Consider the following 57,671-nt stretch of genomic DNA (forward strand, 5'->3'; position numbering starts at 1 on the left):
CTTGAAGATCTTGAGACCTGGGTGACCACCAAGGATTTCGAAGTGGTCGGATACGAGTACCATCCGGCTATTTCTTATCCGTTCACCGTCTAAGGAGATAAACCCCATGATCACCTTAGTGGCAGCAAGGTCAAGAAACGGCGTTATCGGAAAGGATGGCGGTCTTCCTTGGCATATCCCAGAAGAGCTGAAGTTCTTCCAAAAAGAAACCTTGGGAAGCGCCATTATCATGGGCCGGAAGACTTGGGAGAGCCTTCCGGTAAAACCTCTAAAGAAGCGGCTTAATATCGTCATTACGAGCTCTTCCGAACTGAGGAGCACTGATGGTGTGAAAGTCTGCACTTCTCCAGAAGAAGCTCTCACCACAGCGGCTAACCACGGATACTCGCGTATTAATGTGATTGGGGGAGAGCAGGTCTTTAAGTCTTTCATGGGTAGGGCAGACCGTATCATTCTCACTGAAGTAGACATGCATGTGGACGAAGGGAACGTATTCTTTCCAGATATTCCCGATGACGAATGGTCTGAAGAGTCAACGGGGCTGATCACACAAACACCACTGCGCTGCATGTGGCGACTTTATACCAGAACAAATTTCATACAGGAGTAATTATGACACCTCTAACAGATGTAGACATTAAAGCTGAAGATCCTTTGCTCATGAAGATTGGAGGATTCCCTGCAAGGTCCACGGACGGATCCGCCGGTTATGATGTGCGAGCCTGCACAGCCGAGAGGGTAGTCATTGAGCCTGGTTGTGACGCAGTGATCTCTACTGGCTTCTCGATTGCCATTCCTTCTGCTGAATGGGGGTGTTTCTTTATTCCTAGATCGGGTCTCGGCATAAAGAACGGCATTATTATGGGAAACTCGGTGGGATTGATCGATTCCGACTATAGAGGAATCTGCCATCTATCCGTATGGAACCGTTCGGACGAAACATTTATCGTTCAGCCAGGCATGAGAGTTGCGCAAATGGTATTTTTACCAGTTGGCCTGCCAAATTTGAATGTTGTTGAAAGCCATGAAGGCACTACTGGTAGAGCGGCCGGAGGTCTGGGATCAACGGGGACCATCTGAATATAACGCAGATGCCTGGCAGATATTGCAATCTGCCAGGCATCATATCTCGTTAAGCGCTGGGTTGAACCCTTTAGTCTCTCAGCATCGAAGGTAAGAAACCGGCATTTGTCATTGAGCGCCGAAGTTTACCCATAGCTCTGCTTTCCAGCTGACGCACTCGCTCACGGGTAACACCCAAATCTTGCGATATCTCTTCAAGTGTTTCAGGCGTAGCCTTTAGCTTGCGACGGGTGATGACCTCACGCTCACGCGAACTCAGGTCCTGCATAGCCGTGATAAGAAGCTCCTGCCTATAATCAGCGTCGGAACTTGCCGATACAGCCTGTTCAGGGTTCATCCGAGGACATTCCAACATGTCCATGGCAGTCATGCCCTCTTCGTCCCCAATCGGGGCGTCAAGATTAATTCCCCCGTATACAGCCATGTGAGCTTTGTCCTTATCCGGACCTTCAAGACGCCCCATTCTGGCATCAATGAATGTTCTAGATGGCACATCGATCACGCCTGCTACTTGCGGGAGAGCCTGAGTAATCTTAGTCATAATCCAAAAACGTGCATAGGTTGAAAATCTGGTGCCCTTCGAAGCATCAAATTTCTCGGCCGCCTTAATAAGGCCGGTAATACCTTCAATCGCTAGGTCCTCGACGTGATCTGGATTATTCGCATATTTATATGCGGTAGAATATGCGAGACGCGCATGAGAGACAACTAGACTCTCAAGTCCTTTTTGATCGCCGTGTTCCTGCCATTTCTGAAGTGCTTCCAGCTCTTCTTCTTTGGTGATCATAGGAGCACTTACAGCCTGCTTATATGTAATTGACATCATGGTATTGATATCCGCCTTTATTATTATATCTCTTTATAAAAGAGATCGTATCACGGTATTTTAGGGGTCTGAGTTAACAGTTCCCGTAATACGATTATGTTCATGGCGAGTTCTTCGCGCAAAAGACGCATCCTTTTGGATTTGTCAATTTTATTGGCTTTTCATTTTTCTAATTTCTTAAATACTATTTTAATCTTCTCGAATGATTTCCTTGAAGCCTCCGTCAAAAGGAATTCCGGTATCGGGGTCAATTTCGATTATCTTTGCCCCATCGGGGAGTTGGTAATCAGAAATTCTGTAGGTCTCATCTATTTGATCGAAGAAGGCGCGCACAATAGGAGCGGCTGTACTGCCGCCGCTTTCACCGCGACCTAGAGGCTCGGGCGCATCGAAGCCTACAAAAGCCCCCACTACCAAGTTCTGGGTGAACCCGATGAACCAAGTATCCCTGGCTTGGTTGGTGGTTCCTGTCTTCCCATGGACAGTATATCCGGCACCCTCAAATGCGCGCCAAGCGGTGCCATACTCTGTCACGCCAGCCATCATTGATCTTATCTGAGCCAGCGTTACTTCATCAAAAAAGGGCTCTCTTTCATCAATGAAATCTTCTGGTTCATAAACAACGGTACCGTCTTTGCTAGATACGGATTCAACCATGACCGGTCGTTTAGGGACACCGTCGTTTGCAAGAGCCGCGTAGGCCGACACCAAGTCCAGTAGAGTGGATTCTTGTGAGCCAAGCGCGATACTGAGACCCGGCTCTGCTTTTTTATGAATACCCATTCCCTCGAACAGATTTCCTATCTTCTCTTCTCCGATAGCTTCAGCGAGACGAAGGGTTACCGAGTTTCTTGAATACTCGAGGCCCGATCTAAGCGTCACGAAGCCCGACTTTGAGAAATTATGATCACGCGGGCGCCAGACCTCGTTCTGTCCATTGGACTGGATGGCGACACCAGTATCCAAAATCGGGGATGTCGGGGACCATCCGTCTTCCAGTGCTTGAGCATAGATGAAAGGCTTCAATAGAGAACCTGGTTGACGATGTGCATCCATAGCACGGTTGAAAAACTGACCATCTTGAGTGAAAGATCCCGTCATTGCCAGTACGCGACCGGTCTTCGGATCCATCGCAACCGCTGCGCCCTGGACGTCGGGTACCTGCCTAATCTTAGCTTTATCTCCAACCTTCTCGACCAATACTCGCATGCCTGGCGCCAGGGTGAACTCACCACGGTTTGCGAACTTCACTGAATCCTTACTCAGAGGGAGGGGTTCACCGTTTATTGAAACGAAGTAGCTATCCCCATCCATAAGAACGGGCGTTGCAGTCCAGCTATCGACCGGAGGAAGATCTTCCTTATACGGGCCCTTCCACGCGCTCTGTCTATACTCATATGCGATCAGGGCTTCTCTGAGTGACTTTTCCAAAGCACCTTGGAGGTCGCTGTCCTGAGTAATTCTGACTACATATCCCTCTGCCAGCGCATCACCAGCATCTTCTACAATGCTCTCTACTTCAGTTAGAGCTGAGCGTACAAAGTGGGATGCTTGGTCTTGTTCCGTATCGTTGTCACCTTCGGAAATTAGTAGAGGAGCGGCCAAAGCATGAGCATACTCCTCTTCAGAAATCATATTTTCTAAAGACATGCGGGACAGAACGTAGGACTGTCGCCCTTTTCCTTGCTCTATATCCAGGCCATATCTTGTAGGCGCCTTGGGAAGACCGGCCAGAAAGGCATTTTCGGATAGGGTTAGATCAGATAAGCTTTTTCCGAAGTAGATTTCGGCGGCACGACTTACCCCATAAGCGCCGCGTCCCAAGTAAATCTCATTTAGATATCGCTCAAGAATTTCATCTTTGGATAGATGCTTCTCGATCTCGAATGCGAGGAGAGCTTCTTGTATCTTCCGCTCAATGCTACGTTCAGTCGTAAGAACAACGTTTTTCACCAGCTGCTGCGTGATCGTTGAAGCACCAGACTTAACGCCTCCTGCACCAAAGTTCCGAACAGCAGCCCGGGTAATAGCTAGAGCGTCATACCCTTCATGATCCCAGAAGTTCTTATCCTCAGCGGCAATGAAGGCATTGATGAGATGTTCTGGGATCTCATCTAAGCTTACTAGGTCACGGCGTTCCTTACCTAGAGATAGGAGTGGGCTTCCTTCCGAGTCTTCCACAAGACTACGAACTGACGGCCGATAATCCAGAAGCGGCTCAATAGAAGGCAGGCGTTCTTGGTGATCACGAATAATCGCAAGGCCAGTCGCACCTCCGACTACCAGAGCAACAACGCTCACATTCAATAGAAAGGATAGGGAATTTACAAATAACTTCATGATTACCACCGCGACGACTGAAAATATATTCTAACAGCACGCGCTTAACCGTGGGTTTATTCATGTGTCTTATCGATCAAACATAGAAAGCAAGTCTTCGTGTGGTATTTTTCGGACCGTCGGACGACCATGATTACACGTGAACGATGACGGGGTGGCCTCCATCATTCTAAGGAAATCATTCATCTCTCTCAGAGTTAGAACATGTCCAGACTTTATTGCGCGTTTACATGCTTTGTTCGCCAGATCACGTGCGGCCAACAGCAGAACGTGCTGAGGTGAGTCCCCACGTATCGTTGAAAAATATGACAGCACATTTTCCGTAGACGGAACCCACCCATCCAATTTTGGTACATGAGTTGCGTAGGTTAGGTGATGCTCTGTGGCGAACCTAAATCCAATATTCCTGAGTTCATCCTCTTGGGCCAATAGCTCTGCCTGAACGACAAAATCTTCAGATACCAAAATAGCCGACGACAGCTCCCTAGTCTCAAACTCCACCTCTGGGGGATTGATCCCTGCGATCATTTTCTCCAAAATTATCCGCTCGTGGGCTGCGTGTTGGTCTACTATTATGAGCCCAACATCTGACTGAGCAATGATGTAACTATCACGGTATTGCGCTATCGCCACGCCAAGCGGCTGCCTCTCATCTGACACGGCATCATGATCTGCATCAATACCGGCATCGACTGAACGTACGCCGGAGATGTCTGCATTCTCCTGTTCCAAGAAACCTTGCAGTGCCTTCGTTAGGGCCGCCTGAAGTCGGAATTCTTGGTAATACTCAATCTTTGTCTTTCGCGGATGCGCATTGAAATTGGCGAAGGCTGTTTTAGTGATTGGCTTCAGATGCAATGCATATTCGAAATCTCGATTTGAGATAGAAAAAACAGATGACCAAACTCTCTTCACGGCCGCTTCGACAACGCAATCCTCAACCACTAGGAAGCCGTTCACCATTATGGCCTTGCGAGACTTTGAAGCGCGCTGACCTGGGCGTTGTGGCCTGATATAACCAGTTAGTTCCCATTCTTCCCCATCAACGGAGAAGGGAATATCAACTTGAGTTGACTGATCCAAGAACTCTGACCCGAACACCTCTTGGACCCTTTCATGCATAGTGCATGATCTAAAGTCCAAAGGAGAAGCGTTGTCCTTAAATAGTTGAAAAGATACTTCAGGAAGAAGGGAAGCCATCTTTCGCACATAGTCCGAGATTAGGTTTCCGTCGTGGCGGGCCGTATTCATAAGCTTACGCCGAACCGGCACATTCTCGAAAAGCCTTCCAACTATTACTCGGGTTCCAACTGATCCAGCTGCGGGGCGTAAGCTAGAAGCCTCTTCCCCGCATACAGTTATCTTCCAAGCAGTATCGGAACCAGACTGCTTGGATATTATTGTTAGACTAGCAACCGATCCAATGCTGTGAAGTGCTTCTCCGCGAAATCCACGTAGAGAAGGATTCAGTACATCTTCAAGAGAGGAGGTTTTCGAAGAGTAGTGCCTCTTTGGAGCATTCTCCAACTGACTCTTCGATATACCTTCTCCGTCATCGCTCACCTCGATAGAGGTTTGCCCTCCGGAAACTACCCGAACAGAAATTGTTCGAGCCCCGGAATCTAGCGCATTGTCGACCAGCTCTTTTACGACTGATAGAGGTCGTTCGACCACCTCTGAAGCGGCCAGATATCGAACGATCTGCTCATCAATTTTGTTTATTGTACGACCCATCAAGGTCGATGATTATCACCTTACCGTTATTTTATGGTTAAAGCTCAGCGGATAGCGCCGCTGAGGAAGTCCAAATCTTTCATATTTACCGGGGTGACCGTCTTCGTCTTCTTGATTTCTTCCATCACGACACTGCGCATGATAGTCATCCAGGTTTCGAAGCTGCGGAGGGCATCGGATACCATGGTCATCTTGCGAGGAACGTCGCTATACGCGGGGGCCGAGAAGGATGGATCAATCAGTCCGATAACCTTGCGCAGCTCCCTGCATTCCAAGAAATCATCCCGCAGGAAGACACTGGCATCGCCGACGAATGCTTGGCTGCTACCAACCCAGAACTCGCCGAGAACTTTGGCAAGACCAAGCTTAAAGGATTTCGGGCAGATGCCCATGTCCTGAAGAAGAAGGCTTTCGGTTACATTTCGGGCGTAGGAGGCTGCCATAATGTAGAGAGCTTCGTTCTCAGTTTCGATGGTGAAGATACCGCTAGTAATGGTGTGGATGAGAGCCTCACCGATGATAAGACCAACACGGTACGAACTGTCACCAGCCTCATTGTCTTGATACAGGGACTCACGCTGCATTACGACGAGTGACCCCATAGGAACATCGACACCTACTTCTTCATAGATGATGTCGCCAAGAGAGAGCGCCTCATCCAGCTCATAGCGATCTGACAGTGCGCTCATCGGCAAGCTGTCGGGGCTTACAATAGCAACTGTTTGAACGGGCAGCAGTGTATGAAGTGCGCGAGCGGCGTGGCTGTTTTCGAAGTTCTTCGCAGGCTTGAATTCACCTGCAAGAAAGCTGTCGATGATTTGTGTCTTGTGCGTGCTCATATTGTATCCCCTTGGTTATGCGGCAGCATTATTCTCGTCTGTGAGAAACGTATAACAGCTAAGGTTCCGAGTTAGCGAGTTCGCAAACTGTAAAGATTTACAATGTGCAAACATGGTCAACTTTGAGGCATCAGATCACAGTTTAGACACAATTGAGACTTAGAAGGGCGACAATGCGGCAGAACGGAAACAATCACTCAAACGTGAAAAACAACCTGTAAAAAATACAGTATTGAGTAAATATACCCTTCAATATCAACAGCTTGACATGATGCTGCTATAAGCAAAAATCCGCCGACTGCGAGCCCAAATAAGGCACGGCGCAGAAAAACCAGCTTAAGTGATGCTTTTTCACCGCAGTCAGAAAACTTTACAATTGTTTTCTTTGCCGCCTCGGGTGTCATTTTGAAGAACTCCCGGTTGCGATTCACGCGCCGTTTATAGAGCGCCCGATGCACTAACGCTTCGACCCTCTTAGGGTTCCGAGTGCGGGAAGAGAAAATTACCTTGAAGGGAGTCGGCACCCCGGTGGCGGACGACAACTCCCTGGCGCGTACCGCCGGGGTCCGGGTTGTCATCCCGATTTTCAGTAGGCCAGGAAAGGATGGGTTGGTGAGGATGTATACATATCCCCACTGACTAGATCCTCGCTGCGTCTTTCTGGTGTTCCTTCTCATGCAATGCATGTATGTACCGCATATTTATCGAATATAACGGCTTAAGAAAGAATAACGGTTTGACAACACAAGAACAGGTAAGTACAAGACGGGAAAACAGATTGCCAAAAGGACTTGTATGCTTTCCCGTATTCCATTAAACCGTGTCCCTCAGTTGATTGAGGAAATCCAGAAAACCATTACTAGCTCAGAAATCAGTGGCCGCGTTAAGGTGGCCCTCCTTTCTCCGGACGCGGGAGACCAAGTCCAAAAGGCTCAAGAGGCGAGCATGTTTCATCTAAATCGCCTCATGGATGGCGGTCGTCTGATGGCAAAAATGCGGTTGATGTATGAGGATGCTCTCATCTCTACTGGCGTCACCAACATGCAGTTCGAGCTTGATGCCGGAGAAGCATGGCTAAAGGTTGCTACCAAGCTCCTCGCTGAGGCTACCAGTGGGGAAGCTCAAGAGGTCCCCTTCTTTAGTGACGCAAACCAAGCTCGCTCAACGGAAATCTCGTTTTCAGCCCTGAACCCAGATGATCAGGATAAAGTCGAACGAATGATCCAGCGAGCTGAAGATACTGTCGATAAGGTTCAAAAGAAGATCGACAGCGCAATGCAGTCTTCTAACATCGAGCTGGAAGATGGTGACCTAGACACTCTTAAGTCACTAGTTCCTTCTGTGCGGTACGGCTTCGACAGCGCTGCATAATATAGACACCTAGTCCGATCTGCTCATAGGCCCCTGATTTACTTCAGGGGCCTATTTTCTTGCGTGTAGAAGGACATGTTGCAAGAAACCTAGGAGAAATATCATGAGCGAAGCCGCTAAAAGCAATCCACATAAAGGCGTTGGCAAGATGCCAATGCCTGATGACCCTGACTTTGACGAACTAGCAAACGGGGGCGAAGGGAAGGCATCTCCATCCCCAAAAGCCAAGGTTACCCCTAATATAATCAAGCCTGGGGGTGATAAAATAGATCCAGATCAGCCCGATGATGGTCTGGATGATGGCACTGAACCAGATCCTGAAGATGACAAGAAGGACGCCGATGCATCTAAAGCCCCTGCGAGAACCCGGGCTCCGAACTCTATTGAAACTCTTGCTGGCCTTGGCATTGCTGGAGCTAAGTTGGCAGGTAAGGGCGGAGGGAAGGCTTTGAAGCTAGGTGCTAAGCCAGTAGCTGATCGGATCAGCAAGAAGCAGGCAGATATGCGCGTGGCAAAGTTGAATAGCTTGGCAGATCGTACGGCCAACTTCAAAAGAATGGTCAGTGACCATAAGGCAAAGTTTGGCACGCTAGCTGAAGCTGCCGACGCGCAATTCAATGCCCCAAAGATGAAGGCCAAGTACCCCTCTGCTCAAGAGCGCAAGCAAAAGGCAATGGCGCTAGCAGCAATGGAGTATGTTGGTCCGAAGGGTGACCCTAAGGGGATAGTATCTGAGTTCAACAAGTCATTTGGAGAACTGAAGAGCGACATGGGTGAGTGTATTACTCTGACTCAAGATATTGCACGTCGCCCTCAAAAATATGAAAACATGGGTCCGGATGATATTCCGAAGGTCGATGAAATCATGACAAACGCCTGGGATGCCCTAAACGAAGCTAAATCGGTGAAAGCACTATCACCCGGTGAGGACGAAACTCTTGATAAGAGCTTCAAGGAGCAGATGGAAAAGCTCCAAGAGCAACTCCAAGACTTCCTGGATAAAATCCGCGACGCCATTACACGCGTTCTAGGACGATAACATTCTACCGGGGCCGTTTAGCAGAACGATGCGGCCCCGGTAAGCGTTTCCATGACCGCACAGGAAACTCTCTCGCCATTCACGAGAGCTACACCACCAACAATATGTGTTGCCCCAGCCCCCATGGTCTGCTGGCCAGAGCCATCCGTCGCGCTCTTTACAATAAGCAAACCTCGTACAAAGGCCATTAGACCGAACGGTATCAGTGCGAGGAAGGCCAGGTCCATCAAGCTATTAAATCTTGCCTCCAGGTCTGTGCTCGTAGCGGCCGCCTCGGCGTGTTGAGAAGCCTTTCCTGACATTCCTTCATAGATCGCCATCTGGTTCGTCTCGAGACCGAACGATACGCTAACTACATCGATCACCCAGAATATGTTCACCATCAAGACGCCAATGGTGAACTTCATGGCGATGGCACCGGCTGTCTCACGGCTATTGGGAGCGTTTAATTTGGCAAAGGCGAACAGGCTAGACGCAACCAGGAAAATACCGATGACGACCGCGATACCCATAATAAGCGTGGTTAGGGGGCCAGCTGCGTTCACAGCAAAGTTGCCGACCATCGCCAAGAAGTCCGTTCCTTCGATGCCTGTATTCGTAGTGCCGGGTTGCTCTGCACCGATTAGCCAAGGTCCTCCGTTAAACCCGAATGACCCAAGACCTATGGTAATGGTTGTGGGCAGGCCGATGAGGAACGTGCCGCCAGCAAGGTGAAGTAAGGCACCGCCAAGACTGGCATCGCCGCCAGACTGCGCGTCAGAAACCTTCATCAAGAGCATGAGGCCTCTGATCATAAGGAAGACGCCACCTACAAACGAGGCGCCAAGAATAAGGAATACGACCTTGGAAACACTTGACTGCTGAAAGGAGCAGAAGATTTGCCCGAGGTTATCTCCACCGCAAAGTTCTTGCGCACTCGCCGACGATGGCGTGGCAACCGCGAGAAACACGGCCAAACTAGCCAATAGATAGGTGTAGCACCGACGTGTAAGTTCGTAATCCATAATCAAAGCCCAATTAACTCTATACTTGGATATATATAAAAAGATTATGGAAAGGTTTTATCAATCAATGTTGACAAGCATATAGTTTAAGCATAGAAATGAATAAATACGAAGGAGACGATACATGTCCGGTGACCTTACCAAGAAACTTGATGATCTAAAGTCGCGCCACCGTGCGCTCGAAAACAAGAAGATTCAGGCTGACACCCAAGTTGAACATCTGAGTTCCATCAAGCAGGACTTGATGACAGAGATGAAGGAAAAGTTCGGGGTCAGCTCCGTCGAGGAACTGCGTGAGCTTCACGAGAAGCTGCGAAAAGAAGACGAGAAGACCGTCGAAGATTTCGGTCAAAGCATCGCAGCCGTTGAGCAGAAGCTGTCCAGTCTTCAGGAAGGCTAATCATTATGGCACCCCTCACCATTCAAAGTCGTCGGTTCAGCCCTGCACAGAGAGCAGCACCTAGCCAGAACGATCCCCTGAACGCCCTTGAGGCGCGTCTGCTGGATATGCAGCGCGAAATCGATAAAGCAGAGGGTCGCCGTGAAACACTTTCTGACCGTCTGGGGAAATTGATTGATGAGGTTGGCCGAGCCAAGGGTCGACTGCTGCTCAAGCCGGATGCTGATGCCTTCCTTGAAGGCTTGCAAGCTGACCTGCACCGAAAGGCTGTAGGTTCCTATGAGCGTCTTCTGACGGCTATCGCGCAAGATGTTCTTCGTGGTGAAGACAGCATTGGTCTCGATCTCTATACAGACCGAGGTCTGCCTGCTCTAGACATCTTCATTGATAGCAACGGCAACCGCGAAGATATCATCAACGGGGCAGGGGGAAGCATGACGAACATCATCTCCCTTGGTCTACGGATGATCGCTACCGTTCGCGCAGGGATGCGTAAGTTCGTCGCCCTGGATGAGCCTGATTGCTGGCTGTCTCCTGATAAGGTGCACCGCTTCTATCATGTGATTGGAGATCTTGGCGAAAAGCTTGGCGTGCAATCTCTCATTATCTCGCACCATGATCTCAAGCTGATGCCTGAGGAATTTTCGGTAGCCAAATTTACTCGTGACGGTGACCGGGTGATCTGCACGAATGATCCCAAAGCAGATAATTGGGAAATCGATCAGCCCGGCATTCGGCGCCTTCGCATGATCAACTTCATGAGCCACGAAGACACTACCGTTCGTTTGGCGCCTGGCGCGACCGCAATCATCGGTGACAATCACTTGGGTAAATCGGTGGCCGTACGGTCTCTGCGGGCGCTTGCCTACGGAGAAATTTCGGATGCCGACATCAAGCATGGGGCCAAGAAGGTTGAAGTCGAAGTTGAGATTGAAAACCAACGCGTGGTTCGCCTGACACGCCAACCCGGCCGCAATCCGGTCAACGAATGGACACTTGAAACCCTGGATGGTCAGGTTTTCAAAGACGAAGAAGCAGGCGTTGAATACCGCACAGGTGGTCGCAGCGTTCCTGAATGGGTTGGCAAGATGCTTGGTATTGAGCGCTTTGAGGGTCTGGAGCATCAGCTGAGCCACCAAAAGTTCCCAACATTCCTGCTGGGCGAAACGCCGTCCAAACGAGCGAGTGTGCTATCTATCGGTCGTGAATCCGGCGTCGTACAAAAAATGATCTCGCATCAGCGTCAGCGCAGCAAGTCGGACAGCACTTTGGTAAAAAAAGGAGAGCAGGAGGTTGCTCAGATTCAGGAGCAGATCGAAGCTCTCGAAGACTTCAAAGCGCTAGGCGAGGAAATCAGCAACCTAAAGTCGCAAGCTCGATCCCTTGAAGAGCGGAAAGCTAAGACAGCACAGTTGAAGGCTCTCATCGAAAAATATGAAGATGCGGACGCGAAGCTTTCTAAGGTCCTTCCCACCTCCAAGGTTCTGGAGGGGTTCAATGTAGAGATCCCAGATATCTCTGAAGGGACTGATAAGCGTCGCGCGATCACTGAGTTAGGTAAGTCCTTCGTCGATGCAGATCGTAAAATCGATGCGGCTCAAGCACAGTGCAGCATCTTGGCCGATGCTCTGCCTAAGGTGCCTGAAATTTCGGACATGAAAGAGATGTCTGAGCTTATCAGCAAACTGGCAGAAGCGGATCCAAAGCTGGCACGAGCCAATCAGGAAGCGGATAAAATTTCTGAGGATCTGAAGTCGAACAAGGTGAGCATTGACGAGATGATCTCCGAACTTGGAGGGGTCTGCCCGCTCTGCAACTCCGCGATTAAACACAGCCACGATATTGTTTGAGGTAAAAATGCGTACAGTAGAAAACAGCAGCGGTTTCCTTTTTGTTGGCGATCCTCACTTCTCTAGCCGGAAACCTGGGCGCCGGAAGGACAAAGACTTCCAAGCGAATATCCTGAAGAAGTTTGAGCAGGCAATTACTATTGCCAACGAAAGAAATCTTGTCCTGGTCATCCTTGGTGACATGTTCGATTCCCCTAAGGAAGATTCCGAAGGTCTGAAAACACGTTTGATGCGGGCTCTTCGTAAAGCCAAGCATCTGGTTGTCTTCCTTCTTGGGAACCACGACAGACATCATGACAAGCTCAGTGATGACGACAGTGTGGCAGGCCTTGAGGCAGCTGGACTGATCGATATCATCTCTACCAGCGGGCCGTATGGGGTCTTCAATATTAACGGCGTACGCATTGGTCTTGGTGGAACGCCACACGGCGAAGAGATCCCAACAGATGTGTCCGGCATGTTTGAAGACGTAAAAACTGTCGTTTGGCTGACACACCACGATTTGGCCTTGGAAGGCGCATATCCTAACTCAATTCCGACCCATGAAATCACGGGCTGCAAGTTGGTGGTGAACGGCCACATGCACCTCCGCAAGAAGCCACGCAAAGAGGGTGGCACCCTCTGGTTCAACCCAGGCAACATCACGCGTCAGTCCATCGATACCATCGAGCATATTCCTCATGTCTACAGCTTCAATGAGACTGGTAAGATGGAAGCGTTCGAACTGGATCATGAGAAGGACGTCTTCGATCTCACCGGCCGCTTGGTCGACATCATCCGGGAAGAGCGTGAAGAAGACACAGAGACCCTCGAGAGCGCATTCGTCCAGCTTATTCAGTCTGAAGACAGTGCTGATTTCAAGGTTACCGATGATGGATCAGTGATCCGCGAACTGATCGAAGAGAAGTTTGAAACCGAGGATACTGATCGTCAGGTGCGCAGTCTTGTGGTGGGTCTCTTCAAGGAAGTTATGGAAGCGGCCTAGACGTCAGCCACAAAAACATGAGAAAACACACTACAAAGGGCCTTTGGGCCCTTTGTTTTTTCAATATTAACGCAACCTAAAATCCATAGTTTCTATTCACGTAGCTTATGGTGATAATATGTCCGTCTCTCTAAGAACTAAAAACAACAAGTTGTCGTCATCCAATGAGTCAGGCGTTATTGAAAAAGACGGACATTTTTATTACCATCTCGTGATACGAAATAAGGACGGTGAAAAGGCGAAGTCTTCCGTAGTTAAACTGGATGCTAAGCCGGAAACTGAGAGAGCTATCGAAAAGGCTCGGACAAAAGCGTTAGGCAAGCTAATTCATGAAAGCATTAAGACCGGAAACAAGGACTGGTCCGGACTTGTCCTATCCGATCTAAATTTCTCAGAAGCAACGGAAGCATACACGGGTAAGGATCAGGTAACGGATCTAAGTTACTTCGACTTTTCCAACTGCCTAGTGACTAGCCACACAATCGATGGCCCTGGAACAACATTCAAAAACACGAAGTTGGACCGAGCGGTATTCGATAATGTAATCGCAGGAACTTTCGATATTCGAGGTTCAACAAGTAAAACTCCCGTTTCAATGTGCGGGATAAATGTTCAGGAACTTTTAGGATCCGGAAGTGATCTCTTCAACCCTCTCCTGCGTGGTGCTCGCATCAAGAAAATAGACCTGATCAACACAACCAATGAGACTGGGAAGCCAGTGCGAAAACCCACAACTTGGATAGCACCTCTTCTTAGCCAAGCGGAAATAAGCGGTGGGACTATTGAATATGCAAGCCTAAAGAACGGGGACTGGGGAAGCTGTGTCAGTATCGGCCTTGACGCCAGGGGTGCGGACCTTAGTGATACAACACGTGATGATATCAATAGGGCGCTTGCCAGAGGCATGAATAGAGCCTCTGAGCTGACTTTGAAAGCGCATGATATACAGGTTGATAGCGTACTGAAGAGTAAGGATTTCCCTAACAAGGTAAGGGGGGCTGTCTTCGTAAACCTTAGAATTAACAAAGAAACAGAACTAAATGGAATGAACCGACGCGCCTTGCAGATATCCAATGCGGTTAGAATGGTGTCTAAGGTGGGCTTCACAACAGCGGCATTTTTGCTAATGGCTACAGTTGACGTGGCGGGTTTCGGATGGGTGGACGGTGCTACGTCATCCCTCGGTTCAGGCAGTCTTATCGCTGTATCAGCCGCACTCGATTTTATGAAATCAGGCACATTCGAAGATATTATAGGATCACGGATTAAGAAGCGGGTCGAGGACGTACTTGTCGGTTCTCAGAAGGCAGTAGTCTGGAACGCTAGAACACTAAGAGAAAGAATGCGAAATCTCCGAGTCGTATGGGGCGGCAAAGAAGCCATGGAGCCATTGATGAGGGCTATGCAGGTCGTATCTAAGGACGGAAAAAAGGTAGGCAAATCCAAATCACTCTTTAGGGCTCTTAAGGGTGATGGTGACACTATTATCGTTTGCGATAAGAAAATGCTTACAAAAGCCATATCGAACATTTCGTCAAATAGGAAAAGAAAATATTCTGTAAAGAAGGATGTTACCCTTGCTCGGGTAGGTGCTGGTAAAAATAACCTTGAGGCTGCTTCCACATTAACCTTTCATAAGACCGGGAACAAGAGTCTAAGTTTTCTTATCGATGACCAGGTAATCCTAGTGACAACTTCAGACGATCAAAAGGATCCTACATGTATAAATATTGAAACGGGATCAGAGTATCCGCTAAGTAAGTTGGAATCTTATGGCGTGTCTAAGAATGATTCCGGGGTCTATGCGATAGATAAAGCTATTGATAAATTCGAAAGGGCAGTCCTAGATGAAAATGGATTGAAAGACTTCTCTTATGATTCAGACACAAGCTATGTGACATCATCACAAAACGGGCGCACTTTGCTTGTTTGCAACAGGAACACACGAGAAGTACATTCACGAGAGGGAGCAGCTCTCGTACACCTTGATAAATCTGCCATCAAGCGTGACGATTGTTGGGTGCAAGAGTATTTCATTGGTGGAGAGCTGAAGACGAAAGATGAATTTAATCACTCCAACCGCTTACACAAGCGCAGGGATAGATCGTCAAACATATCCACCCCCTCGAAAATTGAGGAGAGCCTCAGGGCTGTAAAGAAGAGTTTTCAAGAGCAATTTGCTAAGACGGGTAGGCTCTCCCCAGCACAGATGAAAGCTCAGGAAAATATTGAGAGAAGCCTAAGTCGATTATCAATGTAAAATAAATTCATGTTTATGCTTGACGTAGGCCTTCCTATGATCTATGTATGCCCTACAAGCAAATTGGAAACGAAAATGACCTACACTTCGACGAACCCCAGTACATCAGGAAATCCGGTTATCCGGTAACTCTTGGGCTGTGTTCTTGTCGACGTGACGAACGGGCCCTTCGGGGCCCTTTTTTGTTGCCCACGCTATTTGAAAATTTGTCGTTGTTCCTAGGGCTTGGCCCGATAATGGAAAGAAAGCACTCTGCTTTCACATACTTCGGTGCGCAACGTAATCGCCGAGTGGTTAGGCACCTCCTTGAGAGGGTGTTGGATGCGATGAGGAATTTGATCGGTTCTGAGCATTAGGTAAGGTTCGAATCCTGCACGAAGTATATGTAAGCAGAGTCAATGGGTAACCACCATACTATCCATGTTCCCTTGTAGTTCAGTTGGTAGAACACCGGACTGTTAATCCGTATGTCGCTGGTTCGAGTCCAGCCGGGGGAGCCAAAACAACGTCAGGCATTCCTGACACATGCGGGTGTAGTTCAGTTGGTAGAACACTAGATTTCCAATCTAGATGTCGCGAGTTCGACCCTCGTCGCCCGCTCCAATTACGTGATCTATTTTGATTACACACTTACCCATGGTGTTCACCAAAGCACCAAACTAGTCGGGGTATAGCTCAGCATGGTAGAGCGGGCGCTTTGGGTGCGTCAGGTCAGGAGTTCGAATCCCCTTACCCCGACCAATTATACGTCCATTCAACTACACTGGAGGAGTGGCAGAGTGGTCGATTGCAGCGGTTTTGAAAGCCGTCGTGCGTTTGTAGCGTACCGTGGGTTCGAATCCCACCTCCTCCGCCAATTCAGAAATATGGAATACGTTCTATATGCCCTTGTAGCTCAGCTGGTAGAGCACCTGATTTGTAATCAGGTGGCCGGGAGTTCGAGACTCTCCGGGGGCACCACTTTTAAAGTGCTTAAATCACGTCGTGCTGACCTCAACAGAAAGTATGAGGAAATGCGCCGGAGCTAAGGCTTCGAGATCCGACAGCTCTACTTCGAGCTTTTGTGCTTGGTTGCGACCCGGTACAAAGAAGCCTACCTTGCAGGCTTTACCGGCTGACGTGATTTAACTCAGGTCCTCTGAAGAGTTGATCTGAGAGCCTGTGGACTTTGTAATCATGAATTCACGACGGGACAGGGGGAGTAATTAGGTTTACTTCAATATGAAATACGCGAGGTGGGGCTATTTCAACGAATTATGTAGAGATAACGGAGCGTTGGCCGAGTGGTCGAAGGCACACCCCTGCTAAGGGTGCAGGCCCGAAAGGGTCTCGAGGGTTCGAATCCCTCACGCTCCGCCATAAACATCCTTATTGAACTTTAGGTCAGTAGGGAATATATCAGAAGTAATCAAAACGTCCTTACAGCCCCCTCGAATGTGGCCGCATTCGCAGGGGGGCTTTTTATTGTCTTATCGACACTGACCTATTACATATTTGGACAGGTATTCGCAGCTGGCGCGTATAGTTGATTGAAGTAAGGCGATTGATTGCCGGTCGCAACTTCCGCTTGCTATTGGCGGGATCAATTGGTCTATCTCAAATGGAATCTTTGATAACTTTACGATGGACCCCTCATTTGCTGTGAAGTCCAGCCGCATATACTTCCAAATTCCCGAAACGCTGTCCCGGTATATCCGGCGAGAAGCATTCATATCTCCTCGGGACGCCCAGGCAGTTTCAATTCTCCATACGCTGGGAAGCGGACGTGGAACGTCGTCTGCAAATATTTCGGTTCCATCTACTAGGGAAGCTTGGAGATTATGAAGTAACATTATACATTCACGTGCTTCTGCTTTCTTACCTTTTAGGTTATCCCAACAAGACATCCAGTACTCCTAGCTAGTACATGAATATATATGCTGACACATGTAAGTTTTGGTGTACGAAAGGTAATTCAGCCATCCGGCTTTACCGGCTTCGCATGATATCCTTGGACCACTTCGGATAATCTTCTTGGATAGATGCCCAGGCTTCTGGATGAGCAGCAGTCAACTTAGACTTCTGTCTATCGAATAGTCGTCCTGGAACCCATTCGCCGCGATTGGGCCCTTGCTGAAGATGCTTGTGATCCATCCAGAAGGTGGCGTTCAGACGAAGGTTTCTGAAGTTCTGACGCGTTACGCTACCGTTCTTTTCCAGCCAGTAGATCATCTTCATTGAAGAGATCTTCCAGTCACTCAGAATGAGAGGTGAGGGCCTCCCTGCCTTTACTTGAGGGATGTATTCCGGGAGTGGAATGCGATGCATGGGAGACAGGTCAAACCAACGGTCCCGTTCATATACTGATACGTACTGTTTGCCGCTTTTGGCTACGGGAAGCTTTGGAAAAGACTGCCATTCTGCGCCATCATTACCATCTAGGAACCGACGTCTGGCGCCGGGATCGGGCTTATGCAGCCTAATTACAGTCACGCCTGTGTGCCGAGCCAGGAACTCCATGTCTTCGGATGCCTCGCTAACGAGAACTGCACGTGCGTCAGGGCCGATATCAGCACTCATAAAGGACGATGGCAGAACTTGACGAAGTACCTTGGGGTTCAAGCGCAACTTAGCCTCAATGGCGATCTGAAGCCCAGTTTCTTTGTGAACCAGCACCAGATCATAACCACCAGTCTCCGGGTATGCCTGCCAAGTGTCCGGCACGGTATCCAAGAAGGCATCACAAAGAGCTTCTTCGGAGGTGAACTTGTAATTAGATCTCTTCGTTTTCATAATTTTACTCGCCACGGATCTCTACGGGTTTTGTGTAATGCTTTGCATTGATCTCTTCAGGGGCGGCCGAAATTCGCATGTACTCCTCCTCGGCGCACTTCAGCATGTCGATACCCCGGGCTTCACAGAGCACTCCCAGTGTGACGGCGACGCATCCTACTTCTTGCTCGATGTCGCCGATCTCCCTAGAGAAAACGTGTTCCAAAATAGTCTCAGATTTTTCCTTTGTCAGGCCCGAAGCCTGTGCCAACTCGCAAGCTTCCTCAAAGAAGCGGCATGCGCGTTCTTCTGGGTCAGTAGCAATATTCTTTCCCAGACAGGACATAGCCCAATCGAAAACGCGCTTTTGAAATGTGATCATAGTAAAACTCAACTTATTAATGTATTGATAAAGGATAGAGATGTAATTGTAAAGACATCACCCTTCTATATTGAATTATATTCTTTGCATGAGTAAAAGAAATCTACAGTGTGCGAGCGTGGCGGAATGGTAGACGCAACGGCTTTAGGTGCCGTCGGGGTGACCCGTGAGAATCTCTTCGCTCGTACCAATAATTAATCGGAATAATAAGATAATGCGCCATATAGTTCCGGAAAACCTACATAATCACGTTGTAACTTAGTGATTACCTGAAGTTTTTAGGTATCGACTACTAAAGAGTAAGCCTCTACTGTTTGTGCATAAGTAAAGGATGATAGCACTCGTGAAACTACCGCTTCGAATTAGAGAACTGCGAAAAAAGAAGCACCTCACTATCAATCAAGTGGCTGCTGAGGTGGGAACATCCGTATCTCACATATCTGAGGTCGAGAGAGGACGTAAGAACGTCAGTAACGACCTTCTGCTTCGCATTGCTATTGCGTTAGATACTGAGCCATATGCTTTGATAGCGCCTGAATATTTGTCCCCTCTTGCTGACGTAATGTCAGGCCTAACTCCAGAAGATCGGGATCGCGTGCTGCGGTTTGCAGAGGCACTGGACGTTTCGATGCGAAAGGTTTGATAGCTTGATGTTCAGAGAAGCACACTTAGGGCTGATTATAGATAAAAGATTTCTATACTTGGTTGACCTTGCCTAGTGCCAAGGTTAAAACAGTCTTCAAATCTGAGAGGACTGACGTGAAGAAAATCCAAGTATCCCCCCGACCTAATTGGCGCGAACACGCTGAGGAGCATGGTTTCGACTTCCATACAAGTGGCGGTGGCTACTGGAATGAAGCCGAATGCTACTCCTTTACACTGAAGCAGATCGAAGACGATCTCGAAGACCCCAGTGCAGAGCTTCACCAGATGTTCATGTCCGGCGTCGATGCTGTTTTGTCAGATGAGAGACTATTGTCCCGATTTGGCATTCCCGATCAGTTTTATGACTACGTTCGTCGATCCTGGCTGGAAGATAAAGATCACTACCTATACGGCCGATTTGACCTCGCGTATGACGGCACTGGTCCTGCCAAGCTACTTGAGTACAATGCGAACACGCCCACCTCCCTGTATGAGGCATCTGCCTATCAATGGATCTGGTTAGAAGAGCAGCAGGAGCGCGGGGAGATCTCTCAGAACTTCAGTCAGTTCAACAATATTTATGAAGATCTCGTTGAGCGGTTCAAGTATTTGTACGGGCATGGATCGCAGGTCCACTTCACCAGTTTCGACAAGGAAACTGCCCCGGATGATTATGCAACCACGGAATATCTTGGCTGGGCAGCCCATGAAGCTGGCGTCGTGCCTCACTGGGTCCACACTCAGGACATCGGCGTATCTGATGAAGGGTACTTTGCCGATGACCAGCAGCGCATCATGCGTGATCTCTTCACTCTATACCCATGGGAAGATTTCTTCCGTGATGACTTTGGTGGCATGATCCCTGACAGTCATTGTCGTTTCATTGAGCCTGCCTGGAAGGCACTCACCACCAAGGCAATGCTTCCGATCCTTTGGGAAATGTTCCCGGGGCATCCGAACCTGCTTCCAGCATATTTCGAAGCGGATGTTCTTGGCGGTAAGAAAGCAGTGGGTCTCGAATCTGGGGTGGTGCGCAAACCAATCTTCTCCAGGGAGGGCGCATCCGTAGAAATTTTGGTTAACGATAAGAAGATTGCTGGTTCTGAAGATCAGGCGTTCGAAGAGCATCCGACTATCCTTCAGGCCTACCATAAACTACCACAGTTCGGAGAATATCACCCGATCATTGGTACATGGATGGTGGGCGATAAGTGCTCTGGAATGGCGGTGAGGGAAGACAAGAGCATCATCACCCAGTTCACCGGACTGATTACGCCGCATTTCATCGCAGATTAATGAGGTTGAGCTAATATTTGGCGAAGCTTAAGGATATTTTTATGATTGTTGTAGACTCTATCGGTTTTTCTGGAACCCATTCCATTACGGAAATTCTACGTGAGGTTCCAAATAGCCGCGTAGCTCATGGTTCGAAGAACTTTGACACCCTCAAAGGGCTAGGCCCCGACAATGTTAACCCTCAGGAATTTTCTGAGCAGATGGTGCGTGCGAACAAGAATGGCGAAGATTGCTTTGCAGTACACTGCACGTTTGACCCTGTTGAATCCAAAGATGCTTTCGCAAATGCGGGCATCAGCCACAAAATCCTAATGCGTGATCCTAAGCGACAAATCAGAAGCTGCTATGCTTGGATCACCAAGAAAATTATGGATGGAGATGGTGGAGCATTGCGCACTGTGACCAACTTCAACAGGGATCTCGTCATCCCACTTGGATTGAACCCTAACCTTTCGAACGCTATGTTCGCCTTTGCTGTAAATCACTGCACTTCTTACGCGATGAAGGCTCTGGCAAGCGGGTTGGAAATCGTACGAATGGAAGATGTTCTCAATAGCGAGAAAGCATTCATGGATACCTTCGAAATCAAGAAGGATATTGAACTATCACACTTCTCCGGAGGAGCAAAGAAGCATGTTGCTTCACATAAATCTAAGGTTGAAGCGTTAGGCCTGGCCAAGCCCGATGAGGACGCAATTTTGGGTGGTCTAACCTACAATGTAGGCCAAAAATCATATTCTTTTGCGGATTTTGCGAAAGAGCTCGGATATTAAAAAGGAAAACCATATGAAACAGAACAAGATCATTCGTAGAACTATCGTAGGCTCGTCGGCATTCGCCATGGCCGTGTCACTTGCTGCGTGCGAGGATAAACGTCCAGAAGCCAGCATGTTCTCCTCCGTGGAGCAATGCAAAGAAAACGCTCCTGAAGGTGCTTTTGACTGGGTTTCTCAGTGCAACGAGGCCTTTAAGCAGGCAGAGGTAGAACATGCGAAGCTAGCGCCCCGTTACGATAGCCTTGAGGTCTGTGAGGCCCAGCACGGCACCGGCAAATGCGGTGAGCCTGAGGTGGTCACCGGTAGCGGTGGGGGAGGAAGCTTCTTCATGCCGTTCATGATGGGCTACATGGTCTCCAATATGTTCAACAGTGGGTCATCTAGCTCAAGCTATAGCGGCCGTCCGGTTTATTCTTCCGCTTCTGGTAAATCCTATTTCACCAGCGACGGTAAGAAGGCTGGCTCAAGCTTCGCCTCCAAGCCGTTTAAGGTAAATCGCTCAGTAACGAAAACTCCGAGCCTTTCTAAGCCTCCTAAAGTCCTCACAAAGACGTCGGTAAAGCGCACTGGCGGTTTCGGATCGACACGAACAGTATCGAGCCGGTCCGGCGGGCGTGTAGGCGGTTAAAGAAAAGAGCACCATAGAGATTATCTCTAGCTTCGTTTCCCCGGTTTAATAATTCAGCCCCATATAGAATATATGAAAGAAGGGGGCTGAATTATGGCTAACACCAACTGGATCATGGGAAAATCGGTTGACGCTCGTATGGACGTGGATTTGTCGGAATGTGATAAATTCATTGGATACATGGTCAAGCTTGATTCACCACGATGCCTTATTGCTGTTGGAGAGATCGGTCTGGGAGAAGAAAATGTCTTTGATCTTCCGGAAAATGCTGGTTGGCGTTACGCTAACTATAATGCCGGTTTCGAACTAACCATCTTGGAATGGCTTGATGATGTAGCAGTGAGCGTAGATGGTATTCAAAACACCCTCTATGAGGCAGCTACAAATCATGTTCTGGCCACTCAAGATGAAATGGCAGCGTCAGGAGTTGACGCACAGGAATAGATGGCAAATAAGAAACTTAGATCACTGGGCCTCATACAGAGGATTAAAAAACACGATCTTGAGAGTGAGGCTGCCAAGCTTGGCGTCCTCCGCCATGAAATATCTCAGCTAGAAGCGGAGAAAACGCGATTACTGGATAGTTTGCAGCGGGACGCTCGCATGCAATCCATAGAACTGGCTCAATATGTGGGACAGTTCATCCGCTCCATACGAGCCCAAGTAAAAATCATAGACCAGCAGCTGATCGGACTTCGCCAAAAAGAGGAGGCCCAAGAAGACATGGTGGTCGACCGGTTTGGTGATGTAAAAACCTATGATGTGGTTATCGATGCCGAGAAAGAGCGCCGACACGCCGCCCAGGAGAGCCTTGAGGCACGGGAGAGGGATGACCTAACCGTAATGCGTTGGAAGCACCCCTAAGGCTCCAGGATCGCCTTATCAGCGATCCTCTGAGGTTGCCTCGGTCACATTTTTCAACGAAGCCGAAATTCTGTCAGTGCTTTCGACTATATGATCTCGATAGCTTTTCACCGAATGAGACTCCATAGCATTTTCGGCTATCTCTTTCACCTTACGGATTGCAACCTCATCGACCGGGTTCTCTGAGTTCTCGATGGCCAGATCGCTGACCTCTTTTGTTGTCTGAACAACATCGACAATGGCTGCTACCGATTGCCCGGTTGCATCTTGGATCGCGACAATCTGTGCTGAGATTTTCTTCATTTCCTCTGAAGTCTGCGTAGACAGATCTTTTACCTCTGTAGCGACCACGTTGAAGCCCTTACCTGCTTCTCCGGCACGGGCTGCCTCAATAGTCGCGTTCAGGGCAAGGTGGTTAGTGTGCTCTGCGATCCGCGTGATGACGTCAACGACGTTGCCCATACGGGTGGCTGCATCCTTCAAGGACTCAATCTTCTCCTGAGCAAGAAGTGCGTGCTCAACAGATTTACTATTTAGCTTTGAGGATTTCTCAAACCTTTTCATGACGTCTTGGTAGGTCTCAATAATGCTCTCTGCATGCTCCTTAAGCGACGACATGTCATCCGACCTAGAACTCAGCTTATTGCAGAACTCCGTGGCACTAGACGATATGGATTTCGTAGCATTGCTTATGCTTGAAATACAATCATGCACAACGTTTCTACAGATCGCCAGGTCTTCTTTGGTGCTGTCTAGCTCCTGCTTCATAGCTTTGCGGGAGGCTTCTGATTCACTGTACGAGTGCTTCACGCGATCATGGGCTTCAGTGAGTTTCTTCGCGTAGTCCTCAAACGAAACAAGTAGGGACATCGCTTCTTTCGGCAGATCCTCACCAAGTTCAGTCGCGTTAATGGCTCCACCTGGTAGATGTTTGCTGATCGTGGTGGATATTTCCAGAAGACGACGATTTAGTATCTTGTTGGCCTCTACCAGCTCTTGCTCTTTACGGCCGACATACCAAAGGGCAACTGCTGATCCCAACCCGATGATCATTAGCGCAACCATCAATTGCACCGGGAGCCCAGACGGATAGTACTGACCTTCTGGATCCAAAAGATTGGTGAAAGAAATCTGCTCTGAACGTAGTACTTTGGCTACCTTTGAATCTGGATCTACAGCTTCCGATGCTTTGACCGCAACACTGGCGAGAGCGCCACCTCTAGCTTCGATCTGATCATACCAGCGGCTCATACTGGTTTCAGACTGAACCGTAGCATAAACCAAAGTCGCAATAACAATAGTGAGCGCCAGGATCGCTCCAAGTCGTATCGCTCTAATAGATATCCTGTTCAGCATGTGATGACTCCTACTAATGTAGGGGATATTCGATAATCAAGTTAAGCGAGGTTGAATTTGATTGTAGTTCCTGGAAAGAAAATGGGGCACCCTACGAAAGGATGCCCCTAATCTAAACTTTTGATCGATTTCTTAGGATCTATCTAGATCAAGGTCTTCGGATAGTTCTTCAGAACCGTCTAGGAGTTCATTCACAGCTTCTTCAACCTCATGGAAAGAAGCCTTCCATTCATCTCTCTCTTTTTCGAGGTTCGCGATCTTGGCTTGATCTCTTTTACGCTGTTCTGCTGATGCATCTAGATCAGATTGTAACTCGCGTTGTTTCGAAAGGAGACCTTCACGGGTCGTGTCGACATCTGCCTTCTCACTTTGCAACGTTGAAATCTGCGCTTCGAGGTCTTTCACCTGTTTCCTCAGACCAAAAACCTCACGACCAAGGTCAGTTGCCTCATCAAGTCGCTTGGTTAGTTCGTCCCGTTCAACTTCAAGCCGCTTCTTGCTATCCGTCAAATCTCTGAAGCGCACCTCAAATTTCATGATCTGCTCAACGAGCTTGATACGATCTTTTCGCTCTGCTTCACGAACTTTATGGATCTTTTCGCGAACTTTTTGTCGACCTTCAGCCAAGTTTTCCACTCCACCCTCATTGCTTCGACCAATCTTCTGGGCGGCTTTCAGCGTGGTAAGCTCAACATTTGAGGCGACTGTTTTGGAATCATTACTCATGGTTACTCATCCCCTCGTGCACAAGCAGTCACTGCTTCAAAGCTTCCGACATTGGATGCGTCGAGGAAGCTCGAAGAGCTAGCGCGATCTGAACTGATCTTTTCTGCTTCCTCGAGATCGCGATGAGCCTCCTCAAACTCGCTCGCCAACGTAAACTCTTCGTTCAGAAGGGCATCTACTGTCGATTGAAGACGCTTAAGCAAGGCGCCTAGACGCTCGTTTTCATGGCGCATGCACTGCTGGTCTTCCTCAAGGTTAACCCGGATAGCGCGTTCTTCTTCAAGCTGCTTAGCCATATTAGCAATGCGCTTGTCAGCATCCTCCTGAGCGAGTTCAGCAGCATCTTTCTCAGATCTTATGCTGGCAAGCAGCCTACGCTCTTTAACTTCGAACGACTTCTGTGTGCGATCAATCAGAGTCTGTGCCTGAGAGACGGAACGCTGCACTCTGACTTCTGCATCATCTTGGATATCTTTGATACGACCTTCCATTGCCTCTTTCGTGCGCTCCGCTTCAGCGATCTTATCTTCAGCTTCAGACATCTTTTCTTCGGTGTCAGACTGTAATGTGCGCTGACGAGAGATCTCTTCATTTGCCTGTCTTAGCTGCTCATGTAGCTTAGCCGCATTCTGACGATGACGCGAAAGCTCAGCTTCATGCTCTGCCTGCTGAGCGGCAGATTTTTCAGAAGCTTGAGACTTCACGAGTTCGATCTGCTCGTTTGCCTTTTTGAGTTCCTCGGTGAGGCTCGCGACTTCCTTAGACAGTTTGGAATTGATTTGAGACTGTTCGTTGAACTTCTCAACGATGTTGGCTTTGCGCGTTTCACGCATGGCCTTGACCTTTTTAACGCGCTCCAGCGTTTGCTCGGCTTGTTGAGAAGCATCCATCCCAACCGGAGAGGAATTAGTCTCCTGCAATATATTCTTATTCATTAGGCACCCATTCAATAGTGGTTAGAAACCGTATTTTTCACGGAATACCTTATTCTCCCTCATTTCGGTTTCGGTAGGCTTAAAGAGTAGACATTCTTCCGATTTTGGCGCCGTCACGGTCCTATTTTCGGAAATTTCCTCTTGTTTCTTCAAACTTCTATTAACCAAAGACCCCCGCAACCTTGGTCTTGGGCGCGTAGGGAGAGCCAAGTTATAGTTCGCACCACCTGTTATCTCAAGGTAGACCTTAGCCAACAGATCAGCATCGACTAGAGCCCCGTGAAGAGTTCGGCTCGACTTGTCAATTTTGTATCTATTACAAAGAGCGTCCAAATTGGCATTCCGGCCCGGGAATTTACGGCGAGCCATAACCAAGGTATCCTTGACCTCATTCTTGAGAGGATTATCACCACAGAGCTTTAGCTCAGCATTCAAGAATTTCATATCGAATGCGGCATTATGAATGACGAGGGGGTCATTCCCAATAAACTCGAGGAAATCTTTCTTCACCTCAGCAAACTTCGGTTTGTCTTTTAGGAAATCCTCGCTCAGCCCATGGACCTTGAAGGCTTCCTCGGGCATCGACCGCTCGGGATTGATGTACACATGATACCTGTTCCCCGTGGTGATGCGGTTCACCATCTCTACGCAACCGATCTCAACGATACGATCTCCGGTATCTGGATCAAATCCAGTGGTCTCAGTATCTAGTGAAACTTCTCTCATTTAATCTTCTCTAATCTTGTATTGTTGACATACACTAATGTGTAATACATACTTAAGCAACTGTGGAGTTTGTTTGATATGAAGAAAATTATGAGCGCGAAGACTAAATCTGCCGTAGCTGCCGTGCTATTCTTCGGTTTTGCGGGTGTGATGGGCAGCGATGCGGACGAGGCGCCTGGCCTTGGTATCAAGGAGGTTACGGAACATCATATTTCTGTCATACAGACCAAACATGGCGATGATTTAAGCATTCTCTCGGCTGATAAAGATTTGAGATCCGCATGTCAGGCATTGGCTCGTGACTATACGGATCAAATGTATGGAGACATCATATCAATCATCAAGAAGGTCTCGAAGACTGGCAACTCATCTTACCCCATACATGATAGAGTAGCCCCGTTCGGAGAGGCTTATGTTGACGCAGATTGCCCTATTGGCCAGATGATATGGCTCACCCATCAGAAGCGTGCAGCGATAACGTACGTTGTAGAAGAGTTTGTGCCCGATATCATAGCGGCCTTTGCCGGGGGCACAGCCTGATGGCGGCGCGGCTGACCAAAGCCGAAGCGTTGAAGCTTGGGATTAAGATCCCCGGGATGAAGAAGGCGAAGAAGTCTAAGGCAAGATGGGATGTGAACGACAAGGAACTGCATGCTCAGGAGCCAATTGTTCTCAATATTCCAGTGACTCCGAAGCCAAAGCATAGGCCGAGAACCTTTGTTGATGAAGGGTCTATCCGGTCCGCTTTCTTTAAGGCCAAAGGCAACGTCGCTATCTTCCTGAAGGAAATCAGAATGAGAACGATGACGACAAGCGCAACTAAGGAGTTTGAAAAACATATTTCTGAGACCGCTAGAATCCTAGTCCGGGGAGAGCCAATCAAAGGTCCGGTGTTTGTCGATGCAATTTTTACGCTGCCCGGGGACGAGAGCCAATGGCCCACATCTATGCACGATGGGGACTTAGATAACCACGAGAAGAGTGTCTTAGATGCTCTTAATGGCATCTGCTACACTGATGACCGAATGATCGTTAGGAAGTTCTCTGCGATGCGGTGTGGAGAGGCACCTGGCAGCGTTTATATCCGCGTCTCACCTGCACGGGTTGAGGACTACTTCCCTGGACTTGAGGATATCGATAAATAGCGGCTTCTCAGCTGAGAAAAATCAATAAAAAGCCCGATGAAGGAAACTTCACCGGGCTTTTTCATTAGAAGCTTGGGGTATTATCTGGGGAAGGCGGGCGCAAGCGCGGGGCAGGGCGGCGACGTGGCCGGACCCGTTTAACTGGCTTAATCGTGCTGAACGATTCCCCGCCGTACCCTTCACTGTTATCATAGGACATGCTCGTTCCTTTGGATGCACGAAGCCCGGCTTCTTTAATAAAGCGAGATGGAGAAGACCTGCGGTTGGCGCGGGCAACGCATCTTGAGATATTTACACCATGACGTGCTCGGGTCATAGCCACATGAGCGATCCGCCTCTCTTCTTCGACACCGCCAATAGGAGGGCCAACCCAAGGATCGTCGATATCGCCTGGGATTTCGTCGATGGATCGCGGCGAAGGGAAAACCCCTTCTTCCCACGCAGGCAGAAAAACGTGATCGAATTCGAGACCTTTGGAAGCATGGATGGTTGCGATACGCACACCTTCGCCTTCCTCCACCCCATCAGTCACGATGGCAACCTCTTGAACGAAATCTACGAGATCATCGTAGTCTGAGGCAAAGCTTTGCAGAAAGCGAAGATTGTCGACCCTAGCTACCTGATCATCCTTCGTCTTTTTTAGATGATCAAGATATCCGGTCTCCTTCATGGCCATCTCAACGATGGCGCCGGGGGGCGTTCCCATCTCACAGGCCATTTCCAGGGTCGCCAGCACATTTCCTAGGGCCAGCATACCTTCTTGAGCCTTTGAGTTGATCCCCTTCATCTTTTGGTGAGACAGGTCCTGGCAGGCTTGATGCAGCGATGAGCTACCGTTCCGAGCCCAGTTAGTGATAACATCGACAGCTGTGGGTCCAAGGCCACGTGTGGGCTTGTTTGCGATACGGGTAAAGGCAATGTCGTTATAGGGATCTACGGCAAGTTTGAGGAATGCGAGTACATCTTTGATCTCTTCCTTTTCCATTACAGAGTTTCCGCCCATCATGTGACAGGGAATACCCGCCTTAAGCAAAGCCTTCTCTACTGGTTTCAGAATGAAAGCGGCACGCCCCAAAATTGCGATCTCATGCGCATCCACCCCGCTATCGAGAAGATCTCGGACACCAGTAACAACCATATTGCCTTCAGCGAACTCATTTGGCGCATCTACCACCTTGACTGGCTGCCCTGATCTTTCAGATTTCAGCTCCTTCGGTTCGACACGAGGGTTGATGTCAACGAGCATATTAGCATGCTGCAAGATCTCGTTTGTGCAGCGACGGTTGGTTTTCAAAACGACATTGCAGGTGGTGCGCTCTGCCAATCTCTCCATGATCTGAGGAGCAGAACCCCTGAACGAATAAAGAGACTGATCAGTATCACCGACGACAAACATGTTCTGGTGTGCAGAGGTCAGGTGCTCAAGCCAGCGGTACTGAAGCATGTTTGTATCTTGGAACTCATCCACCAACATGTGACGGACCTTCTCAGCTTCGTGTTTTGCGATGTCTGAATGTGTGTCGAACAGGTGAACAACCCGAAGCAATAGATCAGTGAAATCGACCATATTTTTCATGTCGAGGAGATCTTGGTATTCTTCATAGACCCGCAAGAGGTCAATCTGCATGGGGTCGGTGGAGGTCGATTTCAGGGCCTCAGAAATATGAAGTCCGTTTTCCTTCCAGCGCGGCACCTCGCGCAGGGCCTCTTTGAGAAAAGCCTTTCGATTGGCATCGAACTCCTTCTTTTCGACCTTAACGAGTGCTTTGTAGGCTTCCTTGGACATACCTTCGGGGACGGCTGGCTCCTTAAACTCCCCAAGAACGCCTGACTGATCAACTGCGATCTCAAAGAGCTTTTTCATCTCGTCGTCGTCTAGAATCGTAAAACGAGAGCTTTGAAGTCCAGCTGCTTCCGGGTATTTTCGCAAGATACGCAGGGAAAGAGAGTGAAATGTGCCCATACGGATTTGATGTGCTGCCTCTCCAACACCTTGCTCCACGCGTTCACGGATCTCTTTGGCAGACTTGTTCGTAAAGGTAACCGTCACGATCTCCCAAGGACGTACATCACCATTCTGTAGGAGATGGGCCACCCGAGCTTGTAGGGTTGTAGTTTTCCCTGTCCCAGCTCCCGCGAAAACGGTGGTCACCCCATCCGGAGCTGTAACCGCACGAAGCTGATCAGCATCAAGTCTATCAAAATCAATCATGTATAACCTCTTTAATCTATGCTAGTGTTGACAAGTATGCATCGACATGTCAAGAATAACCGGAAATAAATAACGTATGTAGCCCAATAACATGTATACACCACTCACGGTAAAAACAGATTTCTCTTTCTTTGAGGGCACTTCAAAGGTCAAGGATATCATCAAGAAAGCCAAGGATAGTGGCGCTTTCGCAGTTGCTCTGACTGACCGGGAAAATATGTTCGGGGCGTACCAGTTCTCCGTCGAGGCAAAATCTCAGGGAATCCAGCCCATCATCGGCTGTCAGTTGCCGATCACCTTCGATGAAGAGAAGCGGCGTTATGGCTATGTGGTTCTCTTGGCGCAGAATGAGGTTGGCTATCAAAACATCTGTCGCCTCATGACTGATGCCCAGTGCCCTGACGCGAAAAAGCTGATCAAATCTCTATCCAGCGAAAATCTCAAAAAATACAATGAGGGTGTTATCCTGCTCACCGGGGCTGATGATGGCCTTCTGGTTGAGATGCTGCGACTTGGTGAAGAGGATAAGGCTAAGAAGACGCTCAAGTTCTTGAGTGGCGTATTCAAGGATCGTCTGTATGTGCAGATTAACCGATCTTCCGAGAAGCGTGATCAAGAGACCCTCGACATTGAGGATGTACTGATTTCTTTTGCTTCGGATAACGCTTACAAGACCACTCGCTCCGACGGTACGGTGTTCAACGGTATCCCCATGGTAGCGACGGCAGAGGTTCGATACGTCAGCAAGGATCGCCACGATGCCTATGAAATCATGCGAGCTATCCAAACTAAAAATCGCGTGGACCTGACAGAGGGTGAAGCCATCGTACGGCAGGATAGTAACGACTATCACTATCGCTCTTATGAAGAGATGATCGAACTCTTCAAAGATATTCCTCACGCTCTCGAGAATACCAACCACCTAGCATGCAGATGCGCATTCGTAGTGGATGACCGGGCTCCCATTCTGCCGCCATTCCCGAGCGAAGATGGGCGGACTGAAATCGACGAATTGCGTGCGCAGTCAGAAGAAGGCCTCAAAGAGCGCCTGAAACATGTCGAAGGCCTTACCGACGAACGCATCAAAGAATATGAGGATCGCTTGGCCTACGAGCTAGGGGTAATCGAAGGCATGGGGTTCCCAGGCTACTTCCTGATCGTTTCGGACTTCATCAAGTGGGCTAAGAAAAACGATATCCCTGTTGGTCCAGGCCGGGGTTCCGGTGCCGGTTCGATGGTGGCTTGGGCACTCTTGATTACTGACCTAGACCCCTTTGAGTATGGTCTCTTGTTCGAGCGCTTCCTGAACCCTGAACGTGTTTCCATGCCTGACTTCGATATCGATATCTGCATGCTGCGGCGCGATGAGGTGATCGCATATGTGCGGGAAAAATATGGGACAGCGAACGTATCCCAGATCAACACATTCGGCGAGATGAAGTCCAAGACTGCACTCAAGGATGCTGCTCGCGTTCTTATGCACCCAGAGTACGGCGTTTACGGGTTCAACGAGATCAATGAACTAACCAAAATTATCCCAAATAAAGACGGGGCGCCTGAACCTCAAACTCTTGCTGATGCCTATCAAAACTCTGAAGAATTTCGCGGCAAAATCAATTCAAGCCCGAAGATGAAAATCTTGTTCGACAAGGCGCAAAAGATCCAATCCCTCTGGAAGAGCACCGGCCAGCACGCTGCTGGTGTGATTATCGGTGACCGCCCTCTCAGTGACCTTATCCCCATGCGCTGGGATGACGAAAGCGGCATGCCGGTAACCCAGTACAATATGAAGGGTAGCGAGAACGTAGGCCTCGTTAAGTTTGACTTTCTTGGCCTGAAAACGTTGTCCGTTATCAAAGAAACCTTGGATAACATCAAGTTTTCCAGGGGCGAGGAAATCGACATCTCAAAAATCGACGTCCGAGACAAAGGTGTCTACGAAATGCTGGCCAATGCCAAGAGTATCGGTGTTTTCCAGCTGGAATCGGCTGGCATGCAAGAGGTTTTGCGTCAAGTGAAGCCAACCAACATTGAAGACCTTGTTGCCGTGGTTTCACTCTTCCGGCCGGGCCCCATGGAACAGATCCCGCTTTATGCGGCCTGTAAGAATGGCAAAGAGACACCAAAATACCCCCAGCCTGAAGAGCGGACCAAGCCGTTCCTTGAGGAAACCTTTGGCATCATGATCTATCAGGAGCAGGTGATGCGGGTGGCTCAGGAAGTCGCTGGCTACTCTCTGGGTGCTGCTGACCTTCTTCGCCGTGCAATGGGTAAGAAGATTGCGAGCGAGATGGATGCCCAGCGCAAGATGTTTGTGGAGGGCGCTGTTGAGCGGGGCACACCTGCAAAGGACGCCAATCAACTGTTTGATACTATTGCTAAATTTGCTGGATATGGATTTAACAAGAGTCACGCGGCCGCCTATGCTTACATTGCTTATCAGACAGCATGGTTGAAGCATCATTATCCAGCTGAGTTCCTAGCGGCGCTCATGTCCTTTGAGAAAAAGGAAGACCGACTGGCTCTCATCCGAGAGGATCTGACTACCTTCGGTGTGGAAATGCTTCCGCCCGACATCAACAAGTCGTTCCCTCGCTTCACTCCAGAGCCCTGCCGCACATCGACAGGTGGTCAAGGTGTTCGCTTCGGCTTTAACGCGATCAAAGGCGTATCAGGGGAGATGGAAGCGTTCATTGCTGAGCGTAAGAAGGGTGAGTACAAATCCCTAAATGACTTCGCCAAACGCGCTGGAACATCCCTGAATAAGGCCCAACTGGAAAAGCTGGCCCAAGTTGGCGCCTATGATGCTTTTGACAGTAACCGGCATCGGGCGTTCCAGCTTGTTAACTGGCACATGAAGAACGAGAAACGAAACGCAGGTCAGGTCGACATGTTCTCGGCCGGTCTTGCAGAAGACATTATTCCAGAGTCAATCACCGGCGTACAGGAATGGGGGAATCGGCAGGATCGAGAGTTTAACAGTGTAGGCTTCTACTTTAATAAGCACCCGATTGATCATTACCGGTCCAAGCTCGACCAGAAAGGTGTAAAGACCCTTCAGGACCACCTGGATGAGATGCTCGCAAACAACCAAGCGCAGCTTTGGGATGTACATCTGTGTGCAATGGTAGATTTTGCCCAAACCAAGTACACGAGAGGCAAGAAGCTGTACTTGAGCACAAAGATGTCCGAAAAGGGCAGAACCTATAACTCACCCCTGTTCGGGGGCGCAAAAAGCCAAGACGTGGTGGAAGCATTGAACGTGGCGAATGCTGCCCGTGAGAACCGCATGCCTGTCATCATTAGGGCAAACGTGGCGCTCGAAGACGGAGAGAGGGTTTCTGTGTTCGCACGTGAGCTGATTTCCATTGAGACGTACCTTGGAGACGTGCATGGCGCGATGACAGTAACCGTCGACATGCAGCAAATCCTCGACCTTCCTGAAACCTCATCTATGAGGATCAAAGCTTACGAAGATCACGATAAAGGTCTCATCACGAAGGCAGAATATGAAGCTGTCTTGCAGCAGGCCAACGTAAAGAAAACGGGCATGCGCATTCAGGCACTGAAAGCTTTCCTTGATGAAATCAAGGTTGATGACGAAGCGGAGAAAAATGCAGTCAAAATCTCTCTCCAGCTTACTGATAACGGAAAGATGCTGGAGCGCCGCAGTCTGCCGGATAAGTACCGTATGACTGCTCCCATTGAGAGCAGACTGAAAGCATTCGATGGCGTTGTTGGGGTTCAAGAGACATTCTAAGCCCCAACAACGGGATCCTTGTTAGCAGGACCTATAGCGAGGTTCTGTTGATCCTGGGTCTCGTTCAATAAGCCCATTAAAGACAAGCGAAGTTAGTATTCTGGACAAGCTTGAAGGCCTGATATCAAATTCTCTTTCAAGATCAGATCTAGGCACATATTCTCTAATGATGCTTAGCCGGTCTAGAATTTTAGTTTCAGGTGAATCTTGGATGATTTCACCTCGCGTCGGGCCATCGCTCATCCCTACTGATATTTTTATGAGATCTGCCAGGCCATCTATTCGTGAAGCAATATCTAATGCGTTTGAAGCTTCCTGTTGTCTGATGATCTGTGCTGTTTGATAAATGGTTCGGTGCCATCGCCGCAGCTCCTCATCGCGCCTTCTCTCACACATCATCAACCACGTTAGGCGCTGGTAAATAGAGTAAACTTTGGTGATATCTTCGCCGCTGGACAGACCTTCTTTCATCAGTCTACCTGCCTCTTCTACCGATACCTCACCACGAGCAATGCGCTCCAGATCGCTCATGATCACATCCCTCCATACATCTTCAGTAGATCAGCAAACGTCTGCTTTCGCTGTTTTCGACTGAGCAGAGGAATGGTATCTACGCCCCACAGAAGATCACGGTTACCCGTCAGCGTAAACTGACTGAAGGCCATTGAGTTGACGTCACCCTGCCATGGAACACGGCGGTCGGCACCAAATAGACCCTTCGGGATATCACACATCTGAGGAAGCAGACCAAGGGTCAGGCCATGGCGAATGAGGTCAGGAATATCATCTTCTAGGACAGCACAGCGCACCCATCCCAAACCGTAGCTGACAACGGCATAGCCCTTCTCGGTCAACTGCATAGCAGACAGGAACATGTTAGACTTGTCCGCACCTTTGATCCAGACGCCCTGCCAGCTCGTGTGGGCCCGTTCTTCGCCCATGGCCTTACTCTTCTCCTCACCTAGAGCACAGGCTCTCCACAGCGTCTCTGCAAGCACGCCAGCAGACCAAGAGATGGCAGTGTACTTGCTTGCCAGGAAATCTTTCACTGGTTCAGGTAGATTGGGCCCGATTAGATCATATTCTGCGCCCATGTAGAGAGATTTGATATCAATGTCGGTAAAGTTAGACATCACGATCAGCTCAGGATGTGCCACCCAGGACCGTGCGATACGACGCTCTTTCTCGGTCGCATTGCCGAAGCCATAGATGGGTGCAATGTCGCCCTCAATGCGGTTGATGGTGATCTCGGCAATACAAGGGTTCTCGTTGTTGCAAACCCATCCCATTTTATCACGGGCCACTGACCTGATTTCACTGCGTCCATAAAATTCAAACGGTCCACGTGGAATTGGTGTATGAAACATGTCGTGAGCATAGGAAATTCGAGGCTTACGCAGCATAACCCAACGCCCGCCTCGCACAGGTGAAACGGCGGTCTGAGTGAACTCCTGCCAAGCGTTGCCACTCTTGATGATCGTGGCAGCTTCAGATTTGGGATATTCCGCTTCCGGAAGGATGCATCGAAGGTCTTCACGCAAGAACCTACCCTGGAAAACATCTTCCATTCTGGCCTTGGGATCCACGTCTCGGATCAGCCGGAAAGCCATTTTCATAATTCTTTTGAAGAACTCTGATATGACCGGCGCCTCTTGAGTGGCATCCGTGGTTTTCGGGTCCATTCCCCACTCTTTGAGGATATCCTTCGGAGATACGACAAGGTACTTGTCATGGCGAAGCCACGGCGACCTCCATGCATCCGATTTTTTATAGAATGCGTCGAAGCCCAAGTTACAGAGCCAGATCACATCTGTAGAAAGCTCGTTCACGCCGTTAATTCGACGTGCTGGGCCTCCATTAACAGAAGCAAATCCGTCGGAAGGATCTGTCTCACTATCAAAACAGACGTATCCAAACTGCCTGGTTATGCCATCCTTATCGCTCACGCTATCCCACCTGACTTCATATTTGTTCCAAAGTATTCTTGATCATCGACAGCCATCCTGGTGGCCGCAGCGACATATAAGGCGCCCCTGAATCCATCCAGCTGTCCACGATATCCATCATAACGTTTCGCTTGCCCTTAGGGGTCTCTTGCTCACGTTTCCCTAAGGGTAGCATGCGAAAGCCATGCAGGAATTCTCCGCGACGCTCGTATTGGTCATCATCAGTGGCTAGGAGAATGTTTGCCACCTCTAGAAGGTCAGACGTGCCCAAACGCTCCTCAGCCTCATCCTCGCGCTCTCTGAAGGCCCCCATGAGGCGTCCGGCACCCTCTGACGCCTGTGTGGCCTGTTTGAGCATCTCAGGGCGCGTATTGCGCATGCTTGTCGACGTCTCGGCCCAGCGCTGGGCGATCAAAATGGTTCTCACCAAGTGATGGAGGGTCGATTGCGGTATCTCAGGGAGCCAGATCAATACGGCTTCTTCATTACGTCCCGCCAATCCGATGTGCTGACACATATGGCAGAACGAACAAATCGTCATCAGGTTATCTGGACGGTTGTCGGAGTGATCGTCATTAATATGGTGGACCTCCTGCCATTTCGGGGTTCTGAATTGGCACAGGCTACAGGTGTAGTCATCCCGCTCCAGAACGCGCTTACGCACAATCTGAAATTCAGCATCGGACTCTTCCGAAGAGGCGTCGTTCATGCGCCAGTTTTTCGCTTTCACTGAGAGCCTGAGCGATGCAGCTGATTGCTTGCTCATAGGTCACCTATCTATCGTTCTCTTCGTGATATATGACTGACCGAGTTGATAAATAGTGAATAGAGAAGATTATCGGCCAAGAATTAATAAGGCCCCCAAGAATATCTTAGGGGCCTTAGGAATGCACTGGTAACTCAGCTTAGGGAATAATAATTCCGCCCTTGGTGATCACAGCGAAGTTGCCGTCCATTGCACGGAATTCTTCGATCTCTCCGATACCACGAATATCCTGACCAACGGAGTATCGCTGAACGCCCGATGGGGTTTCAATCCATGCCTGATCCTTCGACAATCCTGCAAGACGATAACCGCTTATGACTTGTGGCTTACGCTGAGGCACGAACGATCCACCTTTGGCCTTAAGGGCTACCAGCTCACGCTTTTGCTTCTCGAGCTTAACCTTGAGATCCTTAGCGACCTTCGCGTCGTCAGCTTTAACTGGAGCCGTTCCAACCTTAGACTTAAGCTCAGCCAATGCGGCTTCATACGCTTCCAGCGTCTTGCCCATTTGAAGCATCTGTTCGGCTACGGATACCTCTACTTCCTTGACGCGCTCCGCAACCTTCGCTTCGATAATTTCGGGATCTACTTCAGCAGTAGACTTGTCCGACCCTTTTTCGATTGCACTTACACGCTCTACAAGTTCGGATAGGCTATCATTGATACCCTTAACATCAGCGGCTCGAACCAAGTCTGTTGTATCGATGTCTAGGCCTTCGACCTTAAGATCGGCAGTTGCTTTTGTAACCGCTTCCCCAACCATCTTCTCGACATCATCCTTCGAGATGAAGTTCTTCTCAAATTTGTCGAACCGAGACAGAACAGAGTCAAGCTTCCCCATTACTTCACCCATATCTGAACCGCTAGGCGCAGGAGTAGGTGCTGGCTTGGGTTGGTTGTGGGACAAATCAATGAGCAAATCATCATTACCTGCGTTGACGATCTTTGTCGGCAGAGTAGGTGTCGGAGCTGCATTTTCACTCATACCTGGCTGGAATGTGCCAGCAACAGGCAACTTGGGTGCGCCGGGTAGTGTGATATCCTGACCAGACAGGTTAGGCCGGATCGCATTTGTATCGACATTCGTAGGATGTCCGGGGACTTGAATACGATCATTGGAAGCCGTTGGCAGTGCCGGGGGCGTCGGCCGTGGACCGTTTACATTAGGTATCTGCGGAGGCTGTCTGGGTGTGTTTTCAGGGTTGAACTGCTGAACCTGAGCAACGGGCGGCGCCTGACGTACCGGCGCATCAGAACCCCCAAAGAATAGTGGCATAAGTACAGCATATCCGGCACCTAAAAGCGCTACGGCTACAGCACCGGTACCACCCCAGAAAATCAGTTTGCCTTTATCTAAGCCAGAAGAAGAGCCTTCTTCCTCTTCATATTCATATTCTTCGTCACCTTCGTATTCTTCTTCGTCTTCTTCATACTCGAGGCCTTCGACATATTCCTCTTCTTGATCTAGCTCTTCTGGATCAGTCTCAGGGTCATCATCGTCCCACTCCAGGCCGTCTTCGTCTTCTTTGTCATCTTCAGCAAAGGTTTCTTCAGAAGTTTCCTGCGGCAACTCTTCATCCTCGTCCTCCTCATCAGGAAAGGCGTCGAAAGGATCTTCTTCGTTATCACCGAAGTCTGGACCATTGTCGTCATCGCCTGGAAAAGACTTCAGGAAATCATCGTCCATGTCTTCGTCATCTGCACCAGGGAAGCCGCCTGCTGCAATCTCTTCCATCTCTTTTTCGAAATCGTCGTCTGACATGATAATTCTCCGTAATCTCTATAAATTGACCAGAAATAGTTTACTTACTGTAAAAATAGGATGCCGACGGGCGTACCGGCTGCTACCTTGACGGTTGTAGGTTTATTTCCGTAAACTTCGTTAATAATCGAACCCACATCACCAGCTGCCGTACCTGATGCAATTAAAAACTGCTCTCTGGTGTTTAATTCAGGCATAGTGGTGGTAATACCATTAGGGGTTTCCGATGTTACCTGACCTGCTGCTCGAACCGCATCTGCCATCCCGCTGATGAAGCTTGTCGCGAAGGTTACAGCTACTCTTTGAAACAGGTGACGATCAACATCGGTAGCGATACCAGTGCCCACATGTTTTACATCAACAGCCACTGCCGACATCGGGAAGACGTCGTTGACCTTTTTCCCGCTCATGGTTTCTTCGATGGTGATGGAACTAAATTCCAATACAAGCTTATCGTTTGCTACCCGAAATCCACCAAGAAGGGTCGCACCCGCCAGTTCACCTTGAACCACTTTTGCTACGATTGGCCCGGGAGCGTCACTATTGGCTTCAGATACCATGGTGGCATAGAGAATCTTACCCGGCAGTGGCATTTTCACCGGTGGTTCATTAGCCGCCACTGTAACAGGATTATCGAACGCCTCTACCGGACCATTTCCCTCTAGGGCCGCAGAAGTGCCACTTTGAGCACTGTTCATTCCGCCGCCCGCAAAAATATCTGTGGGCACTTCCACACCACCAGTGGCGCTCGTACCGTAGTCATATCCGTTCTCAGACATAGCTGGATTATAGAAGTATTGTGTCTGAGGAGGACCAGGACGACGCTCCATTTCCGACATGATTTGCCCCATTTGTTGCATGTAGGCTGAACGCAGCTGCTGGTTAACCTGAGGCACCGGGCGCTCTACCAGCTGAGGAGGCTGGGGCTGCGCTACCTGATTGGGGCTGGAACGCGGAACCATAATAGGTGGATTAGCAGGAGCTTTCTGGATGACGGGGCGTGTAATCTTAACCGGCTCTTCTTTTACCGGCTCAGGGATCACGACAGGCTGAACATTCTTAGGCTTCTCTATTGTTGGCCTAACAATTTCAGGCTTATCAGGGGTCAAATCGAAACTTACGGGCTCTTGGTCTTCTACTTCGTTTCCGATGATAGAAGGCAAAGCCGACTTACCCTCTGCCTTAGCCTGTTCGATGCGCTGACGATCACTATCCTCCAGAGCTTTCCGATAGTTGGGATCAAGAGTCTCAGGAAGGACAGCAGAGCTTCCTTCGGGGGCCGAACGAAGGCGGGATTTCGCATTACCCTCTGCATTGCTGCCTCCGCCGAAAAGGACAAACAAAAGGATCCCGATGATCGCGAGAACCACGACAATGAGCAATTTTCGAGAGCCCTTGTCAGCGACAATTTTCTTATAGTTATCTAGCTTACCGCTCATAATAGAATTCCCTCGATCAATGGCTTTGTATGGTCACAGTATCCATGCGGCCGCCGCTCTGGATTATGACAACAGGGGTTTCGGAGAGTGTGTACACAGACACTCCGCTTACGTTGCTGCTCTTTGATACATAGGCAGGAGACAGCAAGGAGGCCTTGGTGCGGACATAAAGCTTGCCGTCATACATCCATGCGTCGACAGAACCATTACTTGTAACTCTGCGGGTTGCACCCTTCGGTGGAATGCCGTCCAAGAAAGCAATCATCGTCTTATCACCCGTTGATGGCAACGAGTCGCTGTCTGTGATCGCATAGTTCGAATTAGGACCGACACCATCGATACGCGCATCAATCCGGTAATCGACTACCCGCTGATCTCGCGCATCTAGTGACAGAATAACCGGTACGGGGTTATCAACCAGAGTTACGACCATATTCGAGCTGGCAAACAGTTCTTGAGTATGAACCACTAGAATGTTTGAGGTGCCATCTGGCCCCGCTGTCTGGGCATTGAAGGCAGCCGCATCGCCCGCTGTGACCGACAAAATAGGCCATGGGTTCCCGTTTCTATCAGAGAAGGTGAGCGTTGATACTTCACCAGCTTGCATTCTAATGACCGGAGTTTCTTCACCTGGACGCAGAGTAAGATCCAAGGATCTAGTCACACGGCTAGCATCTGGGCGTACAGGTGCCCTCGTGGCACCCTGGCTTTCATCATAACGCTTTTTGAATAGCCGAATTTGCTCGGGCGTCATCGGCATGATTCCACGCATAGCTTCTATGAATGCACGTTGATCAGGAGACATGCCCGAAAGCGGGTCATCTGCATTAATCTCCTCGATGGTGTTAGTCTCTTCGACCACCTTCATCAGTTGAAGCATCATTTCTGCGTCTTCTCGTGAAAGCTCTTTTGTGCCTGCAAGGGAGCTTTCCTGCATAGGAAGAGCAGGGGTATCACTCTGCAATGCCGCCCGGGAGTCGTACCTAGGCGCAATCCTGATTGGGTTGGTGGGATCTGAGTTTGGAGAATATATCTCGATCCGGTCCTGCGCAGATGCGGCCGCCATGCTAACTGTGGCTAGAGCCACCCCGCACATCATATTTTTCAGAATATTGTTCATAGCGAACCCCATTATTGTGCAATGATCTGAGCGATACCGATACCCCGAGGATGCTCTAGCTCAGAGCGTCGGACGATAACTGCTTCGACCAGCAAAGATTGATTGGTGCGCCGTTCAGATGATTGGTAAGTCACCATGATCGGCACTTCGATTTTCCAAGCATAGCTACCGTTACGGTAACCCTCGGCAACAACCACAGGGGCGCCGCGTGGCACGACCGTGGTCACGAATTTATTTTCGACGACGGATCTTAGGTTACCTGAATCGTTCAAAGCGTTCTGGAATCCTTTCCACCCCTCAGCTGTGAACAGATCCCTGCTTTCCTGCAACTGAGCGCGGTAGTTCACGAAATCGAACGTATACGCGTCGGTAATCGCCTTAGTTGACCATGAGAGAACCTCATTCACCGATTGGACTGGCTGCTTAAGAGGGAGCAGCTCAAGAAGCTTTCCTTCACCGTTCGTAGCGAAGTACGTAACCTCGGCAGGTTTCATGAATAGCGAAACGTTTGCAACGATTGATAGGCACAGACATCCAGCGAGAACCATAGCGATTTTGTGGTTCAAGTAGACCTTCTCTTTGATCGCATTATCACGCAACATTTTAGTTGCAATAATATCTTCAACTGCTGGACGCGGAAGGTCCTTAACTGAATTTGATTCAGTAGGCCCCTTCTTAACGGGCTTTTGAGGCGGTGCCTTCCTTTTTACCCCGGTTGGGGCGGAGGTCTTCTTAGATGTCCGCTTCGGCGTGTTTGTCATATTAATCTTCCCTGGCGAATAGGCAGTCAGTCAACTGTCAAACGGATATTCGCGGGAAATCTTAAATTCAGTGAAAGAGCTGGTCGTTACGGTAGTTTAATGCCGAAAGCCCAGCTTATCGGTAAATCAGTTTTTAATAAGGGCACCACATTTTAGATGTGTGGAGATTTGCATGACTAATGTAAGACGAAAGAATTGGGAAAATGAGGATTCCGAAGCACTGATACGTGCTTGGGATGATATCGGGTCGATAACCATTCTCGCCATTCTATTAAACAGATCATCTTCTTCTGTTCAGACCCAGGCATCACGTCTTGGCCTGCCTAGACGTAAGGATGGACTTCAGAAACACCGTAAGAGATGGTCTCGATCTGAGGAGCGACTTCTAGATAAGTCGATTGATCTCAATACCGACGAAGCGGGTCGCGTTCATATCTATGAGATTGCCAAAGAGATGAATCGATCTGTCGATGCCATCGCCAACAAGCTACTGGATAAGTTTGGAGACGAAGAGCTTCTTGCTGAAATACTTCTAATACCTCAAGAAATCCGTGACAAACTAAAGTCTCCAAAGGCTAGAACTGGGGAGCGACAGTATGCTAAACAGGGCGAGGTTAGAGATACGCGCGCAAAGCCGAAGATGAGAGACTGCATGACTTGTCGGTCTCCATTCTGGAGTGAAGGTGCTCACAACCGTATTTGCGACAAATGTAAGCGGGCGTGCGAAGGTGATGAGTCAATGGGTGAATGGTGAACCCTTCAAGTAAATGGAGACAAACTTGAAACGTAATCTACTGATGCTGGTCGGAGTGGGTTTTCTTACGGCCTGTGCAACCCCTCAAGAGAAATGTGTGTCTGGTGCCAAACGCGACTACAACATGCTTCAGACCAGAGTTAACAAGGTGCAAACAGACATTGCACGTGGTTACGCGGTACATAAGACACGCGAACCTTTCACTGTGATGGGGACCTGCAAAAATTCGGAGGGAAAGTATTATTCCTGCCCGCGTACTGACTACAGAGTTGTAGAGAAGCCAGTGTCACTCGATATTTCCCAAGAAAGGATAAAGCTGGCAGAGCTCGAAGAGCGGGCATCTGTTGCTTACGACCGGATGATGGCTCAAGTATCTCAGTGCAGATACATTCATCCGGAATGAATGTATCGACAGCATAATAATATGAAAATGGGGTCCCTCAATATGTCGGACCCCATTTTCATATGCGCATTTTATGTGTCGGACCATAACTACCGACGATGCCCTGATATATTAGGGATTTCTCAGTTTTGATGCTATTTTGATACAGTATAACTGCAATAGAGCTATCAAAGATGCCACCGTGAACAACGGTATAGCTATAACCAAAAGGAACACGAGCGTATACGGCATCGACACCAATGGTGAAGTCAGTAGAAATGCGGCAACAGCCCATCCGTTTCCAAATAACCAGTCTAGACCCACTAGACTATGATATCCAAAAACGCTAACCAGATACACGGCCAAAGATAACAAAAAAAAGAATAGCACTTCGCTTAACGGCATTTCTTATCCCTTATGCTGCGTTACAGTTTGATATCATGTCCGGTTCGAGGTCAAATACCACCTTTTCGTGCAATTCTGCATATAAGTGATCAAGGTCCCTGTCGTTTTTTATGACGGCATCAAAGTGAACGTCTGGTATTGGTCGTTCACTTTGATGTACTTCCTCACCATCCGAAACGGTCTTCTCATGATTTCGCCCTTCAATCTTCACGAACTTCACATCATAATTTTGAAGGCGTCGACGCGCGTAATCGATCTCGTGGACAAATCTGATGTCGTCTGCAACGACGTTTAAGCCATCATCCAAATGATCTATTATCTTATTCACTGCGATAGATACCCAGAGTTCCGAATAAATAAGATCGCGCCATTCGGAACCGATGGTTTTCATTAGATGACGTCCATCTGTCTTATAATCAAGCTCAGGGATAGGAATAAGCTTTTCATCCTGCGTCCCTTCTAGATAGATCGAAATCTTATCTTCCGGAACACCTGCGTGGCGCAGAAGCACCCCAAGCATCTCTTTGAGAACTTCAGACATTTTCACGCGTACGAAGGGAGCAGGTGTTAGCTCATCCGACAAGGGTTCATATCTACCGTCGAGGAGGAAGTCGGCCGCAGTCGACTTCCCTGCCCCGGCGAGGCCATTGATGCCGATAAAGGTTGCCATTATTGATTACCGGATATTGCTTAGGAAGATGTCGAGATCCTTGGGCATCCCACGGCTTTCAAACAGGTCGCCATCCTCATTGAGGTAGAACATGTGAGGCGTCGACTTGATGTCGTTGTTGTTCACGAAGTTCATGTTCGTCTGAAGATAGCTGCGAGCTTTCTTGAAAGCTTTAGAACCGGCTGGAGGAGGAGATGCCACTGGCATATGGCGGGTGGAACCCTCACCGGCGAACCATGCCTTCGCAGGCTCATTTCGGGCAAGGATAGAGATCGCCTCTGGCTCACTACCATTCAGTCCTGCGATCATAATAACATGAACTGAAATCTCGCCGCTCATAACCATCGGACGCATATCGCTCCAGGTCCGGTGACAGAAAGGGCAGTTCGGGTCAGCAACCATATAAACTACAGGTGCAGTTGGAGCGCCTACTTTAAACCAGGCAACCTTATCCAGCTGAGCCTTCATCTCTTTCGGGTCGCGATTGCTGATATACTCATCGCTATCAGGGATGGCGGCGATGCCGTCGCGCACGCCCTGGGGGCCGATCTCAACCAAACCCTCAATGTTTTTTGCAGGGGTAAGCGTCATCGGCTTTACTGTTCCGATTGTTTTCGCTGCTTGTTCGGCCTTTTTCTTGGCCGCTTCGTAGCGATCCTTCATTTCAGTTACCTGAACGCCGGTGACATTCACGCCACCTTCACGAAACAGCATGCCTGCAACCAAGTGCTTACCATCGGGCGCCAGGTAGAAGGTCTGGACCTCACCCGTAGGGCTCTCGCCCAAGTAGCCTTTGAGGCCGCCAGCATCACCGAGATAAGTAAGCTTGATGCCACCATCCATAAGGTATTTCAGGACCTCTGGGACAACGCCATCAGTCATGCTTCTCATCAAGGAGTCAGAGGGTATACTAGGGATCGCAAGATCCTGAGCTAGAGCGCTCGTTGCACCTAACAGCAATGTGCTCGCTAGCAGTGTAGATTTAATATTCATGGTTAATTCCTCAAGTATTCTAAAGTTAATAACACGGGATGTCTAACAGCCGATTAATCCGGCCACTTAGTATTCTCACATTTTGGATACTTATTGCAGCTCAGGAAGGTTTTCCCCTTATTCTTGCCCTTGCCAATCTCCCGTGTAATCATCTTGCCTTCTTTGCATTTATCACATGTTTTCCCGTCACCCTCCATTGGGGGAACGTTATTCTGGAACTCTGCATGTTTGCACTTCGGATAGGCATTACAGCTCAAGAAGGTCTTCTTGCCATCCCGTGACTGTTTAGTGACCAGCTTGCCCTCTTTACACGCAGGGCAATCCTTGCCGTGACCTTCAATAGGATCAACCTTCGGCCTCAACCAATCAACATGATCGCATTTCGGGTACTGGTCGCAGCTAAGGAATTTTTTGCCCTTGTTGTCGCCCTTATGGATCATGCGGGTGACCATCTTGCCTTCAGAGCATTTCTGGCACGAGTCGCCGTGGCCCTTTACTGGTTCTATCTTTGGCTGCAACCAATCAACATGGTCACATTTCGGATATGTATCGCAGCTAAGGAACTTCTTACCCTTATGCTTTCCCTTACCAATCATGCGGGTAACCATTTTACCCTCGGAGCACTTCTCACAAGGCTTACCGTGACCTTCTACCGGATCAATCTTGATCTGAGGCCACTCGGCACCCTTACAGTCAGGCCAACGATTACAGGCCAAAAGCTTCTTGCCCTTAGCTTTACCAGATTTTAGCTCACGCGTAATAAGCTGGCCCTGCTTGCATTCAGGACACTCTTTGCCGTGGCCTTCCAGAGGCGTAATGGTTTTACCGCCCTTGATACGCACTTCGGTGCCCTTGCCAGCGTCAATTCTGGCTTGCAGGCTCTTGATCTGGCCTTCCATGAACTTCTCAAGAGGAAGCTCACCTACAGCAACCTTATCGAGATAAGATTCCCATACAGCTGTCATCGCGGGATCTTTTACTTCCTCTGGAAGCGCCTCGATAATCGACTGGCCAGTGATCGTTGATACGACCTTCTTTCCTTTTCGCTGAAGGAATTTTCTCTTGATCATTTCCTCCAACATGGGAGCACGGGTGGCTTCGGTGCCGATGCCCGCGTTTTCCTTGAGCTTTTTCTTTATCTCCGTATCAGGAACAAACTTGTGAATGTTGCTCATCGCGCTGATGAGGGTACCATCCGTAAAGGCCGAAGGAGGTGTCGTCCGCTTGGATTGAAGCTCCCCTTTGTCGACAGCAACGGAGTCACCTTTTGCCATTTCAGGCAGGCTCTGACCTGGATTTTCATCGGCATTATCTTCTTCGGTGTCTTCTTTCTCACCTGTGTAGACAACCCGCCAACCGGCATCTATGTCTCGTCGCCCAGAAGCCTTAAACTTGTCGTCTTCCACCTTGATTTCGGCTGATAGAGCCTTCCAGCGCTGAGCTGGATAGAACTGAGCCAAGAAGCTCTTAGCGACGATATCGAAGACTTTTCGTTCGACGCCAGTAAGGGCCGAAATCTTAGATGCCGAAATATCCATGGTAGGAACGATGCCGTGGTGGTCGGACACTTTACTATCGTTCCAGGCGGATGATTTTATGGTCGCAGTCGCACCCTTGGCTGCTTCACCTAAACCACCATCTGCGTCGACAAGTTTAGCAATAATTTTGTCAGCTTCATCGGTGAAAATAGACATCGGCAGGTACCGACAATCCGAGCGTGGGTAGGTCATGATCCCGGCATCATAGAGCTTCTGACCAACATCCAAGGTCTGCTGGGCTGTAAGCCCTAGCTTGGCACTACATTCGGTCTGAAGGGCACTCAGTGAAAAGGGCAGGGGTGCAGACTTCGACTTGTCGGTTGCTGAATACTTGGTAATTTCACCCGTTTTTCCTGCAACGCGCTCGAGAACCTGCTCTGCATATGACTTGTCAGTGAGGCGCCCCTCGGAATCTGTGTGGTCGCAATCATCTGGTATGATCCAGGTCGCGTTGAAAGTACCGTTTGCGTGTTTAAAGAGGCCGGAAGGGAGGAAGTGATCGACAGGTTTGAAATTCTTGATTTCGAGATCTCTGGCCACAACAAGAGCCAAGGTTGGAGTTTGAACGCGACCTACGCTAATCGTCTGATCTGATCCAGACTGTTGCGCTAAGATGGTGAAAAGGCGGGACAGGTTCATACCAAGCAACCAATCCGCACGCTGTCGACATATAGCGGCGTGATAGAGAGCTTCCTTAGTCTTGTTCGGCTTCATGTCTCCTAGAGCCTTGAGAAGGTCTTTCCGAGCCACAGATCGTACCCACAGACGGTGAGTGTTGGGCGAGAAAGCATCCCATCCGTTTTCGATCAGGAGTTCATCTACAAGAAGCTGACCTTCGCGCGCAGCATCGCCTACATTAACTACGTTTTTTGCGTCTTTGAGGAGCCTAGCAATGCTAGACACTTGATCTTGTTTTCCTTGGGAAACTTCAAGCTTCCATTTTTCTGGAACAATGGGAAGATCATCAAGAATCCAGCTCTTGTATCTGGGATTGTATGCGGCGGGGTTCACCTGTTGGTACATATGACCAAACAGCCAGCAAACCTTATCGTCTCCAACCTCCCAGTACCCTCTACTTTTCGAGGCTGAAATACCCTTTTCCTCTGCCCTTGCCTTGGCGACTGCTTCTGCTAGGGAGGGCTTTTCTGCTATAAATAGATAATCGGTCAAAACATGGTCCACTTAGATACTTTAAGGTATAAATGGCGCAGATAAATGAACTACGCTTTAATACACTTAGCATCTACATGGATAGACATGGTTTAGCAAGGACAGACTGGTTATCCAGACTATTTTCGTTCGTTATCTCTTCAGTTACCTTACGCGCCAATGTTCTCCATTGACTATCAAAATTAAGAGCAAAACCCTTATTTTTAAGGACTTCGCACAAGTCATCGAGCTTACCTGGATCCACCAGAGCGGAGTGGTCTCTTCCACCGGAAAACTCACCTGTGATCTCCAAAATTTCTGGTATCAAGAACTTCTTTGAGAGTGATTTTTTCTTTGGTACAGAAACCTTCAGCATGGGGCCGTCTTGCACCATTGAAAGACCATCATAAGTTCTCCAAGGATCAGTTCGAATGATGCCTCCTTCAGCAAGAATTTCAAAGGCAACGTCCGGCAGAAGGGTGGACCCAGGCATATGCATGATGAAATCTTGCTTGCCCTCAGGAACGAGTACTGCGGAAATCATCTCACCGTTATCTAAAGACAAGCGCGTAGTGGTGCCAAGCTTGTTTTCTATGGCTGATTTCACGGCTAGAAGTGGATTTCCATCCAGTATCATACGTGTCTTCATTACGCGGCCGCCAGGCTTCTCAGAAAACTCTTTTATGAGTCTGTCATCTACTTCTTCAGGGCCTCTGATCTGGTAGTTGCTGTCATCAAAGAGTTTTGAGAGAGAGCTTCGTCGTGGGCTTTCGTCGCCAGGCACAACAAACTCCACAAAAAACTGACCGGCCTTATGATAGTCGGCAACATCATTTGGAATCCTCAATGAGGTGACAATACCATGGGTTGGGTTTCCACCATCATCGCTAAGCGTGATCAAACTTCCAGGAGCAAACTTCTCCAGCATGTTCTTGAGACGCTTCACGCGCTGATCGGTAATCTTCACCATATTTACTTCCTTCGAGTAAAGAGCGTCGATTACCGAGGAATACTTCTTCGGCAGTGCATTCCTCAGGAGCTTATTATGGTTGTCTGTAAGGTACTGGAGAGTGTTAGCCACGACCTGCTCATGACCTTCAGGGATGGCTGATAGACGCTCTTGAACCTCTTTATATCTCATCGGGTAGACAAACTCTTCCCGGGCGATTTCGGTAACAAATACCGGAGCCCCAAAGACCGGCCCATCATCTGGGTTACCCGGATGAAAAATCTCTCTCGAGACAATCGTCCACTCTCCAGGAAGTTCTCTGGGCTTTGTCGGGTGGATACCTTTTGATGCCAGGTCTGCTACCGCGTCTTCGTAGGTTTCCATAAAATCTTGGTAGATTGCTTCTCGTTCCGCTGTCTGAAGAAGTATGAGGCGCGATAGGAGACGGTTTACGAAGTAAAGTTCCTCCTCTGCTGTCTCATCATCCAAGCTCAAGGAAATACCCATCTTGAATGCAAGGCGCCCATTCTCCTGGAGGACCTTTTTAGCAATCTTATTTCCAAGACTGTTGATCGGATCCGGCACATCCATACGAGTTGCCGTGTTGGCGCTGCCCGTGACGTTCGCACTCAACATCGCCATCTTGCGGTTTTGTATGGCAAGGGATCTGATTTCGGTCTCAAGTGCAGTACAGATGCAGATATATTCAGCGGGTGTCAGGTTGCCTCGTCGATTAATCCTACCAAAGAACTGGTTGCGGGTGCTGGCATCTGGGGCAACTTCTAGCTCGATCATCACCCGCGTACGCTGATCATCAATCTTAGCTGTGTTGTTCAGGGTGATGCCGGTAGACCCGGCGTTTGTGAGGAAAATACCGTCCATCCCACCATTTTGGAAGGCGTGGATGGACAGGTTCCGATCTGTATCTGGCATCTTCTCGATGCCATTTTCGGTAACTCTCAAAGAGCGTCCGGAGATCTCACCCATATTCCAAGGTTTGGATATTTTACCTTCCGCAAACAGCTCTGCGCCCTTCTTTTCAACACGCCGCTTGATCTCATCCATGGGGCTTATGGCCAGGAAAGGAAAACCTTCGATCAGATCAAGTATCTCATCAGCACGCGCTTGAAGCTCTGGGTCCTCTATATCAACAACCTCAGCATCCTCCTTGCCGACCCGTTTGCGCGCAGTCATCGACTTGGTTACCAAAGACTTCAAGATGTCCTTAAACTCAGGGATGTATCCTTCTTCAGTTTCTTCCTGTATTTCGCGCAGGATTGTCTCCATCGTCCTTTGGACTGCGACAACTGGCTTCTTATCATTGAGGAGAGCCTCAATGCATTGATCTGCACAAATATCTATCTTGAGCGCGGACTCGAAGTACTGCTGGATGCGGGAGAACCTAGAGGCCCAATGGACAGTGTACCAAAACTCTTTTTTATTCTGAGCTATCGGATCAGTGTTTTTCTCCTCAATCATACTATCGATATCCATGCTTAGACGAGCGATTTGGGAGAGGATAGGGGCAAGCCTATCCAATAGCGCCTCGTGCTCGGCTTTGCGCTTTTCGTCTGGAACAACCTCAATATTCATATTTGAGAGATCATGTTCTCTGCGGATGAGACGACCAGTTCTCGCAAGCATCTGAGAGAGTGCTTCAAGAAGAGGCATCCCCCCTTCTGTTAAAACCTCTACCATGTTCTCCATATCAGCGAGTGAAGCTGGCAGAATTGGCCTATAGATGGAAAGATTTGCGCCTCTCTTGGCATGGGTTGCAGAAGAATATGAATAGGAGTTGGCGTGCGCCATCGCTTCAGCAACAGCGATACCTGTGTTAGAGTCTTCCCCAGACGCGTTTTGGATCTCATCCGCATGCAGGTGATTGCCACGACAGATTTCCGAGAAGAACTTGCTCTTGGCCGAACCCTTCCGGTTCAACTGACTGTAAGTTCCCAAAGCCAACGTGGTCCCTTCAGGCAGTGATCCAGACTGGATGACCTTTTTATTATCTGCCGCTTTGAGAGATTTGAAGATAACCTCAGTCGTTTTAGGATCCCGGATAGAAACGTTGTTGTTTAGAATATACGGTGTTCCGATAAGATCGAAGGAGTCGATGTCTATGATATCCCGAATAAAATCGGTGAACAGGTTCGACTTTTCGGTAAGGAATACATACGGAATTCCTCGAAGCGCACACCATCTAAACAGCGCCGCACCGACACGTCCCTTCCCCATACCAGTTTGGTCACCACAAATCGTCCCTAAATTATCCAGGGCCGTGTCCATATGCAGGGCAACAGCATCTACCTGTTCTGGTGCTAGGTATTCAGCCATCTTTTTAGGAGAGCCATACTGAAGCTCATCACAAACCCACTGCTCAATATCCCCTCTACGCTCAGAGATGTCCCGAAGAGCCTGGTAGGTGCCCTCAGCTAGGTTGATAGGAATGGCGGCAGAGGGAGTACCGGCTTTAGATGCGGGTATGTAGACAGCTTGGAAATCATTGAGGAGTTTGAACCCGTTGGCACCTGATATGCGCACCTCTTTTGGCAACGCGCTTTTTATTATGCCAGGTAGGGGATCAGTAACTCGTAGCCGTGTGTCAGCGATAGCAGTTGAACTGACCTCAAAGCCGGGGAACGCTTTACTTAACTCTGTTGAACTTATTTCTCCATTTGGACGTATGAACACCCTTCCAAGACGGATAAAACCCTCGGAACCCAGACGAGAAACCAATTCACGATCAATAGGATCATCCCCGGTCATTGAGATGACAATCAATCTCCTGTCATCATCGCTGAACGATGCCAGGTGCATTTCTGCTCCATAAGATTTCAGATTTGGCCAATCAATAAATTCGGTCATCATATTCCTCCGGGGGTAATATTGATTTACAAAGTTTCCGGAAAGAGAGAAGGGGGCCAAAAGGCCCCCTTCATAAAGTTCATATTAATGACTTATTACATGCCGGGTGCGGGAGCAGGGCCGCTGGCCTCAGGCTCTTCGCTTTCCTGCTTCGGTGCGCCACCGTTTTTGATCTTGTAGTCATTGACGCTATCAAGATCTTTCTGGCGCACAGTGGCGAAGTACTCTTCAAATCCAGCGGCTGCGGAAACGGCAGTCGGGATGGTCTGGATCGTGTAAGCATCAGCCGTAGGATAGGCTGTCACTTCGTGAGTATTCTTGTCCTTGAAGACGTTCACCTTGTTACCGAAGGCCTTGGTCGCGAAGAACTGCTCTTCATTCGGTGTCCGACCAGGGTGGTGCAGAACAACGCTGGACTTCACGAACATCGCTTGGTTGTAGCGGCGCTCTTCCCCATCTTTGATGACCGGAGCCTTGAGAGGGTTATACGGTGCTTCACCGCTGTCCTTTGCGAACGCCTGAACACTCTTGCCGCCGAAGTTGGTGGTGGTGACGGTCATAGTTTCGAATGCCACACCTTTTTCTTCAGTCAAAGACTCTGGCTGCATGTAGAAGTCCAGATCTTCCAGGATCACAGGGTTCATCTTGGTCAGAAGCTGCGGATTGCCATCTTCACCAGTAGTGATGAGACCATGCTTATCCAGAGCACCCATGATACCCAGCTCAACCATCTCTTCGTAGCTCGGAGCAGTCTTGTCGCTAGGAACGCCCCAAGCAACCGAACGCTCAATGGCTTCAGCGAAAGTCACCTGAAGGTACTCACCGTCTTCCGACTTGGTGCTACCACCAAAGATGCGGCCAGTGATGAGAGAGCCTGGCTCACCCGGTGCGACTTCGTTACCTTCCAGATCAAACTGACTGAATTTACGAAGTGCGAATCCGAAGGAGCTTGCCTCATTCTCATAGCGGCGCGTCATCATGTTCGCGTCCCAAAGTGCTTCCATGCGGAAGAAAGGAGGCAGATTTTCCCAGTTTTCAGCCAGGTCGGTCAACCAACGCTCTTCAAAAGGATCAAGCTCCTTGCCTGCTTCGCGGTCAGCATTCAGCTGAGACATCAAAGTTTTAACCGCATCCGGCACTTCAGCGCTGAACATGTCACATGCATCCTCAGGGATTGCGACATCAACTTTGGCGCCGATTGTCTCTTTGATGTAGCGGCCTTCGCTATCCTTCATCGGCTTGTTTTCACCGTCACGCTTAGTGCGCTTGATTTCGGTAGCATATACCAGGCGGTCTGTAAGAACACGCTCGGTCAGGACACCGTTAACATCCTCAGGAACACACAGACCCTTAAGGAAGCTGAAGGTAACTTCGCCGTTGTTCAGGTAAGACCCCTCAGCCAGCATGATGGCGCCCTCGCCAACTGATTTCTCGGCTTTCTCGAGATAGCCCATTACGGCGCCAATTCTGGCATCCTTCAGCTTTACCTTCACTTCAGTGCCCTTCTCCACGGCGCCATCGAAGGCATCGTTCATGAGAGTGGCCGTGCCGTAGATCGCTTTGACCTTACCAGAGGCGTCGCGCTCAAACTTCAGGGAGCTTGCATCGCCACCATCAGCAGTCAGGTTATCAAACTTCAAAACTGCGTTCGCAGCAGGCGTAAATCCGCCTTTTGAACCGCCACCAGAATTATTGGTGCTTGTAAAGCGACGCTGACGACGCCCAGTGTTATTTTGTTCGGACATTTTAGTACTCCTAGTTTTCTTTATAGAGTTGGTGTAATTTCATTTGTTTCGGGTTCTGCAAGAAACATCTGCATGTTTTCTATTTCTTTTTCCATGCGTCCTGCAATAAGCTCTTTTTCTGGGGATTTCTTCCTCGTAACGCCTATTTTAATCTCTTCTCTTTCGACTAAGCTTGGATCATCCCCGCAAGAGAGAAGCGCTTTCGTCAATTTTTTCTCATCAAACCCACCTTTTTCTTTTTCGGTCATTCCTTCTAGTGACGAACGCATTTCGCGAACGCACTGAGATACTGCTTTTGCATCGCCACTTTTGACAGATTTCATAAAAAGCCCGAAGTTTAGCTTGAGGTCCGTAACCCCAGCCTTCAGCTTCTTTGTATCAAAAGTAGATGGCTTGCGAAGGGCATCGATCTCATGTTCTTCAAAGCCAAGCTCACAAAGACGGTCGTAAGCGGCTTCTTGATCTACAGAACGTTCTCTTTTGATCTCGGTGGCACCAATAAGAATTCCATCGTTCGGAATCTTTTTTGTCATGCTCGAGAACGCTTCGATCAGCTTCGACTTGAGATCATCGGCTTTACGGCCCAACTGCTTACTACTAAGATCAGATGCAGCAAACATGTCTGCTTGCTCTAAGATTTCTTCTGAAATGTCGTCAGCTTGCACAACGTCATGCTTGACGGGCTCAGGGATCTTCCCTGTCAGAACGTAGTTTTCCCAGAAGTGGTTACCGGCTTCGGTTAGCTTTGCGACCACATCACGATCAATCTCGATCTTGAACACGGCCACTTCAGCTGCCGCGTAGTCAAAAACTGCCAGCCATAGCTCATCAGCATCAACACCCTTAATCTGGGCATCCTCATAATAATGGTGCAGCTGAACAATATAATCGTCAAAATCTAGCTTTGACATGCCGAGACCTTCACGCACGCTAAGCTTTGGCACGAAGTTCTTCTCGAACTCTCCCTCTCCAGCCGCATGAAGGCGCTCGATCTCACGGCGATACTTAGTGATTACGTCCGTGCTAGGCGCCTTGAAGTCGACGATAACCTTTTTGCCATCGATCTCATAAAACTCGTCTAGCGAAGATCTCATCCAAGGATAGACATCATTATCTGCATCTTCGATGGCCGACTTGCGAAGCACTTCGAGGCTTTTGATTGAGCGCCCCTCATCTTCCATCTGTTTTTCAAAGAAGTCTTGTACGACAGACTCCATGCGCTGCCCTCTACGGGTGTGCTTATCACCTTTGCTGGGGGCTGCAACGCAGAGCTTACCTGCGATGATCTGAGGGGCTGTGGTGAAGTCTCCGTTGCGGCCGTCTAGGTGCTTGATCAGCGTACCCATGTCGGACCCGCCAAACCCACCTAGCCTGTCTACATGCCACAAGGCCCGCTCAGGTTCGCTTGCAAGAACGCGCTCAATCCAGGATTCAATGTGGTGATCCTGAATCCATCCATACTGAGGCTTCTCAGCAATGCGATCACGCATCACTTCCTTGAGAGACTCCGTATCCATGTTGTTAGTATCGTTCACATTCGTATCCATGATTAGCCCCTTCGCTTTCTTTGTAGAAAGCACTTAGGACGCAAGCAACAAGCATTGACTACTCGCTTATATTCTTGCGGTCAAGGATAGATATGTAAAAATATGATTAGTCGCTATCGACCACCATCGGCACATCATCTCGGAAGCTCATACCGGCTAGCGTGTTGGGCACAGAAACGACAGTTCCATCATATCCTGTAACCGTCTGGGAAGCTCTGTCATAAGGGCCTGACACACGGGATGCCCCGGAAATCTGCATCAGCTTTGAAGAGATCTGGGAGCGCTCGTTGATCATTTTTGCAGTACCGTGATCAGTCACCACATTGGAGGCCGAGTAGAAATTATGGTCCATGCTGATCGTTACGATGAGGCCAGAACCATTGGTGTAAGAGCGGAACCTGCCGTCGTTGTATGAGGTAGCACCAGCCATTACACTCGGCATGACCGAAGTGACGTTCGCAGATGTGATCTCGGCTGCCGCGTTACAGTTTGCTGGAAGCCTGCAATACTCATCTGCATAGTCGTGATAGGCTAGAATCTGAGTTGCATAAGAGACAATATTGCCTTCAGATATTTCTGCCTGCTTATCTTCGCTGCCCGATACCAGGTACATTGCAATCCCGAGCATTAATCCTAAAACATAGATGGCATACATAGCATAGTCTCACATGAAAAAAAGATATATACGGTAAGTATAGTTGGTTCCCTGTCCGCAGACATTATTTATTTCTGCTGTGTCAGTGGGGGCAACGTGATAAGTATGGGGACCTCCTACACGACCAAGCACAAGGTTGTAATAGTTTGGACCATAATCGCGACGGGAAAGTTCCTGGCACTGATAAGCATCAAGACCGGTAATCCGGATGGCAAACGCGTTATTGCAATCCACGCGTCCATTACACCCAACGCCGCTAACGGTTTCAGGGAATAAGCCAACATTATCGCTCGGATCATCAAATAGTGCAAGATTTATTCTTGATCCGGAAACCATAGGAATAGGCAATAATGAAGAACCAACCAATGCAGCCTCACTCAAACCAGTGTAATTTCCAGCTGGGCCCCAAGCTTCCTGGATGATACTCGCCATTTCCACTATTTGAACGGCTGTTTTTTCAACATCGGTTTTCCGTGACGATACAGACCACCAGTATGCCACTCCGGCCATAAGGATTGCGATCAATGAAAGAACGACAATGATCTCGAACATCCCGGCGCCACGTTGAGAATTTATTTTCAGCACGAATTTACACCCTATTTCCGGTATTGAAACTGGAGGCGGAGTTCATCAGCCGCCCGACAGCGGGTTGCAGCCGTCGAAATATTCCCCATAACACTTGTGTAAGAAGTTGAGGTTGTCGGTGCTACAAGAAGATTATTTAGCCTGGTTCCATAGTCGCGCGAGGCAAACTTAAGGCAAGCGTCTGATGGAACATTGAGGAATGTGATAGCGAATCCATCATTACAACCTCCACAACCGATACTAATCGGCCATACTCTTACCGCACCATATGGACCCATAATAGAAGCCCCATTGGTAATGGAGTCGGGTAATAGCCCTGAGTTTGCAAGGGCGGCATCTGAAAGCCCAGCGAAGTTATTCTTATTCGTGTAAACGCGCCTGATCGATTGCTCAACTTGAGATAAGACATTAGAATTCTTCTCTACCTTTGAGTCCCTAATAGCTCCGCTGGCGAATGACGCAATTGCAACCCCTGCAAGCGCGATAATTACCAATCCTGCGGTAATCTCAAGAAGTGTCAGTCCCCTTTGTTTTATTGACTTCATCATGCACTCTTTCCGTTATAATGGTATATGTTCCGAAAATATTGATGGAATACTAAACAAATGGGGCGCGGCCCTAATCAAGACCGCGCCCCTATTACTTGCTATGCGCAATCGGACTACTTAGTAGAATTCCCAGGTAATGTTCACGTCAGTAGATGTGCAGGCCTGAGTGTGCGCGTTCGCAGGGGTGTATGATTGCTTCGATACACCAGCAGCGTGGTCCGAAGTTCTCATCGACACCATGTTCTTACCCAGGTCCATCGTCACGATCTTCTGGCAAGCATCGCGCGGGATACCGTTTGCTGTGATGACATATGTGTCGTTACCTGCGCCGGTGGTTACAGTAATATCATCTTTGAACGAGTGTTTGATCGTGTTGCCCGCTCCGATCATTTTGGCAGGCAGAGCATCAGACTGAGAAATCAGTGCGGTGTTAAGACCAGTATAGGTCGACTGCCCCGCGTAGAACGATGTTACCGTAGACTGAATGGCAGCAACTTGACCCATAAGCTCGTTTTGACGGTTGTTTGTCATAGCATTCTGAAGGTAAATCATGACCCCGGCTACCACAAAGGCAAAAATGGCAAGAACGCTCATCGCTTCTAGAAGTGACAGGCCTCTTTGCTTTTTCTTGCGATGAAACGCGAATGGCTTGATTAATACTGAGTTTAGCATTTTGTTTCCAATTTCCTTACTAGATATAAAATAGGTTGACTTCTGAGCATTTAGTTAAGTTGTGATTAAATACTTATTTAGATGCCGTTCGTGACCTGTTGTTGCAGGGAAAAAATTCCGTTCGCGATCCAGACGAAAACGACAGCAAGTATTAGAATGGACACCGAACGCATTAGCGTTGACTGTTCCTCAATTTTCTCCACAGAATCTTCAAGCCACTCGGAGCCAAGTTCGGATAGAGACTCTTCGAAGCCGTCTAACTGTGCATAGACACGAATATCAGACACCGCTTCCTTATCTGGGAAATCTAACTTTGTCTCATACAGGGCTTCACCAAATGGCTTACCGTTACCCATTTGAGCTAAAGTTTTATCAAGACGCTCTTTATACCAAGGGTTTGCGGTCTTACGGATAATACGGAGGGCCTGTGGTATAGAAACGCCAGCTGCAATAAGGGCTGAGATTGAAAGTAGAAATCCAGAGCCCG

General features: G+C 48.9%; 50 protein-coding genes and 7 tRNA genes (2 of these 57 cut by a window edge). 26 read left to right on the top strand and 31 right to left on the bottom strand.

Features of this window, described 5'->3' with window-relative positions:
- The 3 genes in view from J7392_RS03085 to dut are tightly spaced (at most 13 nt apart) and all read left to right on the top strand, a layout consistent with a single transcriptional unit that may run on beyond the window.
- On the top strand, positions 1 to 93 hold the final stretch of the coding sequence (locus J7392_RS03085; RefSeq protein ID WP_209216132.1) for a thymidylate synthase. The gene continues 759 nt to the left of window position 1, outside the view; 93 of the gene's 852 nt are visible here — the last part of the coding sequence; its start codon lies off the left edge, out of view; the stop codon is at positions 91 to 93.
- Between the two features lie 13 nt (positions 94 to 106).
- On the top strand, positions 107 to 610 hold the full coding sequence (locus tag J7392_RS03090; RefSeq protein ID WP_209216133.1) for a dihydrofolate reductase: 504 nt from the start codon (positions 107 to 109) through the stop codon (positions 608 to 610).
- A 2-nt stretch (positions 611 to 612) separates the two neighbouring features.
- On the top strand, positions 613 to 1,080 hold the full coding sequence (gene dut, locus J7392_RS03095; protein ID WP_209216134.1) for a dUTP diphosphatase: 468 nt from the start codon (positions 613 to 615) through the stop codon (positions 1,078 to 1,080).
- A 73-nt stretch (positions 1,081 to 1,153) separates the two neighbouring features.
- Here the strand turns inward: dut and J7392_RS03100 are convergent, their stop codons facing one another.
- From J7392_RS03100 to J7392_RS03120, 5 genes are all read right to left on the bottom strand, one after another.
- A complete protein-coding gene (locus J7392_RS03100; RefSeq protein ID WP_209216135.1) occupies positions 1,154 to 1,870 on the bottom strand; it encodes a sigma-70 family RNA polymerase sigma factor in 717 nt (238 codons plus the stop codon).
- 228 nt (positions 1,871 to 2,098) lie between these two features.
- Positions 2,099 to 4,249: a PBP1A family penicillin-binding protein gene (locus J7392_RS03105; RefSeq protein ID WP_209216136.1), complete on the bottom strand. Its 2,151-nt coding sequence runs from the start codon at positions 4,247 to 4,249 to the stop codon at positions 2,099 to 2,101.
- A 69-nt stretch (positions 4,250 to 4,318) separates the two neighbouring features.
- Positions 4,319 to 5,983 (bottom strand): DNA mismatch repair endonuclease MutL, encoded by a 1,665-nt coding sequence (gene mutL, locus J7392_RS03110; protein WP_247744463.1) that lies wholly within the window; start codon positions 5,981 to 5,983, stop codon positions 4,319 to 4,321.
- 44 nt (positions 5,984 to 6,027) lie between these two features.
- Positions 6,028 to 6,822 carry a hypothetical protein gene (locus tag J7392_RS03115; protein ID WP_209216138.1) on the bottom strand — a complete coding sequence of 265 codons (795 nt, stop codon included), beginning with the start codon at positions 6,820 to 6,822 and terminating at the stop codon, positions 6,028 to 6,030.
- A 197-nt stretch (positions 6,823 to 7,019) separates the two neighbouring features.
- Complete coding sequence (locus J7392_RS03120) at positions 7,020 to 7,508, bottom strand: GIY-YIG nuclease family protein (RefSeq protein WP_348540683.1); 489 nt, start codon at positions 7,506 to 7,508, stop codon at positions 7,020 to 7,022.
- Positions 7,509 to 7,617: 109 nt separating this feature from the next.
- On the opposite strand from J7392_RS03120, the gene J7392_RS03125 reads away from it, so the two are divergent.
- Both J7392_RS03125 and J7392_RS03130 read left to right on the top strand, forming a co-directional pair.
- A complete protein-coding gene (locus J7392_RS03125) occupies positions 7,618 to 8,193 on the top strand; it encodes a hypothetical protein (RefSeq protein WP_209216140.1) in 576 nt (191 codons plus the stop codon).
- A gap of 103 nt (positions 8,194 to 8,296) precedes the next feature.
- Entirely contained in the window at positions 8,297 to 9,232 is a 936-nt protein-coding gene (locus J7392_RS03130) for a hypothetical protein (protein ID WP_209216141.1), read from the top strand.
- 17 nt (positions 9,233 to 9,249) lie between these two features.
- Here the strand turns inward: J7392_RS03130 and J7392_RS03135 are convergent, their stop codons facing one another.
- The gene (locus J7392_RS03135; RefSeq protein ID WP_209216142.1) at positions 9,250 to 10,236 is read right to left on the bottom strand and encodes a hypothetical protein; all 987 of its coding nucleotides are present in this window, start codon (positions 10,234 to 10,236) and stop codon (positions 9,250 to 9,252) included.
- Positions 10,237 to 10,360: 124 nt separating this feature from the next.
- Here J7392_RS03135 and J7392_RS03140 point away from each other — a divergent pair, with 124 nt between their 5' ends.
- The 10 genes from J7392_RS03140 (at position 10,361) to J7392_RS03185 (ending at position 17,090) form a co-directional block, all read left to right on the top strand.
- The gene (locus J7392_RS03140; protein WP_209216143.1) at positions 10,361 to 10,636 is read left to right on the top strand and encodes a hypothetical protein; all 276 of its coding nucleotides are present in this window, start codon (positions 10,361 to 10,363) and stop codon (positions 10,634 to 10,636) included.
- A 5-nt stretch (positions 10,637 to 10,641) separates the two neighbouring features.
- A complete protein-coding gene (locus J7392_RS03145) occupies positions 10,642 to 12,486 on the top strand; it encodes an AAA family ATPase (protein WP_209216144.1) in 1,845 nt (614 codons plus the stop codon).
- A 7-nt stretch (positions 12,487 to 12,493) separates the two neighbouring features.
- Positions 12,494 to 13,471 carry a metallophosphoesterase gene (locus tag J7392_RS03150; protein WP_209216145.1) on the top strand — a complete coding sequence of 326 codons (978 nt, stop codon included), beginning with the start codon at positions 12,494 to 12,496 and terminating at the stop codon, positions 13,469 to 13,471.
- 118 nt (positions 13,472 to 13,589) lie between these two features.
- Positions 13,590 to 15,731: a hypothetical protein gene (locus J7392_RS03155; RefSeq protein ID WP_209216146.1), complete on the top strand. Its 2,142-nt coding sequence runs from the start codon at positions 13,590 to 13,592 to the stop codon at positions 15,729 to 15,731.
- A gap of 424 nt (positions 15,732 to 16,155) precedes the next feature.
- Positions 16,156 to 16,231, top strand: a tRNA-Asn gene (locus tag J7392_RS03160).
- 27 nt (positions 16,232 to 16,258) lie between these two features.
- Positions 16,259 to 16,334, top strand: a tRNA-Gly gene (locus J7392_RS03165).
- A 61-nt stretch (positions 16,335 to 16,395) separates the two neighbouring features.
- A tRNA-Pro gene (locus J7392_RS03170) sits at positions 16,396 to 16,472 on the top strand.
- A 24-nt stretch (positions 16,473 to 16,496) separates the two neighbouring features.
- A tRNA-Ser gene (locus J7392_RS03175) sits at positions 16,497 to 16,587 on the top strand.
- Positions 16,588 to 16,615: 28 nt separating this feature from the next.
- A tRNA-Thr gene (locus J7392_RS03180) sits at positions 16,616 to 16,691 on the top strand.
- A 309-nt stretch (positions 16,692 to 17,000) separates the two neighbouring features.
- Positions 17,001 to 17,090, top strand: a tRNA-Ser gene (locus tag J7392_RS03185).
- 609 nt (positions 17,091 to 17,699) lie between these two features.
- On the opposite strand, the gene J7392_RS03190 is transcribed toward J7392_RS03185, so the two are convergent.
- Both J7392_RS03190 and J7392_RS03195 read right to left on the bottom strand, forming a co-directional pair.
- Positions 17,700 to 18,503 (bottom strand): hypothetical protein, encoded by an 804-nt coding sequence (locus J7392_RS03190; RefSeq protein ID WP_209216147.1) that lies wholly within the window; start codon positions 18,501 to 18,503, stop codon positions 17,700 to 17,702.
- A gap of 4 nt (positions 18,504 to 18,507) precedes the next feature.
- Positions 18,508 to 18,864, bottom strand: a complete 357-nt coding sequence (locus tag J7392_RS03195; RefSeq protein WP_209216148.1) for a hypothetical protein — start codon at positions 18,862 to 18,864, stop codon at positions 18,508 to 18,510.
- A 112-nt stretch (positions 18,865 to 18,976) separates the two neighbouring features.
- On the opposite strand from J7392_RS03195, the gene J7392_RS03200 reads away from it, so the two are divergent.
- The 6 genes from J7392_RS03200 to J7392_RS03230 all read left to right on the top strand — a co-directional run bounded on the left by J7392_RS03200 (position 18,977) and on the right by J7392_RS03230 (position 23,073).
- Positions 18,977 to 19,054, top strand: a tRNA-Leu gene (locus tag J7392_RS03200).
- Positions 19,055 to 19,623: 569 nt separating this feature from the next.
- Positions 19,624 to 20,805 carry a glutathionylspermidine synthase family protein gene (locus J7392_RS03210; RefSeq protein WP_209216150.1) on the top strand — a complete coding sequence of 394 codons (1,182 nt, stop codon included), beginning with the start codon at positions 19,624 to 19,626 and terminating at the stop codon, positions 20,803 to 20,805.
- A 41-nt stretch (positions 20,806 to 20,846) separates the two neighbouring features.
- Positions 20,847 to 21,578: a hypothetical protein gene (locus J7392_RS03215; RefSeq protein WP_209216151.1), complete on the top strand. Its 732-nt coding sequence runs from the start codon at positions 20,847 to 20,849 to the stop codon at positions 21,576 to 21,578.
- Positions 21,579 to 21,591: 13 nt separating this feature from the next.
- The gene (locus J7392_RS03220) at positions 21,592 to 22,209 is read left to right on the top strand and encodes a DUF1190 domain-containing protein (RefSeq protein WP_209216152.1); all 618 of its coding nucleotides are present in this window, start codon (positions 21,592 to 21,594) and stop codon (positions 22,207 to 22,209) included.
- Between the two features lie 93 nt (positions 22,210 to 22,302).
- Entirely contained in the window at positions 22,303 to 22,653 is a 351-nt protein-coding gene (locus J7392_RS03225) for a hypothetical protein (RefSeq protein WP_209216153.1), read from the top strand.
- A complete protein-coding gene (locus J7392_RS03230; protein WP_209216154.1) occupies positions 22,654 to 23,073 on the top strand; it encodes a hypothetical protein in 420 nt (139 codons plus the stop codon). It abuts the gene before it with no gap.
- 18 nt (positions 23,074 to 23,091) lie between these two features.
- Here the strand turns inward: J7392_RS03230 and J7392_RS03235 are convergent, their stop codons facing one another.
- The 4 genes from J7392_RS03235 to dnaQ all read right to left on the bottom strand — a co-directional run bounded on the left by J7392_RS03235 (position 23,092) and on the right by dnaQ (position 26,816).
- Positions 23,092 to 24,429 (bottom strand): methyl-accepting chemotaxis protein, encoded by a 1,338-nt coding sequence (locus J7392_RS03235; RefSeq protein WP_209216155.1) that lies wholly within the window; start codon positions 24,427 to 24,429, stop codon positions 23,092 to 23,094.
- 132 nt (positions 24,430 to 24,561) lie between these two features.
- Complete coding sequence (locus tag J7392_RS03240; RefSeq protein WP_209216156.1) at positions 24,562 to 25,155, bottom strand: hypothetical protein; 594 nt, start codon at positions 25,153 to 25,155, stop codon at positions 24,562 to 24,564.
- A 2-nt stretch (positions 25,156 to 25,157) separates the two neighbouring features.
- Entirely contained in the window at positions 25,158 to 26,090 is a 933-nt protein-coding gene (locus J7392_RS03245; RefSeq protein WP_209216157.1) for a hypothetical protein, read from the bottom strand.
- 21 nt (positions 26,091 to 26,111) lie between these two features.
- On the bottom strand, positions 26,112 to 26,816 hold the full coding sequence (gene dnaQ / locus J7392_RS03250) for a DNA polymerase III subunit epsilon (RefSeq protein ID WP_209216158.1): 705 nt from the start codon (positions 26,814 to 26,816) through the stop codon (positions 26,112 to 26,114).
- A gap of 90 nt (positions 26,817 to 26,906) precedes the next feature.
- Between dnaQ and J7392_RS03255 the strand changes: the two genes are divergently transcribed.
- Both J7392_RS03255 and J7392_RS03260 read left to right on the top strand, forming a co-directional pair.
- Positions 26,907 to 27,356 carry a hypothetical protein gene (locus tag J7392_RS03255; protein ID WP_209216159.1) on the top strand — a complete coding sequence of 150 codons (450 nt, stop codon included), beginning with the start codon at positions 26,907 to 26,909 and terminating at the stop codon, positions 27,354 to 27,356.
- The gene (locus tag J7392_RS03260) at positions 27,356 to 27,961 is read left to right on the top strand and encodes a RusA family crossover junction endodeoxyribonuclease (RefSeq protein ID WP_209216160.1); all 606 of its coding nucleotides are present in this window, start codon (positions 27,356 to 27,358) and stop codon (positions 27,959 to 27,961) included. Before J7392_RS03255 ends, J7392_RS03260 begins: the two co-directional genes overlap by 1 nt.
- A gap of 64 nt (positions 27,962 to 28,025) precedes the next feature.
- Here the strand turns inward: J7392_RS03260 and J7392_RS03265 are convergent, their stop codons facing one another.
- Positions 28,026 to 30,173 carry an ATP-dependent helicase gene (locus J7392_RS03265; RefSeq protein WP_209216161.1) on the bottom strand — a complete coding sequence of 716 codons (2,148 nt, stop codon included), beginning with the start codon at positions 30,171 to 30,173 and terminating at the stop codon, positions 28,026 to 28,028.
- Between the two features lie 91 nt (positions 30,174 to 30,264).
- Between J7392_RS03265 and dnaE the strand changes: the two genes are divergently transcribed.
- Positions 30,265 to 33,933 (top strand): DNA polymerase III subunit alpha, encoded by a 3,669-nt coding sequence (gene dnaE / locus J7392_RS03270; protein ID WP_209216162.1) that lies wholly within the window; start codon positions 30,265 to 30,267, stop codon positions 33,931 to 33,933.
- 21 nt (positions 33,934 to 33,954) lie between these two features.
- On the opposite strand, the gene J7392_RS03275 is transcribed toward dnaE, so the two are convergent.
- From J7392_RS03275 to J7392_RS03305, 7 genes are all read right to left on the bottom strand, one after another.
- A complete protein-coding gene (locus J7392_RS03275; RefSeq protein WP_209216163.1) occupies positions 33,955 to 34,464 on the bottom strand; it encodes a hypothetical protein in 510 nt (169 codons plus the stop codon).
- 2 nt (positions 34,465 to 34,466) lie between these two features.
- Complete coding sequence (locus J7392_RS03280) at positions 34,467 to 35,879, bottom strand: hypothetical protein (RefSeq protein WP_209216164.1); 1,413 nt, start codon at positions 35,877 to 35,879, stop codon at positions 34,467 to 34,469.
- A 16-nt stretch (positions 35,880 to 35,895) separates the two neighbouring features.
- Complete coding sequence (locus J7392_RS03285; RefSeq protein WP_209216165.1) at positions 35,896 to 36,645, bottom strand: HNH endonuclease; 750 nt, start codon at positions 36,643 to 36,645, stop codon at positions 35,896 to 35,898.
- 139 nt (positions 36,646 to 36,784) lie between these two features.
- Positions 36,785 to 38,407 carry a hypothetical protein gene (locus J7392_RS03290; RefSeq protein WP_209216166.1) on the bottom strand — a complete coding sequence of 541 codons (1,623 nt, stop codon included), beginning with the start codon at positions 38,405 to 38,407 and terminating at the stop codon, positions 36,785 to 36,787.
- A 44-nt stretch (positions 38,408 to 38,451) separates the two neighbouring features.
- Positions 38,452 to 39,846, bottom strand: coding sequence for a hypothetical protein (locus J7392_RS03295; protein ID WP_209216167.1), 1,395 nt, complete (start codon positions 39,844 to 39,846; stop codon positions 38,452 to 38,454).
- Positions 39,847 to 39,862: 16 nt separating this feature from the next.
- On the bottom strand, positions 39,863 to 40,966 hold the full coding sequence (locus J7392_RS03300; RefSeq protein WP_209216168.1) for a DotH/IcmK family type IV secretion protein: 1,104 nt from the start codon (positions 40,964 to 40,966) through the stop codon (positions 39,863 to 39,865).
- An 11-nt stretch (positions 40,967 to 40,977) separates the two neighbouring features.
- Positions 40,978 to 41,727: a DotI/IcmL/TraM family protein gene (locus tag J7392_RS03305; RefSeq protein ID WP_209216169.1), complete on the bottom strand. Its 750-nt coding sequence runs from the start codon at positions 41,725 to 41,727 to the stop codon at positions 40,978 to 40,980.
- A 172-nt stretch (positions 41,728 to 41,899) separates the two neighbouring features.
- Between J7392_RS03305 and J7392_RS03310 the strand changes: the two genes are divergently transcribed.
- Both J7392_RS03310 and J7392_RS03315 read left to right on the top strand, forming a co-directional pair.
- Positions 41,900 to 42,481 (top strand): hypothetical protein, encoded by a 582-nt coding sequence (locus J7392_RS03310; RefSeq protein WP_209216170.1) that lies wholly within the window; start codon positions 41,900 to 41,902, stop codon positions 42,479 to 42,481.
- Positions 42,482 to 42,506: 25 nt separating this feature from the next.
- The gene (locus J7392_RS03315; RefSeq protein ID WP_209216171.1) at positions 42,507 to 42,884 is read left to right on the top strand and encodes a hypothetical protein; all 378 of its coding nucleotides are present in this window, start codon (positions 42,507 to 42,509) and stop codon (positions 42,882 to 42,884) included.
- Positions 42,885 to 43,278: 394 nt separating this feature from the next.
- Here the strand turns inward: J7392_RS03315 and J7392_RS03320 are convergent, their stop codons facing one another.
- The 11 genes from J7392_RS03320 to J7392_RS03370 form a co-directional block, all read right to left on the bottom strand.
- The gene (locus J7392_RS03320) at positions 43,279 to 43,938 is read right to left on the bottom strand and encodes a hypothetical protein (protein WP_209216172.1); all 660 of its coding nucleotides are present in this window, start codon (positions 43,936 to 43,938) and stop codon (positions 43,279 to 43,281) included.
- A 6-nt stretch (positions 43,939 to 43,944) separates the two neighbouring features.
- The gene (locus tag J7392_RS03325; RefSeq protein ID WP_209216173.1) at positions 43,945 to 44,820 is read right to left on the bottom strand and encodes a thioredoxin fold domain-containing protein; all 876 of its coding nucleotides are present in this window, start codon (positions 44,818 to 44,820) and stop codon (positions 43,945 to 43,947) included.
- A gap of 164 nt (positions 44,821 to 44,984) precedes the next feature.
- Entirely contained in the window at positions 44,985 to 47,639 is a 2,655-nt protein-coding gene (locus J7392_RS03330) for a DNA topoisomerase 3 (RefSeq protein WP_209216174.1), read from the bottom strand.
- A 73-nt stretch (positions 47,640 to 47,712) separates the two neighbouring features.
- A complete protein-coding gene (locus J7392_RS03335) occupies positions 47,713 to 51,432 on the bottom strand; it encodes a strawberry notch C-terminal domain-containing protein (RefSeq protein WP_209216175.1) in 3,720 nt (1,239 codons plus the stop codon).
- 95 nt (positions 51,433 to 51,527) lie between these two features.
- A complete protein-coding gene (locus tag J7392_RS03340; protein WP_209216176.1) occupies positions 51,528 to 53,177 on the bottom strand; it encodes a hypothetical protein in 1,650 nt (549 codons plus the stop codon).
- A gap of 20 nt (positions 53,178 to 53,197) precedes the next feature.
- The gene (locus J7392_RS03345) at positions 53,198 to 54,724 is read right to left on the bottom strand and encodes a YqaJ viral recombinase family protein (protein ID WP_209216177.1); all 1,527 of its coding nucleotides are present in this window, start codon (positions 54,722 to 54,724) and stop codon (positions 53,198 to 53,200) included.
- Between the two features lie 106 nt (positions 54,725 to 54,830).
- Positions 54,831 to 55,379, bottom strand: coding sequence for a hypothetical protein (locus J7392_RS03350; RefSeq protein ID WP_209216178.1), 549 nt, complete (start codon positions 55,377 to 55,379; stop codon positions 54,831 to 54,833).
- Between the two features lie 9 nt (positions 55,380 to 55,388).
- Complete coding sequence (locus J7392_RS03355; protein WP_209216179.1) at positions 55,389 to 55,931, bottom strand: type II secretion system protein; 543 nt, start codon at positions 55,929 to 55,931, stop codon at positions 55,389 to 55,391.
- A 44-nt stretch (positions 55,932 to 55,975) separates the two neighbouring features.
- On the bottom strand, positions 55,976 to 56,512 hold the full coding sequence (locus tag J7392_RS03360; protein WP_209216180.1) for a type 4 pilus major pilin: 537 nt from the start codon (positions 56,510 to 56,512) through the stop codon (positions 55,976 to 55,978).
- A 117-nt stretch (positions 56,513 to 56,629) separates the two neighbouring features.
- The gene (locus tag J7392_RS03365; RefSeq protein ID WP_209216181.1) at positions 56,630 to 57,184 is read right to left on the bottom strand and encodes a type 4 pilus major pilin; all 555 of its coding nucleotides are present in this window, start codon (positions 57,182 to 57,184) and stop codon (positions 56,630 to 56,632) included.
- Between the two features lie 77 nt (positions 57,185 to 57,261).
- A protein-coding gene (locus J7392_RS03370) for a type II secretion system F family protein (RefSeq protein WP_209216182.1) crosses the window boundary here: on the bottom strand, positions 57,262 to 57,671 show its final stretch. The gene runs 796 nt beyond the window's last position; 410 of the gene's 1,206 nt are visible here — the last part of the coding sequence; its start codon lies off the right edge, out of view; its stop codon occupies positions 57,262 to 57,264.

It is taken from the genome of Sulfitobacter sp. R18_1 (assembly GCF_017743915.1).
GTDB lineage: Bacteria > Pseudomonadota > Alphaproteobacteria > Rhodobacterales > Rhodobacteraceae > Sulfitobacter > Sulfitobacter faviae.

Bases quoted from the DNA above. Each gene is read 5' to 3' on its own strand.
- J7392_RS03310 (WP_209216170.1), top strand. From the start codon at position 41,900: ATGACTAATGTAAGACGAAAGAATTGGGAAAATGAGGATTCCGAAGCA.
- J7392_RS03190 (WP_209216147.1), bottom strand. From the start codon at position 18,503: ATGAAAACGAAGAGATCTAATTACAAGTTCACCTCCGAAGAAGCTCTT.
- J7392_RS03365 (WP_209216181.1), bottom strand. From the start codon at position 57,184: ATGCTAAACTCAGTATTAATCAAGCCATTCGCGTTTCATCGCAAGAAA.
- J7392_RS03350 (WP_209216178.1), bottom strand. From the start codon at position 55,379: ATGTATGCCATCTATGTTTTAGGATTAATGCTCGGGATTGCAATGTAC.
- J7392_RS03260 (WP_209216160.1), top strand. From the start codon at position 27,356: ATGGCGGCGCGGCTGACCAAAGCCGAAGCGTTGAAGCTTGGGATTAAG.
- J7392_RS03105 (WP_209216136.1), bottom strand. From the start codon at position 4,249: ATGAAGTTATTTGTAAATTCCCTATCCTTTCTATTGAATGTGAGCGTT.
- J7392_RS03125 (WP_209216140.1), top strand. From the start codon at position 7,618: ATGCTTTCCCGTATTCCATTAAACCGTGTCCCTCAGTTGATTGAGGAA.
- J7392_RS03225 (WP_209216153.1), top strand. From the start codon at position 22,303: ATGGCTAACACCAACTGGATCATGGGAAAATCGGTTGACGCTCGTATG.
- J7392_RS03265 (WP_209216161.1), bottom strand. From the start codon at position 30,173: ATGATTGATTTTGATAGACTTGATGCTGATCAGCTTCGTGCGGTTACA.
- dnaQ (WP_209216158.1), bottom strand. From the start codon at position 26,816: ATGAGAGAAGTTTCACTAGATACTGAGACCACTGGATTTGATCCAGAT.
- J7392_RS03135 (WP_209216142.1), bottom strand. From the start codon at position 10,236: ATGGATTACGAACTTACACGTCGGTGCTACACCTATCTATTGGCTAGT.
- J7392_RS03195 (WP_209216148.1), bottom strand. From the start codon at position 18,864: ATGATCACATTTCAAAAGCGCGTTTTCGATTGGGCTATGTCCTGTCTG.
- mutL (WP_247744463.1), bottom strand. From the start codon at position 5,983: ATGGGTCGTACAATAAACAAAATTGATGAGCAGATCGTTCGATATCTG.
- J7392_RS03120 (WP_348540683.1), bottom strand. From the start codon at position 7,508: ATGCATTGCATGAGAAGGAACACCAGAAAGACGCAGCGAGGATCTAGT.
- dnaE (WP_209216162.1), top strand. From the start codon at position 30,265: ATGTATACACCACTCACGGTAAAAACAGATTTCTCTTTCTTTGAGGGC.
- J7392_RS03255 (WP_209216159.1), top strand. From the start codon at position 26,907: ATGAGCGCGAAGACTAAATCTGCCGTAGCTGCCGTGCTATTCTTCGGT.
- J7392_RS03240 (WP_209216156.1), bottom strand. From the start codon at position 25,155: ATGAGTAATGATTCCAAAACAGTCGCCTCAAATGTTGAGCTTACCACG.
- J7392_RS03290 (WP_209216166.1), bottom strand. From the start codon at position 38,407: ATGTCAGACGACGATTTCGAAAAAGAGATGGAAGAGATTGCAGCAGGC.
- J7392_RS03335 (WP_209216175.1), bottom strand. From the start codon at position 51,432: ATGACCGAATTTATTGATTGGCCAAATCTGAAATCTTATGGAGCAGAA.
- J7392_RS03275 (WP_209216163.1), bottom strand. From the start codon at position 34,464: ATGAGCGATCTGGAGCGCATTGCTCGTGGTGAGGTATCGGTAGAAGAG.
- J7392_RS03300 (WP_209216168.1), bottom strand. From the start codon at position 40,966: ATGAACAATATTCTGAAAAATATGATGTGCGGGGTGGCTCTAGCCACA.
- J7392_RS03320 (WP_209216172.1), bottom strand. From the start codon at position 43,938: ATGGCAACCTTTATCGGCATCAATGGCCTCGCCGGGGCAGGGAAGTCG.
- J7392_RS03340 (WP_209216176.1), bottom strand. From the start codon at position 53,177: ATGTCCGAACAAAATAACACTGGGCGTCGTCAGCGTCGCTTTACAAGC.
- J7392_RS03325 (WP_209216173.1), bottom strand. From the start codon at position 44,820: ATGACTGATGGCGTTGTCCCAGAGGTCCTGAAATACCTTATGGATGGT.
- J7392_RS03155 (WP_209216146.1), top strand. From the start codon at position 13,590: ATGTCCGTCTCTCTAAGAACTAAAAACAACAAGTTGTCGTCATCCAAT.
- J7392_RS03090 (WP_209216133.1), top strand. From the start codon at position 107: ATGATCACCTTAGTGGCAGCAAGGTCAAGAAACGGCGTTATCGGAAAG.
- J7392_RS03115 (WP_209216138.1), bottom strand. From the start codon at position 6,822: ATGAGCACGCACAAGACACAAATCATCGACAGCTTTCTTGCAGGTGAA.
- J7392_RS03145 (WP_209216144.1), top strand. From the start codon at position 10,642: ATGGCACCCCTCACCATTCAAAGTCGTCGGTTCAGCCCTGCACAGAGA.
- J7392_RS03150 (WP_209216145.1), top strand. From the start codon at position 12,494: ATGCGTACAGTAGAAAACAGCAGCGGTTTCCTTTTTGTTGGCGATCCT.
- J7392_RS03100 (WP_209216135.1), bottom strand. From the start codon at position 1,870: ATGATCACCAAAGAAGAAGAGCTGGAAGCACTTCAGAAATGGCAGGAA.
- J7392_RS03345 (WP_209216177.1), bottom strand. From the start codon at position 54,724: ATGGATACGAATGTGAACGATACTAACAACATGGATACGGAGTCTCTC.
- J7392_RS03285 (WP_209216165.1), bottom strand. From the start codon at position 36,645: ATGAGCAAGCAATCAGCTGCATCGCTCAGGCTCTCAGTGAAAGCGAAA.
- J7392_RS03130 (WP_209216141.1), top strand. From the start codon at position 8,297: ATGAGCGAAGCCGCTAAAAGCAATCCACATAAAGGCGTTGGCAAGATG.
- J7392_RS03295 (WP_209216167.1), bottom strand. From the start codon at position 39,846: ATGAGCGGTAAGCTAGATAACTATAAGAAAATTGTCGCTGACAAGGGC.
- J7392_RS03245 (WP_209216157.1), bottom strand. From the start codon at position 26,090: ATGAATAAGAATATATTGCAGGAGACTAATTCCTCTCCGGTTGGGATG.
- J7392_RS03230 (WP_209216154.1), top strand. From the start codon at position 22,654: ATGGCAAATAAGAAACTTAGATCACTGGGCCTCATACAGAGGATTAAA.
- J7392_RS03305 (WP_209216169.1), bottom strand. From the start codon at position 41,727: ATGACAAACACGCCGAAGCGGACATCTAAGAAGACCTCCGCCCCAACC.
- J7392_RS03140 (WP_209216143.1), top strand. From the start codon at position 10,361: ATGTCCGGTGACCTTACCAAGAAACTTGATGATCTAAAGTCGCGCCAC.
- J7392_RS03235 (WP_209216155.1), bottom strand. From the start codon at position 24,429: ATGCTGAACAGGATATCTATTAGAGCGATACGACTTGGAGCGATCCTG.
- J7392_RS03355 (WP_209216179.1), bottom strand. From the start codon at position 55,931: ATGTTCGAGATCATTGTCGTTCTTTCATTGATCGCAATCCTTATGGCC.
- dut (WP_209216134.1), top strand. From the start codon at position 613: ATGACACCTCTAACAGATGTAGACATTAAAGCTGAAGATCCTTTGCTC.
- J7392_RS03220 (WP_209216152.1), top strand. From the start codon at position 21,592: ATGAAACAGAACAAGATCATTCGTAGAACTATCGTAGGCTCGTCGGCA.
- J7392_RS03215 (WP_209216151.1), top strand. From the start codon at position 20,847: ATGATTGTTGTAGACTCTATCGGTTTTTCTGGAACCCATTCCATTACG.
- J7392_RS03360 (WP_209216180.1), bottom strand. From the start codon at position 56,512: ATGATGAAGTCAATAAAACAAAGGGGACTGACACTTCTTGAGATTACC.